Source organism: Thermoanaerobaculia bacterium (genome assembly GCA_018057705.1).
GTDB lineage: Bacteria > Acidobacteriota > Thermoanaerobaculia > Multivoradales > JAGPDF01 > JAGPDF01.
Map to the genome: position 1 here is coordinate 1 of JAGPDF010000030.1, position 49,826 is coordinate 49,826.

A 49,826-nucleotide genomic window follows, 5' to 3' on the forward strand; every position below is an offset into this window, starting at 1 on the left:
CTAGCGCGAGGTGCCGGGCCAGATGAGGTCGGGGGCGGGGCAGGCGGGGCGGCCGAGGAGGTAGCCTTGGGCGTAGTCGACGCCGGCTTCGACGGCGGCTTCGAACTCGCCCAGGGTCTCGATCCCTTCGGCGACGGTCTTGGCGTTCATCTCCCTGCACAGGTTGACGATCGAGCACAGGAGCTTGAAGGGGCGGTTGCCCGGGGCGCAGCCGAGGATGAGCTCGCGATCGAGCTTGACGATCTCCGGCCGCAGGTCGGCGATGTACTTCAGGTTCGAGAAGCCCGCCCCCAGATCGTCGATGGCGAGCGAGATCCCCTTCTGGCGGAGCTCGGCCAACACGCTGTGGCACTGGGTGAAGTACTTGATCGGCACCGACTCGGTGATCTCGACGGTCACCGGGTGCCGGTGGCGGAACATCGGATCGTCGGGCCGCACCAGCCAGCCGTAGTCGAATTCGTGCGGATCGATGTTGAGGAAGAGCGGATAGTGCGGACAGAGCCGCGCCGCCTGATCGCGGTGCAGGCGACCGAGCTCTGCGACCCGCCCGGCCTGGACCGCCGCGTCGAAGATCTCCGGCGTGCTCTTGAAGAGTGGATTCGTGTTCCGGGCGAGCGCTTCGTAGGCGAGGATGCGCCGGGTGTGAATGTCGGCGATCGGCTGGAAGACGATCCCGACCTCAGCGCCGTCCACGAGATCGTGGATGGCGCGGATCTTTTCGGCGTTCATCATCAACGGAGTCGGCCCATCCAGCGCGTCAGGATATCAGCGGCGAGGGGTCAGAGCCTGGGCTCGCGGCCGGTCAGGCGGCGAAAGGCCTCGACGTAACGGTCGCGCGTCCCGGCGACGACCTCCGGTGCGAGCTCGGGCGGCGTCGATTCGTGGTCCCAGCCCGAGGCGTCGAGCCAGTTGCGGACGAACTGCTTGTCGAACGAGGCCGGTTCGGCACCGGGCCGCCAGGCGCCCGCCTCCCAGTAGCGCGAGGAATCCGGGGTCAGGGCCTCGTCGATCAGAACGATCTCGCCGTCGATCGTGCCGAACTCGAACTTGGTGTCGGCGAGCAGGAGGCCGACCGACTCGGCATGCTCCGCCCCCGCCCGGTAGAGCGCCAGCGTCAGGTCGCGCAGCCGATCGGCCGTCGGGCTCCCGACGCCGGCCTCGAGGGTCGCGAAGTCGACGTTCTCGTCGTGGCCCGATTCGGCTTTGGTGGCCGGCGTGAAGATCGGTTCGGCGAGGCGGCTGGCGCGCTCGAGCCCGGGCGGCAGCGCAATGCCGCAGGCGGTGCCGGCAGCGCGGTACTCCTTGAAGGCGCTGCCGGCGAGGAATCCACGCGCCACGCATTCGAACGGCAGCACCGCGGCCTTGCGCACGAGCACGGCGCGCCCGTCGAGCGCGGCAGCGTGCGGTTGCAGGCTCGCGGGGAAGTCGGCTACCTCGGTCGCCAGCAGGTGGTTCGGGACGAGCCCAGAGAGGCGCTCCATCCAGAAATTGGTGAGCTGCGTGAGGATCTTCCCCTTGCCGGGAATCGCCGGACGCAGGATGTGGTCGTAGGCGGAGAGGCGGTCCGTCGCCACCAGGAGGATCTGGTCGCCGAGATCGTAGATGTCGCGAACCTTGCCGCGCCGGGGCGCGGGGAGGCCGGGCAGGTCGGTCTGCCAGATGGCGCTGCGGTCACCGATGGTCACGTTCGTCACTCTCCTTGCACGCGCTGGCGGTGCATCGTCAATGGCTCAGGGCCGAGTTGAACTCGCGTTCGATCATCTCCAGGAGGCCGCCTCGGAGCTCGACGAGGGTGTTGTCGCCCCAGAGTGAGGCGTCCACGATCTCGAAGACCGGCAGCCGGTCGAGGCCTTTGAGATGCGCGACGCCGAGCTTGCGGACGCCGACCAGGAGACTGCCGGTCGGCGTGTCCACCTTGACCGCGACGTACGTGCGTTCGCCGTCGAGCAGGCGGAAGAGCCGGGCCGCGACCGACTCCTTCTCCAGGCGCTGAATGAAGTCGAGCGTGGCGACGATGCCCTCGTTCACCAGCGAACCGTTGGGATTGATGTAGGAGTAGAAGCTGCGCGACTCCTCGACCTTGTTCACCACGTCGAGGTTCTGGCGCGTCATCGGGGCGAAGAACCGGTTCACGACCGGTTCGGGGTAGCCCAGGGTGATGAGCAGCGTCTTGATCTCGTCGATCTCGCGCGAGGCCTTCCCGGAAGTCAGGCGGGTGAGCTCGACCACGCCGTGGCCGAAGAACTCGTAGCGGTCGCCGCCCTCCTCCTTGCCGCCGATCTGGATCGGCAGCAGCCGGTACTGGCCGTGGTTGAGCGCGATGCGCAGGCCGTTCGAGAACGGGAAACCCTTGGCGAGCGCCTCCCGATAGGCGCGCTGAATGTGCATCGCCAGGACGAGCAGATGATGGGCGTCGCGGCTCGAGTAGAACGCGCCGTCGCCGAGATACTTCTCGAGCTTCGCCTTGTGCTGGAAGGCGAGCCGGTTCACCTTGCGCTGGAACCGGAACATCATCCGGAAAGAACGGTCCTGCTCGAGGGCGCCCGAGCGCCGCAGGAGCGAAACCGTCTCGGTGAAGTCGGAAATATCGTAGATCAGGCCGAAGCGGGCGACCAGCGGGTCCACGACCCAGGGCGCCATGAAGTCGAGCGGGCGCGTCGACGAGGAGAGGCGCAGCGGCGTCGTCGAGGCACCGATGCCGACCCGGGTGGAGAAGCGCTCGCGACCGAGCACATGATCGCCGTCGCGTTCCACTCCGACGATGCTCCGGCGCAGGGCGTTGAAGAGCTCGAACTCCTTGAGCTTGACCAGCAGGCTCTCCCAGACCTGGATGCGCGCCGGCGGCAGGAGGCGCACGGGATCGTAGGTCGGTCGGCCGGAGATGAACGTCATGTAGCCGGGGCGATTCAGGTGCAGCCGCGGATCCTTGCCCGGCTCCTCTCCGAGGAGGCGAGTGAGATGTTGGAGCTCCACGTCGTGGCGCAGCAGGTCCGAGTACCATTCGTGGACGCGGACGAGGCGCTCCCTGAAGTCGCGTCCGTCGAGCTTGAGACAGCCGGAGAAGTAGCCGGCGAGCTCGAGCAGGTTCGGGCTGATGTGGTCCTCGGTGAAGATGAGGATGTTGTCCTTCATCCGGGTGAGGAGAGTGGGGAAGATCTGCTGCTCCACCTCCTCGGTGTCGGAGGACAGCCGGTTGACGAGGTCGTACGTGAGATTCGAGAGCCGATCGAGCACCCGATTGTAGACGCGGTACCGGAATTCGTCGCCGTTCTGCTTCGCCCAGACCAGATCGCGGCGCAGGAGGCGCTTCGTGGTGTCCTTGAAGCCGCGCGCGATGGCGCCCGAATGGTAGAGCCAGAGGATCCCCGGGAAGCTCCGGCCGTAGCTCGCCGTGATCGAGTTCTCCGTGGCGCGGGTGAGCAGGAGGCGGTAGCGCTCCCAGGCGCCGGCGAAGGCCGACGAGTCGAACGAGACGCGCTGCAGCGTCGCGTACTCGACCTCCTCCTCCTGCGCGAGATAGCCCTCGAAGGCCCGGTCGAGAGCCGCGAGCTCGGGGGTCAGGAGAACCGGGTAGCCGAAGAGCGGCGTGGCGCTCTCGTCCTCCTGGTAGATCCGCAGCTGCGCCGGCAGGATCTGCTCGGCGTCCGGAATGAGGCGGCGCAGCTCTTCCGGGTTCCTGCCGAGGAAATTGAACGGGCCCGAGAGCTGTTGGGGAGCAGGGATCATCTTTTGATTGCTACAATATCGCGGCTGCCCCCGGGGCGGCTCGCCCATGACCCATTCGACCTCCTCCCCTGCCGGGCCCGTTGCCTCGGGCTCCCCGGCACCCCTTTCTGCCGGCCGGCTCGACTGCTCCGTGCTGGTGCCGGTCCTCGACGAAGCTGGGACGGTACTCGACCTCGCGCGGCGCGTGCGGGATGCGATCGTGCCCCTGGGCCTCTCGTACGAGATCATCTTCGTCGACGACGGCTCGCGCGACTCGACCTGCGCGCGGGTGCGCGAGGCGCGGGTGCTCGACCCGAACGTCAAGCTGGTGCGTCTGCGGCGCAACTTCGGCAAGGCTGCGGCGCTCACCGCCGGCTTCGATATCGCTTCGGGCCGGCTGATCGTCACCCTCGACGGCGACCTGCAGGACGACCCGGACGAGATTCCGCGCATGATCGAGACCCTGGAGAAGGGCGGTTTCGACCTGGTCTCGGGCTGGAAGCACGAACGCAAGGACCCGCTGACGAAGACGCTGCCGTCGCTGCTCTTCAACTGGGCGACGCGCAAGGTCGCGCAAGTCGACCTGCACGACTTCAACTGCGGCTTCAAGGTCTACCGGCGCGAGGTGCTCGAGGAGGTGCCGGTCTACGGCGAGCTGCACCGCTACATCCCGGTGCTCGCCAGCCGCCGCGGCTTCGCCGTCGGCGAGCTCGCCGTGAAGCACCACCCGCGCCGCCACGGCGTCAGCAAGTACGGCTGGGACCGCTTCTACAAGGGCTTGCTGGATCTGCTCACGGTGCTCTTCATCACCAAGTACACGCGGCGGCCGCTGCACCTTTTCGGGGCGATGGGGCTCGCCGGGCTCGGTTCCGGCCTGCTGATCAATCTCTACCTGGCAGTGCGCTGGTTCATGGGCGAGTCGCTGTCGAACCGGCCGCTGCTGCTCCTCGGGTCGCTCCTCATGCTGATCGGTTTGCAGGTCCTGATGACCGGCCTTCTGGCGGAGATGATGACCCACAAGACCTTCCGCCGGACCGACAGCTATTCGGTCAAGGAGCTGCTCGATTAGCCCGGACGGAGCACCCTCTGCCCCCGCGGACCCCGCCGCCCCTTCCGCCCCCTCCGCCCCCTCCGGTCGCCGCGCGCTCGGAATTCTCTTTCTCACCCAGACCTATCCGCGGCGGGCTCACGACAGCGCGGGTCCGTTCATCCGCGACCTGGCGCGCGCCCTGGTCCGCGGCGGCGACCGCGTGCGGGTGCTGGCGCCCCATGCCGAGGGGGTTGGGGCGGACTGGAGCGAAGAGGGCGTGGATGTGCAGACCTTCCGCTACGCCCCCGAACGCTTCGAGCTCCTCGGCTACGGCCGTTCGTTACTCGCCGACGAGCGCATGGCGGGCGCGGCGGCGGCGGTGACCCCGCTCTACCTGCTGGGCGCCTTGCGGGCCCTGCGCGCGAGTCTCGCAGAAGGCGCCTGGGACGTCGTGCAGGCGCACTGGGTGGTCCCGAACCTTTTCGCGGCGGCGTTCTGCGGCGCCGGCACGCCCTTGCTCGTCGGCCTCCATGGCAGCGACGTCTTCATGGCCGAGAAGGGCCCCGTGAAACCGTTCGTGCGCCGATTGTTGCGTCGGGTGGACGGTCTCACCAGCTGTTCCCCCGAGCTTGCCGAACGGGTGCAGCAGATCGGATTTCCGGCCGCCCGTTCGCACGTCATCCCCTACGGTGTCGACAGCGTGCTGTTTTCGCCCGATCCTGCCCGTCGTGGTGTGTGGCGGCAACGCCTGGGCATTCCGGCCGCTGCGCCGATGATCCTGGGTGTCGGCCGCATGGCGACGAAGAAGGGCTTCCACCTCCTGATCGAGGCTCTGCCCGGCCTGTTCGCGGCAGTTCCCGAGGCCCATGTCGTGCTCGCGGGAGGCGGCGATCGCCTGGAGGAGCTCCGACAGCGCGCGGCGCCGTTCGCGGAGCGCGTGCACTTCCCGGGCGCCGTCCTGCACGACACGCTGCCGGACCTCTATCGCGCCGCCGACCTCTTCGTGCTGCCGGCGGTGCACGATGCGAAGGGGAACGTGGACGGTCTGCCGAACGTCATCCTGGAGGCGATGGCGAGCGGTCTCGCCGTCGCCGGGGGGCGCGTTTCCGGCCTGCCGATGGCGATCGGCGAGGGACAGAACGGCTGGCTGGTGGAAGAGGGCAGCGTCGGCGACCTGGGACGGATCCTGGAGCTGGCGCTCGGCGACCGGTCACGTCTTGCGGCCTACGGTGCAGCTTCGCGCGCCCGTGCGCAGGGAGAGTTCTCGTGGGACGCCGTGGCGGCGCGCTATCGAACCGCTTACATCGATGCCCGCCGGTACCGCGCCGGCGAGCTCTCCGCCTGACGCCCGCGACCGACTGCCGGGCGGGAGCCGGCCGCTCAAGGCATGCGCAGGACGACCTCGACCGGCTTGCCCGCCCGCAGGACGGAGAGCTGGACCGAGGTACTGCGGGAGCTGTCGAGCAGCGACAGCAGGCCCGACGGCTGGGTCACCGGCCGTCCGAAGGCGCGCAGGACGAGATCGTCCACCAGCAGACCCGAGAGCTCCGCCAGGCCGCCCGGCGTCACCGCTTCGACCAGCAGGCCACGGATGCCGAGCGGCGGGTAGTCGACCGCAACGAGCCGGGCACCGAGCTCCGGTCGTTTCGCGGGAGCGGGAGCCGGACGCGCCGAGGAGGGTGCGCTCGTCGTTCTGGCAGGCTCGGAGCGCGCGTTGCGCTTCGCGCCGTCACGCGAGCTCGTGGACTGGGTGCGCTGCGCTTCGAGCCGGGTCAGCGCGGCTGCGGCTTCCGTCGCGCCGGGATCGAGGCTGACCGCCCGGCGGAAGCTCGCCTCGGCCTCCGGATAGCGCCGTTGGGCGAGGTAGACGGTGCCGAGATTGTGCGCGATGTCGGCACGATCGGGAGCGACGGCGGCCGCCTTCTCGAGGCTCTCTGCCGCCTCCGGGAGGCGCCCGGAAGCCTGCTGCGACAGGCCGAGCAGAGCCCAGGCGCTGCCGTCGCCCGGACGCATCTGCACCGCGACCCCGGCAGCCTCGAGCGCCTGTCCGAAGTTCCGGGCGGTGAGCGCTGCCTGCGCGAGCTCCATCGCGGCCTGGAATCCTGCCCCCTGCGTGTTCGCCGGGTCGAGCTCGATCGCCTTGCCGAGACTCGATGTCATCCCCTGGAGGTTGCCCAGGCCGCGCTGGGCCGAGGCGAACTCCAGCCAGAGAGACGCGGAGTCCGGGTGCAGCTGGGTGGCTTCGAGGAGGACGGCGACGGCGTCCATCCAGCGCTGGGCTGCGATGTAGGCGCGGCCGAGCTCGGAAGCGATCTCGGCGTCGCGCCGATCGAGCTCGTGAGCCGTGCGCAGCGCCTCGAGCCCCCCGCTGGCGAGGCCCTGCTTCTGCCGCGCCAGGCCGAGATTGAACCAGACCCGGGAATCGCGCGCATTGAGCGAGGCGGCCTCTTCGAGAGCGTGTGTCGAGTCCTCGTACTGCCCGCGCCCGAAGTAGATCACGCCGACGTTGTTGAGCGCCTGCGCCTTGAGCTCGCGCGGCAGCCTCTCCGGTGCGCCGCGCTCGAGGGCCAGGACACGCTCGAAGCCCGACAGCGCGGCGCCCGTCTTGCCTTCCTGGAGGTCGACCTGCGCCAGGGCGAAGATGGCGCGCAGCGCTCCGGGAGCGAGCGCCAGGCTCTCCTCGATGCGGCGGCGCGCGCTCACCGGGTCGCCGGCGTTGAGAGAGTCGATCCCCTGCTTGAGCAGGCGGGCTGCGCTGCGCTCACGCTCCTGCATGGCGTCGCGCTGCGCGTTCAGGAAGAGTGCCATGAACTCCGGACTGTAGATCTCGGCCCGGGGTTGGAAGGCGGGGTCCCGCGTCAGGGTCGCGGTGAGCTCGAGGCTCGCCGCGTCGGGGTTGCCGAGCTGAAAGAGGAGCCAGGCCGCGGTCACCCGCAGGCGGGAGCGCTCCGCCGCCTCGGGATGCTGCGCGGCGAGCTCGCGGTAGAGCTCGAGCGCGCGCGCGAGATCGCCGTCGGTGAAGGCCTGCTCCGCCTCGCGCTCGCGCACCGCCAGTGGATCGGCCGCCGGTGCGCCTGCGCCGGCTGCAGTCGCCGCAGGATCCTGAGCGTCCCTCGTGGTCTCCTCCGGTGTGTCGAGCAGATCCTCGCTCACCAGCTCGCCGGACGCCGGGGCGGGAGCGCTCCGGGAGTCTTCCGGAGACTGCGCGTCCGACGGCGGCGGGTGGACGAAGAAGAGGAACGCGAGGAGCGGGGGCAGCAGGAGAGTCGACGGCGTGCGCATCGGGGGGGGCACCTGCGGCGACTCTAGCAGAGGGGAATCCAGCCCGGCCCGCCGCGAATCAGTTCGGCAGGATCGGTTTCTCGGCGAGCCGTTGCTGGCTCCGGCCGTCGAGGTCGAAAGTCAGGATCGACTCGCTCTCGCTGCGGATCTCGATGCTCTCCCTTCGCAGGACCGGAGAGGCCGGGTCCGGGGTGGCGACGATCTCGACGATGTGGGGGCCCGGCGCGAGCCAGCGCCCACGCAGCGGCGTCGCGACGGCGAGGGCGCCGTCCACGCGGACGAATGCCTGGCGAGCGTTGATATGCGGTTGTACGGTGAGCTTGCCCGGACGCTCGATCGGCGAGGTGATCCGCCGGTTCTCCCCCTCCCCGAGGCGCACAGTCAGCTCTTCGACGTGGGAGTAGACGGGACTCTCGATCGCGAACTTGAGCTTGTAGCTTCCCGCAGCAAGCTCGAGCCGGCGTTCGCGGTCGAGCGCCCAGACTTTTCCGCCGAGGCGCAGGCTCATGGCCGAATCCCAGGCCGGTGCGACGGTGAGCACCGCCGGCTTCGGAGCGGGCGGCGGCGGAGGCGGTGCCGTCTCCTCGGCGAGCGGCGCTGCGGAGTCGGCAGCTGCGAGGGCCGCGGCGCCAGCCGGGTTTCCCGGGTCCGCCGAACCGGCGGGGTCACCCGCGGTGTCGCCGGTCCGGGATTCCGGGAGTGGCGCAACTCCGGGGCTGGCTGCGGTGGCTGCGGTGGCTGCGGTGGCTACGGTGGCTGCGCTGGCCGCGGGCGCGCCAGGCGCCGGGTCGTCAGCAACTGGGGCGGCGGCGGGCCGGGCGGCGGACACCGGTCGAGCCTCTTCCAGGTAACGCCATCCTCCCCAGCCGGCGGCTGCCGCCAGGCCGAGGAACAAGAGGGTCTTGAGGAGTGACCTGCCGCCGCCGGAGCGCCGCTGGAAGGCGTGCGTGGCGAGACCGTCGCCGGGCGCCTGCGCCACGGCGTGGCGGGAATCGAGCTCGATGTCGCCGAGGCTCACCGGGCGGACCGGAGGGGCGCTGGGCAGTGCGACCGTCGGGGTCGCGAGCGTGGTCGCCGGTGACCTCGCCGCCTTCAGGGAGGCGGGTGCCAGAGCCGGGCTCTTTTCGCCAGCCGGATGCGGAGAACGAGCCGTGCGCGCCGTGAGCTGCGCCGTCGATTGGGTGTCGGCTTCAGCTTCCGGCCGGCGGTGGGCAAGCTTCTCGATGTCGTGCAGCAGGTCGGTGCAGTTGGCGTAGCGCTTCTCCGGCTCCTTCTCGAGGCAGCGTTGCACGATCCGCTCGAGCTCAGCCGGGCAGTCCGGCGCCTTCTCGGCGAGCGCCGGCGCCGGTTCGTTGAGGATCTTGTAGAAGACCGCGGAGATCTCCGCGCCCTGGAAAGGGCGCTCGAAGGCGAACAGCTCGTAGGCCAGAATGCCGAAGGAAAACAGATCGGTGCGGGCATCGAAGGCGCCGCCTCGGATCTGCTCGGGAGCGAGATAGGCGGCGGTGCCGAGGGTGATGCCGGCCTGGGTCAGCGACTCCTGATGCTGGGCGAGCTTGGCGATGCCGAAGTCCATGATCTTCGCGGTGTCATCCTCGAGAATCCGGATGTTCGCCGGTTTGATGTCGCGATGTACGACACCGCGCGAGTGCGCATACTGGAGGCCGCGGGCGATCTGCACCAGAAAGAGGAGCTTCTCCGGCAGGCTCAGGTGCTCGCGGCGTTTGATCTTGCGATCGAGGTCCTCGCCGGTCAGGTACTCCTGGACCAGATAAGGAACGCCCTCCTGGAATCCGAAGTCGTAGACCGTGACGATGTTGCGGTGGTGGAGATTGCCGGCGATCTCGGCCTCGCGCATGAAGCGCTCGCGGGTCTCCGTCTCCTCCGAGGTACAGGTCTTGATGGCGACGTGACGCTTGATGAAGGGGTCGTATGCCTTGTAGACGACTCCGAAGCCGCCAACACCTATCTTTTCAAGGACTTGATACTTGTCCAGAGTCTGCATGAGCGAGCCGAAATGCTAGCACGCCGGATGGCTCGTCAGGGCGGCACGGCGAGATGGGTGCTCAGGAACCCCCACAGCGCCGCGATCGCGGCCGTGCTGTCGGCGTTGGCGGCCGGATCGTCGGAGCGAAAGAGCGGCGAGCGCGTCGGATCCGCAAGCAGGCGCATCCGGGCCCGGTCTCGTCGCACCACCTCTGTCGCCGGATCGCCGAGGCGGGTGAGCCACCAGCTGCGCGCCGGCTCGACGAGCGCCGGAAGCTCGTCGTGCATCCGCAGTGGATCGGAATCGCCGCCGAGAGCGGCGACGGCAACGAAACGTCCGGGTCGCTCGACGAGCGCCGCCGCCGCAAGCCCCCCGGACCAGGGACCCTCGCCCAGCACCGCGATGCGCGCGGGATCGGCGCCGCGGAGCGCGAGCTCGGCGCGGGCGGCGTCGAGGTCCTCGAGCCCGGCGTCGACGAGGCGTCCGTCGGCGGCGTGGCGAAATCGCTTTCCGAAGCCCAGGGAGCCGCGCAAGCGGAGCCGCACGACGGCGACACCACGATTGGCGAGGAACTGCAGGAAGGGATGGAACTCCATCCAGGTCGGCGGCAGGACGTCGTTCTCGAGCCAGATCAGCGCCGGCGGCGCGGCACCCGTGCGGCGTGGCCACCAGAGCTCGGCGGGGATCGGCGCTACGGACGACGCGCCGGCGACGCGCAGCTCGACCGGAATGGGGTCGACGAGATCGCCCGCCGCCAGTGCCGGCGCGAGACCGAAAGTGAGTGGCCGGGCCTCGGCGTCCGCGGCGAGGCGGTCGGCGAACAGCAGGTCGCGCGGCAATCGGGCGCTGGCGACCTCATAGAGGACGCCGCCCGATCGTCCGGCGGGCAGCGCGCGCGCCGGACGTGTGCCCTGCGGCAAGGGGAGAGGCCCGAGCTCCTCGCCGGTGGTGGAATCGAACAGGGCCGACTCGACGGCGCCGCGGCAACTCCACTGCAGGGCGTCGACGTTGCCGTCCGGACTGACGTCGAGGCGCAGTGCCTCGCATCCCGGGCGCGCCCGGCGCGAGCGCTCGCCGGTGTCGGGATCGAGGATCTCGAGCTGCAGCGTGTCGCCGCCCTCGTCCGTGAAGAGGTAGAGCCGTTTGCCGTCCGCCGAGAAGCGCTGGGGCAGGAAGCGACCATCGCGATCGAGCGGCAAGAGGAGCCGGGTTTCACCGCGGGCACGGTCGTGCAGGAGAACCTCGGTCGTGTCCGGATCGAGCTCGCGGAGCAGGGCGATACGATCGCCGCGCGGCGCGACTGCCGCGACTCGGAATCCGTCCGGCGGAACGAAGAGGGTTGTCGGAGGCGGGGGAGGGAGCTCGAAACGCGACGAGAGGTCACGTGCCGCGAGGAGATCCGCGACGGCAGGGGAGTCGACCGGGGTGGGCCGGCTGGCGAGGAACCCTGCGAGCTCGAAGGTGCGCGGCGGCATCGCCGACGCCGGGGGCGCATTGCGTGGGCTGCCGGCCTTGCTGCAGCCGGCGATGACGATCCCGATGGCTGCGCAGCAGACGACCAGGCCGCAGCCGGCGTGTCGATATACTGCCCTCATGAGTGACCGCAAGTACAAACAGAGCGGGTATCAGGACTCCGGTTCATCGCCGCGGGACTCCTCGCGCCGCGAAGGCGACCGGCCCTCCGGCACGCCTCGGGCACCGGGGGGAGGGCGGGATGCGCGCGACGCTCCGCGTGGCCGCGGTCTCGGCGCACCGACGGCGACCGCCTTTCGCTGCGCCAGCTGCGGCGAGCTCCAGAGCGTCGGCACCGCCGCGGGCCTCGCGGCGCGCTGCACAGGCTGTGGAGCCGACCTGCACACCTGCACCCACTGCACTCACTTCGACCCCGGGGCCGCGGCCCAGTGTCGCCAGCCGGGCGTGATCCTGGTCGCGAAAAAGTCGAAGGCGAACAGTTGCCCGGAGTTCGAGCCGCGGGAGCGCCAGGAGTTTGCCGCCGAGAAGCCGGCGCCCGCCGCGAAAGACCCGCGGGCCGCCTTCGACGCGCTCTTCAAGTAGGCCGGGCAGGACGCACACCGTTACGATCAGCCTCCGATGTACGACATTTCGACGCGGCGGGGCAGTCCCGGCGTCGCCTGCGAGCGCAGCTCCGAGTAGCGGTCGTCGCGTGACCGCCAGAGCGCAGCGATGGCGCCGGCGAGCGCTTCGTCGCTGGCTCCGGAGCGCAGCGGGGTCTTGATGTCGGTGCCCTGGGCGGCGAAGAGGCAGGTGAAGATCCTGCCATCGGCCGAAAGCCGCGCGCGCACGCAATCGCCGCAGAAGGGCTGCGAGACCGAGGAGATGAGCCCGATCTCTCCCGAGCCGTCGCGATAGCGGTAACGCCTGGCAACCTCGCCCCGCGTCCGGGGTGCGATGGGGTCGAGCTCGCTCCCGGCGCCGGCGACGATTCGCCGGAGGATCTCCGCGGCGGGCACGACGTCCTGGAGCCGCCAGCCGTTCGACTCGCCGACGTCCATGTACTCGATGAACCGCAGCACGTGGCCGCTGCCGCGGAACTTCCGCACCAGGTCGGGGATCCCGTCCTCGTTGACGCCGCGGCGCACGACTGCGTTCACCTTGATCGTCCCGAAACCGGCCGCCGCCGCTGCGGCGATCCCGTCGAGGACCTCTCCGGGGCCGTAGTCGGCGTCGTTCATGCGCCGGAAGACGAGCGGGTCGAGCGTATCCAGGCTGACAGTGAGCCTCGTCAGGCCGGCCTCCTTGAGGGCCGTGGCCTGGGCTCCGAGCAGCGAGCCGTTGGTGGTGAGCGCGATCGGTACGCCGAGACGTGCCAGACGCCGGATGAGCTCGGGGAGGTCGCGCCGCAGGAGCGGCTCGCCGCCGGTCAGCCGGAGCTTGCGCACCCCGAGTCCGACGAAGATCCGGGCCAGCCGCTCGATCTCCTCGAAGGTCAGCAGCTCGGCGCGCGCCAGGAACGGATGATCCGCACCGTAAACGGCGCGCGGCATGCAGTAGACGCAGCGGAAGTTGCAGCGGTCGGTGACCGAGATGCGCAGGTCGCCGAGCGGACGCCCCATCAGGTCGTTGGGCGGATCGTGCAACAGCGGCAGCAGGGGCGAACCGGACACGCGGCCGATTCTACGCTCTGCCGGCCGCATCGCTCACTCCTGCCGGGACCGGTCTGGATGGAAGCGCGAGCTCCGCGAGCTCGCCGGCGCAACTCCTACGCCGGACTCTGGAATGTCGCCGGCAGCCGCGCCGTGGCCGCCGCGAGCTCGCGCATCCGGCCCGGCAGCTCCTCGGGCACATCCTGGTGGCGGACGCGCCAGCACCAGTTGCCGCCCTCCTGCCCGGGCCTGTTCATGCGCGCGGCGCCGTCCAGGTTCAGCACGTCCTGCAGCGGCAGGATCGCGAGCTCGGCGACCGAGCCGTAGGCGGCGCGAATCATCGCCGTCGTGATGGACTCCGGCGTCGCCCCGAGATAGGTCAGCACGCGATGGCGCTCGTCTTCGCCGAGACCGGCAAACCAGCCGCGCGTGGTGTCGTTGTCGTGGGTTCCGGTGTAGACCGCCGCGCGTGGCTCATGACGATGGGGGCTGTGGTCGCTGTCCACCGTGCCGAAGCCGAACTGCAGGACGCGCATGCCGGGCAGATCGAGCCGGCTGCGCAGCGCATGCACGCGCGCATCGATCTCGCCGAGATCCTCGGCCAGCAGGGGGAGGCCTCCCAGGGCGGACCGGACCGCCCGAAAGAAAGACTCTCCCGGGCCCTTCACCCACTTGCCGTGGCGCGCCGTCTTGTGGCGCTGGGGGATCTTCCAGTAGGCCACGAAGCCCCTGAAATGGTCGAGCCGCAGGACATGGGCGAACTCGAGCTGCGCCCGCAAGCGCGAGATCCACCAGCGGAAGCCGTCGGCCTGCATCACGTCCCAGCGGTAGAGCGGATTCCCCCAACGCTGGCCGTCGGCGCTGAAGTAGTCGGGCGGAACGCCGGCGACGGCGCGCAGCCGCCCGTCTCCGGCCAGGTCGAAGAGGGCGCTGTTCGCCCAGGTGTCGGCGCTGTCGGGGGCGACGTAGATCGGTACGTCCCCGAGAATGCGGATGCCCCGGCTCTCGGCGGCGAGGCGCACGGCCGCCCATTGGCGGAAGAAGAGAAACTGGCAGAAGACCGCGAATCGCAGTTCGACGGCGACCTCGGCCGAGCGACGGGCGAGCGCTTCGGGCTCCCGGTGCCGCAGGCCGGGCTCCCAGTCGAGCCACGAGGCGCCGGCGTGATCGCGTTTCAAGGCGGCGTAGAGCGCCCAGTCGTCGAGCCAGACCGCGCGGCGCTCGGGCGTAGCGAACCTCTCGAGCTCCACAGCGAGCGCCGGGAGCTCGCCGGAGTCGAAGCGCTCGAACGCCTGACGGAGAAGGCTCTCCTTGCAGAGGACCGCAGCGCTGTAGTCCACCGCGGCGCCGCTTTCGGGGTCCACGCCGGTCGCCGCGCTCGGCCCGCTCGCCCCGGGAGCCTCCTCCCAGGGCTGAAGGGCCTCTGGCGGGAGCAGTCCGTCGGCCACCAGCGCCTCGGGAGAGATCAGCAGAGGGTTGCCGGCGAAAGCCGAGAGCGAATTGTAGGGCGAGTCTCCCATCCCGGTCGGGCCGAGCGGCAGGACCTGCCAGACCGTGAAGCCGGCGCCGACCATCCAGTCGAGCATCGCCAGGGCGGACGGGCCTAGGTCGCCGATCGGGAAACGGCCGGGAAGACTCGTCGGATGCAGAAGCAGGCCCGCGGCGCGCGCCCGTCGGGCGGCAACTCGGGCCTCTCCCTTGCGGCTCACTCGCGCTCGAGGTAGGTGTAGCCCGAGAGACCCTGTTCGTAGACGCGCAGGAGGTTGCGCGACTCCTCGAGGGTGATCCGCTTGCCGCGCAAGGCGATCTCCGAGAAGCGGCGGACGTTCGCCACGAGGTCCTCGCGGTCGTAGCTCACGTACTTGAGGACGTCCGCCACGGTGTCGCCGGCGAGGACGTGGTCGATGTGGTACGCGCCCTCTTCGCTGAGCGAGACGTGCAGTGTGTTGGTGTCGCCGAAGAGGTTGTGCAGGTCGCCCAGGATCTCCTGGTAGGCACCGACCAGGAAGACGCCGAGGCAGTAGAGGTCGTCGCCCACCGGGTGAAGCTCGAGCACGTCCTTGACGTCCCGGCGGTCGATGAAGTGATCGATCTTGCCGTCGGAGTCGCAGGTGATGTCGGCGAGCACGCCGCGCCGCACCGGTTCCTCGTTGAGGCGGTGGATCGGCACGATCGGAAAGAGCTGATCGATCGCCCAGGAGTCAGGGAGCGACTGGAAGATCGAGAAGTTGCAGAAATAGGTATCGGCGAGCGCCCGCTCGAGACCGGCGAGCTCCTCCGGAATCTCGGGCAGCTCGCGCACCAGGCGCAGGATCTTGAGCGCGATGGCCCAGAAGATGTCCTCGGCGAGTACCCGCTGCACCAGCGTGACGTGGTTCAGGCTGAAGAGACTGAGCACCTCGTCGCGATAGCCCGCGGCATCGTGGTAGGCCTCGAGCAGGTTCTTGCGCGACACCTCGCGATAGGTGTCGAGCAGGTAGCGGACCGGGCCGGGGGTGCCTTCCGGCAGCGCCTCGGGCAGCGTTCCGACCGTGAACTCGCCGACACCCAGAACGTCCACGATCAGGGCGGCATGGTGGGCCACGAGCGCGCGCCCCGATTCGGAGACCAGGATCGGGTGCGGCACGTTGTCGGCGTCACAGAGCTCCATGGTGCCGAAGACGATGTCGTTGGCGTACTCCTGCATCGTGTAGTTCATCGACGACGAGAAATTCGTCTGCGAGCCGTCGTAGTCGATGCCGAGACCGCCGCCGACGTCGAGGTAGCGCAGCGGCGCGCCGAGCTTCGAGAGCTCGACGTAGGTCCGCCCGGCCTCGCGCAGCGCCTCCTTGACGTTGCGGATGGAGGAGATCTGGCTGCCCAGGTGAAAGTGGAGAAGCTCGAGGCAGTCGAGGAGGTTCTTCTCGCGCAGGAACTTCATCGCCTGGAACAGGCCGCGCGCGCCGAGACCGAACTTCGAGCGGTCTCCCGCCGAGGCCTCCCAATGACCGGCGCCGCGCGCCGAGAGGCGCGCCCGGACGCCGATCGCCGGCTTGACGCCGGTGCGCTCGGCGACCTCGGCGATGAGCTCGAGCTCGGAGAACTTCTCGACCACCAGGATCACGTGCCGCCCGAGCTTCGACCCGAGGAGAGCGGTCTCGATGTACTCCTCGTCCTTGTAGCCGTTGCAGATGACCAGGGCTTCCTCGTCCTCGAGCATTCCGAGGACGGCCAGAAGCTCGGGCTTCGAGCCGGCCTCGAGCCCGAAGTGGTAGGGCCTTCCGGCCTCGAGCAGCCGCTCGACGACGTATTTCTCCTGGTTCACCTTGATCGGGAAGACCCCGCGATAGGTCGCCTGATAGCCGTACTCGGAGATGGCGCGCAGAAAGGCCTCGTTGAGCTCGACGACGCGGGCCTTGAGGATCTGTGAAAAGCGGATCAGCAGCGGCGCGCCGATGCCGCGCTGCCGGACCTCGTCGACGAGCTCCTTCATGTCGACGGCCGGGGCGCCTGGCCCGCCCGGTTGAACGACGAGGTTGCCCTTCTCGTTGGCGGAGAAGTAGCCGTTGCCCCACTGCCGGATGTTGTAGAGGTCGAGAGCGTCCTCGGTCGTCCATTTACGATGATTCAGAGTGGTCAATCCCCTTCTCCCTCGCGCTTCTGGAGCGGAAGTCCGGCCGGATGGCCGAGGAAACTTTAGCATCTTCTTTTCGTTGCTTCGCGGGAAAACTTTGACTGCGGCTGCGCCGCCCGCGGGTTAGGGAGTGGCGATCCGCACGGTGACGTCGCCGGTCGCCGGCGCGACCACCATCGCCGACGCGACGAAGCGGATCGGCGCCGCATCGAACAGGACGCGGAAGGGCGCCGGACGAAGTTGGAGATTGCGGAAGAGGTCGGAGAGCGGTCGCAGGCGCGACGCTTCGGCGCCGACCTCCATCACCGCCGAACCGACGTAGCTGCCGGCCGCGTCCTCGAGGTCGAAGCGCACCGAGCCGGCGACGCCGTCGGGACTCGTGACCTCGAGCGTCGCGGGCGTGGCGGAGCTGTGCTGGAGGGCGAGGATCTGCTTCGCTGCCGAGCTCCAGCTTGCTTCCCGGATTGCGGTGACGGTGGCGCCGTCGCTGCCGTCGGGATCGGTGACCGCCCGCACCAGCGACCGGGCGGAAAGAAAGGCCGTCGAACTCTGGGGAAAGGCATAAAAGGTGATCCGCAGCGCGCCCCGCCCGGCGCCGACTCCGAACGCCGAAGAGAGAACCTCCGGCAGGTTCGTCGAGCTCTGAGGCGGGAGATTGAAGCGGCGGACCGGCGGCGGTGTGTCGTAGACGACCTCGGGCAGGAAGAGGACCTCGGCGACGGCGAAGTCGGAGCTCGCGTTCACGAGCGTGAGGTCGGTAAGGATCTGCCCGTCGTTGGATTCGACGACCAGCGGGAGAATCGAGGACTCGGTCTCCCAGCCCGGCTCGGCGCCCGAGACGACGATCTGGACGGAGTCCTGGGCGACGCCGCCCGCGGCCGTCACGCCCCGCACGGTGACGGTGTAGGTCCCGGGGTGGAGGAAGATGTAGAAGACGGAGTGGTCGGCGGGCGGGGGAGTCTCGGCGAAGCCGCCGTCGCCGAAGTCCCATTCGATGTGCACGAAGCGCTCGATGGCGGCGCCGTCGACGCCGAACGCGGTGAGCTGGCCGGCCCCGACTGGGCCCGGCGGCGGGAGGATCTCGATGTCGGCGCTTTCGAGCAATGGCAGCAGGGTCTCGAGAAAGAGACCCGCGATCTCGATGTAGCCGTCGGTGTTCGGGTGCCCGACGATGTCCTCGACTTCCGGGTTGTAGTAGTAGTAATTCTCGAAGACGTCGGGCAGGCTTTCGAAGAGGGTGAACTGATCGGCGACTGCGCGGTGGAACTCCTCGCCCATCTCCCGGAGCCGCTGCGCGAGCGCCGCAGTGGCGGCGTTCGAGGCGTCGGCGGGAGCGGTCGGAATCCGCGGAATGACCGTGGCGTGGACGGCGATGATGTCGAGCGCCTCGGCGCGGGCAGCCATCTCGCCGAGGTTGAAGGCGACGGTCTCGACGCTCGCGCGCCGCGAGATGTCGTTCGTGCCCTCCATCAGCAGGAGGTAGTCGCCGCCTCCGGCGAGCACGGAGTCGATCCGCGACAGGCCGCTCGACGTCGTCTCGCCACCCACCCCGTGGTTCTCGACGAAAGCGTCATACCCCCGCTGGCGCAGCCAGCGCTCGAGGCGGGTGGGATAGCCGCCCCCCTGGCTCGAGGTGTCGCCGTAACCTTCGGTGATGCTGTCGCCGAACGCCAGGAGGACGAGCTCCTGGCCGGGCGCCGCCCCGGCCAGGGGCACCGCGACGGCAAGCGCGAGCAGCAAAGAGGGGAGGATTCGACGGGACATGGATGGGGGAGGCCCGGAATCCGGGCGGTCAAGTCTAGAAACTGCGCCGATCCCTGTCAACGAAGCGGGCGCAGCGCGCGCCAACCGAACGCCGGCCGGCCGGAGCGCGCTAGAATCATCTGCCTGTGGAGACACCGACCCCGAGCGACCTTCCTCCCGGCATCACCGGCGAAGAAGCCGCCGCGATCCGCGCCGCGGTGGCGGAGGCCGAAGGCCTCACCGGCGGCGAGATCGTGGCCCTCGTGCTGGCGAGCGCGGACGACTACCAGGTCGCCTTCTGGAAGGGAGCCGCGCTCTGCGGTTTCGCGGCTGCGGCGGTCGCCGCCGCGATCGACCAGGTCCGCCCGCTGTGGATCTCCCGGCCCTTCTGGATGTTGCTGATCGTGGGCTGCGGGCTGCTCGCCGGCGCGCTGGCTACCCGTGTCGTCCCCCCGTTCAGGCGCTGGCTATGCGGCGCGGCTCTCATGGACCGCCGGCTGCAGCAGCGCGCCCGGGAAGCCTTTCTCGTGCACTCGGTCTTCACCACCCGCGACCGGACCGGGATTCTCATTGCGGTCTCGGCGTTCGAACGCCGGGTCGTCGTCCTCGCCGACGAGGGGATTCACTCGGTGGTTCCAGCCGGCACCTGGGAGGCGCTGGCGCGCGAAACCGCTGCCACGGTGCGGGAGTCCGGACCGGGCGCCGGTCTGCTCTCCGCAGTACGCAAGGCTGGAGGCATCCTCCGGCATCACGGTCTGATTCGTCGCACCGACGACGACAACGAGCTCCCGGACAGTGTCCGTGGGGACTTTCAATAGCCCGAGTGCGCCGGCCCCCCGAGGTCCTCTCGGGCTCCCCGGCACGTGTTAATCTGCCTGCTCTCCGTTTTTCGAAGTCTCAAGTTTCCAGACTCAAGCCAAGGAGCCGAAATCATGAACCAGCCCCTCACTCCAGAAACGGCCCCGAAGAAGGGTATGTCGACGGTTGTCAAAGTCCTGCTCGGATGTGGTGTCGGCCTGCTGCTGCTCTTCGGTAGCTGTGTCGTCGTGACGGGCTATTTCGCCAAGAAGACGCTTGGAGGCATCACCGACTTCGCCAAAGAACTGGAATCGAATCCCGATGCCGCGGCAGTGAAGGCGGCGGCGATGGCCCTGCGCCTGAATCCGGAGCTCGAGGTCCTGTCGTCCGATCCCGCTGCCGGCACCATCACGGTGCGCGAGAAGAAGACCGGCAAAGAGATCACCTTCAACCTCGAGGACATCAAGGCAGGCAAGTTCTCGATCACCCAGGACGGCGAGACGACGAACATCGACGTCGACGCTTCGCAGGAAAACGGCGGTCAGATGAAGGTCGTCACCGACCAGGGCACAGCGGTCTTCGGCGCCGGGGCGCAGGAGTTGCCGTCCTGGATCCCGATCTACCCCGGTGGCCGCTCCGAGGGCATGGCGAACATCGAAGCCCAGGGTGAGAAGACCGGCACCTTCACGCTGCGTACGGCCGACGCGCCGGACGTCGTGATCGCTCTCTTCAAGGCGAAGCTCGAGGAGTCGGGCTTCACGGTGGAGACGGCGAGCCTGAGCTTCAACGGTGCGCCGAGCGGCACGCTCAACGCCACGGCCGACAAGCGCCAGCTCTCGATTACCGCCGCCGCCCAGGACGGCGAAACCCAGGCCCTCGTGTCGTACAACGAGAAGCCCTGAGCCGCGAGCCCTGAGCCTCTTCGCACGACAGACCAGCGGCTCGGTCGTCTGCGCCTCCTGCGGGCGACTGGTCGGGGTCAAGGACGAACGCTGCTTCCACTGCGGCAAGCGCAACCCTTCGCTCTGGGGGTTCGCGCCGCTGCTGCGGCGCCTCGGCGCCGACCTCGGATTCGTCCGCCTGCTCATCGGCGGCTGCTCGATCCTCTACATCGTGAGCGTGGTCCTCTCGCCGGGTGCCCTGAGCCCGAAGGGCGGGCTGATGCAGCTCTTCGCGCCCGACACCCGCACCCTCTTTCTGCTCGGGGCGAGCGGTGCCCTGCCGGTCTTCAGCCTCGGGCACGTCTGGACGGTCTTGAGTGCCTCGTGGCTGCATGGCGGCATCCTGCACATTCTCTTCAACATGATGTGGGTGCGGCAGCTCGCCGGCCCGGTGGCCGAGCTCTACGGCGCCGGCCGGATGATTCTCGTCTGGACGGCGGCGTCGATCGTCGGATTCGGCCTGAGCTCCGCCGCCGGCGCTTTCCTGCCGGCGATCCCCTTCCTGAGCTCGCACGCCCCGTTCACCGTCGGCGCCTCGGCGTCGATCTTCGGTCTGCTCGGCGCTCTCGTGTGCTACGGCCGGCGCACCGGCCAACGCGCCATGCATCAGCAGGTCTGGACCTGGGCCGTGGTGATGTTCCTCTTCGGCGTCATCATGCCCGGGGTCGACAACTGGGCGCACGCCGGGGGGTTCCTCGGTGGCTTCGGCGCCGCGCGCCTGCTCGACCCGTTGAAGCCGGAGCGTTCGCAGCACATGCTCTGGGCGCTGGTCTGTCTCGGCCTGACGGCGCTGTCGATCGTTCTCTCCATCGTGACGGGCGCCCAGATCCTCCGCGCCATCGAGGGTTCATGAGCGAGAAGGAGCCGGAGAAGAAGAAGCCCAAGCTGAAGCTCGAGTCGGTCTGGCGCGAGGCCCGGACGCTGGTGTGGGCGCAGCGCCGCCGGCTGGGCTGGGCCCTGGTGCTGATGCTGATCGGCCGGTTGGCCGGGCTCGTCCTGCCGGCGTCGTCGAAGTTCCTCATCGACGACGTCCTGGGCAAGGGGGACCGCGGACTTCTCGTGCCCCTGGCGCTCGCCGCGGGCGCGGCGACCCTGGTGCAGGCGGCGACCGGATGGGGGCTCGCGCAGCTCCTCGGCATCGCCGCCCAGAAGCAGATCGCCGAGATGCGCAAGAAGCTGCACGCCCACGTCCTGCGTCTGCCGACCAGCTACTTCGACGGTACGAAGAGCGGTGAGCTCATCTCGCGTGTCATGACCGACGCCGAAGGGATCCGCAATCTCGTCGGCACCGGGCTCGTGCAGCTGGTCGGCGGGCTGGTGACCGCTGTCCTCGCGCTCGGCGTCCTCTTCTGGCTGAACTGGCATCTCACCGCGGCGATCCTCGGCGTCCTGGTGCTCTTCGCGGGCATGCTCTCCTACGCCTTCAAGCGCCTGCGTCCGATCTTCCGCGAGCGCAACAAGATCCAGGCGGAGATCACCGGCCGGCTCGCCGAGTCGCTCGGCGGCGTCCGGGTCGTCAAGGCCTACACCGCGGAGACGTTCGAGGAGGAGGTCTTCGGCGGCGGCATCGACAAGCTGTTCGGCAACATCCGCAGCACGATGAGTGGCATCGCCGGCGTCACCAGTGGCTCGACGGCGCTCCTGGGCGTCGTCGGCGTGATCATGATGGTCGTGGGTGGGCGCTCGATTCTCGCCGGCTCGATGACGCTCGGCGATTTCGTCATGTACATCTTCTTCAGCGGCCTGCTGGTCGCGCCGGTGGCGGAGATCGCGGCGATCGGCACCCAGTTGACCGAGGCCTTCGCCGGCCTCGACCGCATCCGCGAGATCTTCGGCAAGACGACGGAGGACGACGAGGACGCGGCCCGCCTTCCGGTCGAGAAGCTGCGCGGCGAGGTCGAGTTCGAGGATGTCTGGTTCGAGTACCAGCCCGACACACCGGTCCTGCGCGGGGTTTCGTTCCGGTCGGCGGCGGGCTCGACGACGGCTCTCGTCGGCTCGTCGGGTTCGGGCAAGAGCACCCTGATCGGGCTGGTCATGGCGTTTCACCGTCCGACCCGCGGCCGCATCCGCGTCGACGGGACGGATCTCGCGGAGCTGCGCCTGCGTGACTATCGGCGGCACCTCGGGGCGGTCTTCCAGGACAACTTCCTCTTCGACGGCACGATCGCCGAGAACATCGCCTACTCGCGGCCGCACGCCACCCGCGACGATGTGCTCGCGGCGGCGAAGGTCGCGCACTGCGACGAGTTCGTGACCGGTTTCGAGAACGGCTACGAGACGATCGTCGGGGAGCGCGGGGTCAAGCTCTCGGGCGGCCAGCGCCAGCGCGTGGCGATCGCTCGCGCCGTGCTCGCCAACCCGACGATTCTGATCCTGGACGAGGCGACCTCGAGCCTCGACAGCGAGAGTGAGGCGATGATCCAGGACGGTCTGGCGACCCTGCGGGCCGGCCGGACGACCTTCGTCATCGCCCACCGGCTGTCGACGATCCGCAGCGCCGACCAGATCCTCGTCATCGAAGAGGGCGAGGTCGTCGAGCACGGTACCCACCACGAGCTCATCGCCCGCGAGGGACGTTACAAGCAGTTGCACGATCGACAGTACCGGCTCGAAAGTGACCGCTTCATCAATCCCGGCGAGGACTTCACGCCGCCCGCCGAGGGCGGCTCGGCCGAGCCGGTCAAGCTCACCCCGACCGGGCGGCTCTGAGCTGCCCGGTGCCGGATCTCCTGCGGTAGGATCGAGGAAAGCCATGCGACAGGTAGCCCTTCTCCTTGCGGCGCTCCTTCTGCCGGCGGTCGCCGGCGGCCAGGACTGGCGCGGTCCGGCAGCGCTCGAGGTGCAGGTGGAGGACGCCAAGGGCAGGAACCTCGCCGGGGCCGAGATTCTGCTGGTCTATCTCTCTCCGGAGGGCGGCGGCAGCCTGCCTTCGGTACTGACCGACGCCAACGGCAAGGCGAACATCGGCGGGCTGGCGGCGGGCCGGTGGACCGCGGAGATCCGCCACTCCGGGCAGATGAGCTTCCGGGCCGAGCTGACGCTCGCCGCCGACGCGAAGCCGGTGGTGCAGTCGGCCTCCCACCTGATGGCGCCCGGCGCGACCTCGACGATGAAGGTCAAGTTTGGGCGCGGCCGCGGCGGGGCCCCCGCGCCGGCACCGCCGGCGCCAAAGACTCTGGCCCAGGAACTGCCGCCGCCGGCACCGGTAGCCCCTGCGGCAGCGCCCGCTCCGGCCCAGGCGGCGGCAAAGGCTCCAGTTAAGGAACTGTCGCCAGCCGTGTCCGTGGCTCCTGCGCCCGCGCCCGTGGCGCCCGCGCCGGCAGCAAAGGCTCCGGTTCAGGAACTGCCTCCAGCTGTGCCGGTGGCTCCTGCTCCTGCGCCCGTGGCTCCCGCTCCGGCTCCTGCGCCTGTTCCGGCCGCTCCGGCGGCAAAGGCTCCAGTAAAGGAAGTGCCGCCAGCTGTGGCGGCGGCTCCTGTACCCGCTCCGGTGCCGGCCGCGCCGGCGGCAAAGGCTCCAGTGAAGGAAAAGCCTTTAGCTGGGCCAGTGGCTCCGGTACCTGCGCCTGCGGCCGCTCCAGCGCCTGAAGAGGCCCCGAAAGAGAACGTGCCCCCGATCGCTCCGGTCTCTCCGGTCGCTCCGGCTCCAGCGCAAGTGCCGCCTTCGGCTGCTCCGGTGATTCCCGCGCCGGCGCCCGTTGCGGTTCCTGCAGCTCCTGCGGCACCTGCGGCAGTCGTGCCTGCGCCGACGGCTCCGGCGGCGCCCATTCGGGCGCGGCTTTGTGTCGAGTGCCCGCCGGGGGAGAGCGCGGCGTGGGGGGAGGCGGCGATCGCGGGCGGCGCGACTGCGGGCTGTCCGGCCGACCTGCAGGCGCGGTTGCGGGCCGTGGATCTCGGCGCCGTGGGTGCCCTGTCGGGCGAGCTCGAGGCCGCGGGCCTGGGGTGCCGGGTGGTGGCGGTGGAGCTGCCGGCGGGAGCGCGCTTCACCGGCTTCCGCTTCGAGGCGCAGAGCGCCGGTGTGGCCGCCGATTGTCTGCCGGGTCGCGACTGCCCGGCGGGCGGCTGCCGCTTCCCCAACGAGCCGGTCCTGCGGGTGGAGGGCAATCGCACCACGCTGCTGGTCGCCTTCGAGAGCACCGCGCCGGACCTCCGCCGCGCCGTCGTCGCCGGTTACTCGACCTACAGCAAGCGTTAGCGCGACCTGTTTCGAGGCGCGGCCGGTCAGGCCGGCGAGACTTCGACCCGGGCGTCGTTGAAGCAGGCGCCGTCGCCCAGGTCGGTGTAGCTGTCGGGGGCGAGGGCGCAGGCGGTCGCCCCGTTGTCGGTGTTGTGCGCCCAGAGACCCTTCGGCAGCTCGACGACGCCCGGACGCTGGTCGTTCGAGATCCGCAGCCGGCAGAGCACCTCGCCGAGTGCGTTCGCCACCCGCACCCGCTGACCCTCGGCGAGTCCGCGCGCGGCGGCGTCGTCAGGGTGCATCTCGAGCGGTACCGGTCCCTTGCGCAGCTGTCCGAGAGTCGAGCTGATCGTCCGGTTGGTCGCCGGCGAGATGAGCGCCAGCGGCGTACGGTCGGTGGCCGGATCGTCCTGGTAGACGTAGAGACCTTCGCGGGACTCGGCGTCGAGCGCCACGGGCACGAGGTGGATCTTGCGATCGTCCGTCTTCGGGAAGACGTCGACGAACTGCACCGGATGGTCGCCGGAGGCCGGGCGCGCGAAGCCCTTCTCCGTGAGCTGCGTGCGCAGATCGACGCCACGCCCGCTCGAATCGAGAATCAGCCCGATCGCGGCCTGTTCGGTCGGAATCTCGTCGGCCGAGGCGACTCCGGTGCGGACCGCGAGGTCGGCGAAGACGCTGTAGTTCGAGCGCGCCTGGCCGACCGGTTCGATGACCGGGGCGATCTCCTGCAGGACGAAGGAGCCGTAGCCGCGCGCGAGGTCGTGGTGCTCGAGGAACGTGGTCGCCGGCAGCACGAGGTCGGCGTAGCGGGCGGTGTCGGTGAGCACCTGGTCGAAGACGATCGTGAACAGGTCTTCGCGCTCGAGGCCCCGGCGGACGAGCGTCTGGTTGGGCGTCGTCATCAGGGCGTTCGAGTTGTAGACGAAGAGCAGGTGGATCGGCCTCTCTGTGGTGGTGGTGAGCGCCGCGCCGAGCCGGTTCATGTTGATGATCCTCGTCTCGGCGTCCGGACCGGAGATCGCCCGCGCGTTCATCTTCCAGGCCGCGGAGTTGGACAGCGTGTAGCCGCCGCCGCGCACTCCGAACTTGCCGGCGACGGCGGGCAGGGCGAGGACCGCTGCGACGGCGGAACCGCCGTTGCGATTGCGCTCGAGGCCCCAGCCGCAGCGCACCACGGCCGGCGAGATCGAGGCGTAGAGGTCGATGAAGCGCGCCAGGTCGGCGGGCCGCAAACCGGCGACCTGGGCCGCCCGGTCGAGCGTCCAGGGCGCTGCCCGGCGTTCGAGCTCGTCGGCGCGGGTCGCATGGCGGTCGAGGAAGTCGCGGTCGGCGCGGCCGCTCGTGAAGAGCTCGCGGATCACCGCCAGGGCGACGACGAGGTCGGTGCCCGGGCGCACCGGCAGATGAAGATCCGCCTGCTTGGCGATCGGAGTGGCGCGCGGATCGAGGACGACGAGTTTGGCGCCGGCATCGCGGGCGGCCTGGATCGGCGGCACGAGATGGATACCCGACACGGCGGGATTGCAGCCCCAGACCACGACGAGCCGGGCGGCGGGGTAGTCGTTGAAGGCGACCCCTTCCATCTTGCCGTACAGCCCCAGGGCTGCGCTGCCGGTGGCCGCGGCGCAGACGGTGCGCGCCAGGCGGGAGGCGCCGAGGCGGTGGAAGAGCAGGGCGTCGGTCGAGTCCTGCGAGAGGTAGCCGTTCGAGCCGCCGTAGCAGAAGGGGAGAATGGCCTCGCCTCCGAAGCGATCGCGGGTCTCGACCAGCCGCTTCGCGGCGAGGGAGATCGCCTGCTGCCAGGAGAGCGGTTCGAAGACCCCTTCACCCTTCTCTCCGACGCGCATCATGGGTTCGAGGATGCGCTCCTTGCCGTAGAGCTGGTCCGGGAACTTCCTCACCTTGGCGCAGATGTAGCCTTCGGTGACCGGATTGCGGTCGCGGGTACCGTCGATCTTCGTGACCCGCCCGTGCTCAACCGTCACTTCGAGACTGCAAGCGTCAGGGCAGTCGAGCGGGCAGGCCGAGGGGACTTTCACAGGAAGAAGTCCGCGATCAGCGGTTGCGCCGGATCCACCGCGTACGCGTCGAGGTCGGTGACGCCGGCGCGCCGCAGGACCTCGTCGTCGATGAAGAAGTTGCCGGTGCACTGGCGCGCCGGCTGGGTGAGGATCCAGTGTGCGGCGTCGGCGAGGATCTCCGGCTTGCGGCTGTTCGCCGCCGCCACGAAGCCGCCGAGCATGGCGAGCGCTGCGGTGTCGATCGCCGTGCGCGGCCAGAGTGCGTTGACCGCCACGCCGTCGCCCCGAAGCTCTTCGGCCATGCCGAGGACGCACATGCTCATGCCGTACTTGGCCATGGTGTAGGCGACGTGCCCGGCGAACCACTTCGGATCCATGTTGAGCGGCGGGGACATGTTGAGGATGTGCGGGTTCTCCGCCCGCTTGAGGTCCGGTATGCAGGCCTGCGAGCAGAGGAAGGTCCCGCGCACGTTGACCGAGAACATCAGGTCGAAACGCTTCATCGGGGTGTCGAGAGTCGGCGTGAGGCTGATCGCCGAGGCGTTGTTGATCAGAATGTCGATGCCGCCGAAGCGCGCCCGGACCGCTTCCACGGCGGCCTTCACCTGCGTCTCCTCGCGGATGTCGCAGGCGATCGGCAGAGCCTTGCCGCCGGCGCTCTCGATCTCCTCGGCGGCGGTGTAGATCGTTCCTGGAAGGCGGGGGTGCGGCTCGGTGGTCTTGGCGAGAATCGCGACGTTGGCGCCGTCGCGCGCGGCGCGCAGCCCGATGGCGAGCCCGATGCCACGGGATGCGCCGGTGATCATGAGGGTCTTGCCTGCAAGGGTGGTCATGGCTACTTCCTTCCCGGGGAGATTCCCGGCGTCAATCCTAACCTCTCGGCGAGCCTGCCGGGGCCGTCGGAGAGATTCCCGGCGACGCCCGGACGACCCCCGCCCGGCATCAGGCTAAGCTTCGAAGCGTGAGTCTCGAGCGCTTCGACCCCCGGATCCGCACCTGGTTCGAGCAGCGCTTCGGCGCTCCGACCGAGGTCCAGCGGCTGGCCTGGGGTCCGATCGCCGACGGCCGGCACATCCTGCTTACCGCCCCGACCGGGAGCGGCAAGACCCTGACCGCCTTCCTCTGGGCGTTGCAGCAGCTCGCGACCGGGGTCTGGGAGGACGGGACGACGCGCGTGCTCTACATCTCTCCCCTCAAGGCGCTGAACGCCGACATCGAACGCAACCTCGCCGAGCCTCTGGCCGGGATCGCCGAGGCTTTTCGCGCCGCGGGCGGCGAACTGCCGCGCATCCGGGTGGCGATGCGCAGCGGCGACACGCCGCCTGCCGAACGCCAGAGGATCGTGCGCCAGCGCCCGGAGATCCTGATCACGACCCCGGAGAGCCTCAATCTGCTGGTCAACTCGAAAGCCGGGCCGGCGCTCTTCGCGGGCCTGCGGACGGTGATCCTCGACGAGATCCACGCCGTCGCGGCGAGCAAGCGGGGCACCCACCTCATCACCGCCGTGGACCGCCTGGTGCTCTTCGCCGGCGAGTTCCAGCGCATCGCGCTGTCGGCGACCGTGCGGCCCCTCGACCGCATCGCTTCGTGGGTCGGAGGCTTCCGGCTGGAACGCGGCGCCGACGACCTTCCGCGCTACGTGCGGCGTTCGGTCGCGGTCGCCGAGTCGCGCCAGCCGAAGCGTTACGACGTCGAGGTGCGGCTGCCCCCGGCGCTCGCCGCCGTCCCCGCAGAGGAGCGCGAGGGCGATACCCTCTGGACCGCCATCTCCGCCGATCTCCGCGACCGGATCCGCGAGGCGCGCTCGACGCTGGTCTTCACCAACAGCCGGCGGCTCTCCGAGAAGCTCACCCGCCTGATCAACGACGGCGCGCCGCGCGAGCTCGCCTGGTCACACCATGGCTCGCTCGCGCGCGAGCTGCGCAGCGCGATCGAGAAGCGGCTCAAGGCCGGGGATCTGCCGGCGCTGGTGGCGACGAGCTCGCTCGAGCTCGGCATCGACATCGGCGCGCTCGACCAGGTGCTGCTGGTGCAGGCGCCGCGCTCGCTCGCCTCGGCCGCGCAACGCGTCGGGCGCGCCGGGCACGCGGTCGGCGAGGTCAGCCGGGCGCGCTTCTACCCGACCCACGCGCGCGATTTCCTCGAATGTGCGGTCGCCGCGCGGGCGGTGCTGGACGGCGATATCGAGCCGATTCGACCGGTGAGCGCGCCGCTCGACCTGCTGGCGCAATGGATCGTCGGCATGGTGGCGCACGAGCGCTGGCGCGCCGACGATCTCTACGACTTCCTGCGGACGAGCGCGCCCTACCACGAGCTGCCCCGCCGTCAGTTCGACCTCGTGGTCGAGATGCTCGCCGGGCGCTACGCCGACGCGCGGATCGCCGAGCTCCGCCCGCGAGTCGCTTTCGACCGCCTCGACGGCACGATCGCGGCCCGTCCGGGCGCCGCGCGCCTCGTCGCCCAGTCGGGCGGCACGATCCCGGATCGCGGCTACTTCCAGCTGCGGATCGAGGACTCGAACGCCCGCCTCGGCGAGCTCGACGAGGAGTTCGTCTGGGAGCGCTCGCTGGGTGACACCTTCCTGCTGGGAACGCAGTCGTGGCGCATCCGGCGTATCACCGCGAACGAGGTCTTCGTCGCTCCGGCCCGCGGCGGTGCGGTGCTCGCGCCGTTCTGGCGGGCGGATGCGCGCGATCGCGGTGCGGTCTTCTCGGAGCGCATCGGCCGGCTGCTCGAACGCGCCGACAGCGAGCTCGAGCATCCCGGCTTCGAATCGGCGCTGGCCGAAGAGTACGCGCTCGACGCGGCCGCGGCGGCCGAGCTGGCGCGTCAGCTGCGCGCGGCGAGGGCCGCCCTGGGCGGCCGCCTGCCGCATCGGCGCCGGCTGGTGTTCGAAGAATCCCTCGAGCGCGCCAGCAGCGGCACGGCGCATCCGGGCGACGGCCGGCGCCAGGTCGTGCTCTACACCTTCTGGGGAGGGACCCTCAATCGACCGCTCGCGCTCGCGCTCGCGGCGGCCTGGGAGGAGGCAGAAGGGACCCCGATCGAGACCCTGGCCGACGACGACGCGGTGCTGCTCGTTCTGCCGGCCGGCGCCGATGCACGCCAGCTGCTCGCGCGGGTGACGCCGGAGCGTCTGGAACAACTGCTGCGCGCGCGGCTCGAATCCTCCGGATTTTTCGGCGCCCAGTTCCGCCAGAATGCCCAGCGGGCGCTGCTCCTGCCGCGCGCCGGCCCGAGTCGGCGCACGCCGCTCTGGGTGTCGCGGCAGAACGCCAAGAAGCTGCTCGAGGCCGTGGCGCGCTTCGACGACTTTCCGGTGACGCTCGAAACCTGGCGGAGCTCTTTGCACGACGAGTTCGACCTCGAGAGCCTCCGCGGGCGGCTCGAAGAACTGGGACGCGGCGAGATCGAGATCCACAACGTGCGGAGCGACCGACCTTCGCCGCTGGCGGCGGGCCTGGTCTGGCGGCGGACCAACGAGCTGATGTACGAGGACGACATGCCGGGAGCCCGGCGCGGCGCCACCGTGCGCGCCGACCTGCTGCGCGAGATCGCGCTGGGCGGCGACCGCCCGCGGATCGCCGTGCGCCTGGCGGAGGAGTTCCGGCGCAAGGTCCAGCGGCTGCTTCCGGGATATGCGCCGCAGACCCCGACCGAGCTTCTCGAATGGGTCAAGGAGCGTCTCTTCGTGCCGCTCGCCGAGTGGGACGAGCTCCTCGCCGTCCTCGAGCGCGATCGCCCCGGAAGCAGCCGGGAGATGCTCGCCGGGCTCGCCGTAGGCGACAAGCTCCTGACGGTCGCCGCGCCACTCGCCCCGGTCGTGACTCCCGCTGCGGTTGGGAGCGCGCCCGCCGCCGCGCCCGGCGCGGTGGCGGTGGTGGTCGCGCGCGAGAACCTGCCGCGGTTCGCGCGGCTCGCCGGATCCGCCACCGTCGCGGTGCGGAGCGCGCTCCTCGCCACGCTGCTCGAGGAGTGGCTGCGCTTCTATCCACCGGTCGAGGTCACCTGGGCGGCCGAGCAGTGGGGCGTCGCCCCGAGCGAGCTCGAGGCCGCGCTGGCGACACTGGAGGCCGGCGAGCGCGTCGTCGCCGGCGACCTGCTCGCTGCGGATTCCACCCCGAGGGCGTCTCGGCAGGTGGCCGTCGTGGCGACGATCGAGACTCTCCTGCGCTGGCGCCGGGCGGCGGCGCGGCCGGCGTTCGAGCCGCTGGCGCTCGGCGAGCTGCCGCTCTTTCTCGCCCGCTGGCAGGGGCTCACCGAGCGCGGAACCGGCAACGAAGGGCTACAGGCGGCCCTGGAGCGCCTGTTCGGCTTCCCGGCACCGGCCGCGCTCTGGGAGAGCGATCTTCTTCCTTCCCGGCTGGAGCCGTACTTCCCGACCTGGCTCGACGGCCTGTTCGAAGAGAGTGAGCTCGTCTGGTTCGGCACCGGGCGGGAGCGCATCGGCTTCGCCTTTCGCCCCGACCTCGACCTCTTCCAGCCGCTCGTGCGATCTCCCGAGGCGGCGGAGCCCGAACCCGGCGAGGTCGCGGCGGTCGCGGTGCGCGACCTGCTTGCGGGCGAGCCGCGCGGCCTCGAGATCGGCGAGGTCGTCGAGCGCTCGGGGCTCGGACTCGGCGCGGTCAACGCGGCGCTCTGGTCGCTGGTCTGGAGAGGCGAGGCGACCTGCGGCTCGCTGCGCGTGCTGCGGCAGGGGATCGTCTCCGGATTCGAGCTGGAGAGTCCCATGCCGGAGAGCGTCTCCAGGCCCACCGGAGGTCTCGCAGGTGGGGCGGGGCGCAGCCGGCGCGGGCTCTTCCGGCGCTGGCAGGGGAGCGCGCCGCTTGCGGGTCGCTGGCGGACGCTCGGCGGTCGGCCCGAGGAGGCGCTGCACGGCACAAGCGATCCCCTGGTCGAGGAGGAGCGCAGCCGGGAACGCGCCCGGCTGCTGCTCGATCGTTATGGCGTGCTCTTTCGCGAGCTCCTGGCGGTCGAGCTCCCGGCCCTCGCCTGGAGCCGGGTTCAACGCTCGTTGCGCGGCCTCGAGCTCGCCGGCGAGATCGTCGCCGGCCGCTTCTTCGATGGGCTTCCCGGTCTGCAGTTCGCCCTGCCTTCCGCGGTCCGCCAACTGCGCGAGGGGTTGCCGGCGGCGGCTGTCTGGTGGTGCTCGGCACTCGACCCGGCTTCGCCCTGCGGCCTCGATCTGCCCGGCATCGCGGGCCCGGTGCCGCGGGCGCTGCTGCGGCGGGTGGCCTCGACGCGGCTGGCTTACCGCGGCAGCCGACTCTGCGCGGTCTTCGCCCGCGGCGGTCGCGAGCTGCACTTCTTCGTGCCCGCGGACGACCCCGGACTGGCGGAGCTGCTCGAACCGTTGCGCTGCGCGTTGACGCGCACGGTCGGCGCCTCGCGCAGCCTCGACATCGAGACGATCAACGGTGAGGCGGCCGGTTCGAGCCCCTACCTCGGGGCCTTCGCCGCCTTCGAGCGCACCCGCGACGGAGGACTGCTGCGCCTGAGCCGGCGCTATGCCAGCCGGGAGGCCGGCGAGCGCTGATTGTGGGGCGCGGTGGTGAGACGTTCACTGCTCCGGGCCGCTGCTTCTTGGTAGTCTGCGGTCACCGCGGGACGCAGCCGTGACCGCTTTGGATTCAGTTGGCCCCAGAGCCGACGACGAAAGGACAGACGACCGATGAAGATCGCCCTGCGATGGACCTGCCTGCTGACCCTGCTCGCGGCGGGCCTCGCGGCCCCCGCTTCGGCAGGAGAACACCGGCTCGGCTTCGGGCTGCACTACTGGCAGAGCATCGACCAGCTCGACGACCAGTTTCCGGAGTTCGAGATCGCGGACGACGGCGTTTCCGAGGTGCTTTCGTACCAGTACCTGGCCGGTTTCATCCGCTTCGAGGTCGCCGCGGAGTACTTCGACGAGGGCTTTCAGGGTTCGCTCGACTGGGCGGTCTCGCCGCAGGTCTACATCCTGGCCGGGCGCGGTTTCTACGGTGGGCTCGGCGTGGGCGCCACCTACTCGGACTTCGCCAACGGCAGCTGGTCCGATCCCTACTACATCGCGAAGGCCGGAGTCGATCTGCTGCTGCTGCCGAAGATCCACCTCGACATCAACGCCGACTACCGGTTTCTCGAGTGGGAAGACCTGGACGACTACGACACCGATACGATCACCTTCGGCGCGACGGTTCGCGTCGCTTTCTAAAGAAAAGGGGACGACCATGGCTATTCGCAAGGCGAACGCCGTCTGGAACGGCGGACTGCAGGATGGGAAGGGCACAGTGAAGCTGGGCAGCGGGGCGTTCGAGGGGCAGTACTCCTTCTCGTCGCGCTTCGAAGAGGGTGTCGGGACGAATCCCGAGGAGCTCCTCGGCGCCGCCCACGCCGGCTGCTTCTCGATGGCGCTCGCCGCCGGCCTCGGCCGCGCCGGCTTCGCGCCCAAGCGCGTCGCGAGCGAAGCGCGGGTGCAGATGCTCAAGAACGACGCCGGACTCGCCATCACCCGGATCGAGCTCGACTGCGAAGCCGAAGTGCCCGGCATCGACGCCGCCACCTTCGCCGCGCAGGCCGAGGGCGCCAAGGCCAACTGCATCATCTCGAAGGCGCTGTCTTCCAATATCGAGATCGTTCTCCAGGCGAAGCTCGTTTGAGTTGACGCGACTGGGGGACATATTGCGGCCGCTCGAACTCTGCGGCGACCAGCGGTCTTCGCAGCCGCTATGTGTCCCCTGCAGCGAGCACCGTCTGTGATTGGGCACTCCGGCACTCGGGATCCGGACGGCGCTGGGGGACATATTGCGGCCACTCAAACCTGGCGACGACCAGCGGTCTCCTCAGCCGCTATGTGTCCCCCTGCCGCGTTCAGCGTACGTGTGATTGGGCGCTCCGGCACTCGGGATCCGAAGTGGGCTCCTATTTGAGGCGTGGTCGCCCACTTCGGATCCCGAGCGCCAGAGCGCCCTGGTGGAACGAAGATGAGGTCTCGCTAGATTGGGGCGCATGAGCCACAGCAGCCTCGTCCGCCTGGTCGCCCTGCTGGCCCTGGTCGGTGCTCTCGTGGCGCTCGGTCTCTGGTGGACCAGCGATCGGCGGCGGATCGTGGCGCAGTTCGAGGCGCTGCAAGAGGAGCTCGGCAAGAGCGGGGAAGAGGGGACGTTCGATCGCCTCGGCCACGCCCGGGGCGTCTCGGAGATCTTCGCCGACGGCTTCGTGATCCTCGCAGAGCCTTACGAAGGCACGATCGCCGACCGCCAGCAGCTCATGGCGATCGTCGATCGCTATCGCGCCAGCGCCGAGCGCATCACGGTCTCGGACTCGGAGGTCGAGGTTGAGCTGCGGCCGAACGCCACCGCCGAGATGACCGCCGTGGTCGAGGTGATCGGGCTGCGGCCCGGCGGTCCCGGACGCGAACGCCTGCGGATCCGCGTCGCTTGGCGGGAGGACGACGGTGTCTGGCGGATCCAGGAGCTCGAGGTGCTCGAAGTCCTCGACAGCTCCGGCCTGTTCTTCTGAAGGCGCTGAAGCCGCTGAATCCACCTCCGGTTCAGAGCCACCAGGCGAGCGCGAAGAGGCCGACCATCGCGAGCAGGATCGCGAGCTTGGCGACCGCCGCGAGGAACATCCCGAGCCAGGTCGCGAAACCCACCTTGCCCGCCTGCAGCAGGTCCCGCCGCGCGTACCACTCTCCGGCGAGGGCTCCCACGAAGGGTCCGACGAGCAGGCCCGGCAGCCCGAAGGCGAGGCCGACGAGCGAGCCGAGCAGCGCCCCGACGACCGCGAGCTTGCTGGCACCGGCGCGCTGAGCGCCGAGCGCGGTGGCGGCGATGTCGACACCGAAGGTCAGGCAGGTGAGGAGGAAGAGGACCGTCAGGGTGACCCAGCCCACACGGTCGAAGCCGTCCGCAGCGGCGCCGGCGACGAGGCCGAAGAAGACCAGCGGCGGCCCCGGGATTGCCGGCAGCACCGCGCCGGCAAAGCCGACGACCACGAGAACGAAGCAGAGCAGCCAGAGGAGCTCCATCAGCGGAGCTCTCCCAGGCAAGTGCCGCCGAACCCTGGCGGTCCCGCGTGTGTTGCCTGGGGTGACGGCGAGTCGGAGAGCGCTGCCGCGAGGAGGACGAGGCGTCCCGCGCCGGGCAGAAGGACCTCCGAGCCGCGCGGCGAGACGGCGAGCTCGACCGTGAAAAAGAGGACCGGAGAGCAGGCCTCGAGCCGGCCTCGCCGATCGTGCCGGTGCGGCACGGCGAGCGCCACCGGCGCCGGGCGCAGGTAGCCGGGGGTGACCCCGCCGGTCGGGCGGCCGAAGAGGCCGCGCTCGAGCTCGTCGAAGCGGCCCAGGGGCGAGAAGCCTCCAGCTACCCGCCGCGAAGCGGCCACGCCGTCGACCGCGAACTCCACCGCGCGGGCTTCGGGGAAGGCCGCCGCCAGCAGCAGGAGGCGAGTGAACCCGGCGGGGATCGAAATTCGCTGGCCGGCACAGAGCACTGCCGAAGCCTCGCCGGCACGATGTGCGTGCGCCAGGTCGAGCTCGACGCCCGCGCGGCGGAGCGACCGCGGCAGCAGCTCGCGCGGAATGGCGTGACCGCGGCCATCGAGGCCGCCCTCGTGCGCGCGCTCGCCGCGCGAGGTGACGCCGAAGCAGCCCCACGGCAGCGCGAGATCGAGCGTTTGCGGCGGACGCTGCAAAAGGACCGGTAAAGGAGAATCGAGATTCAAGGCTAAGGCGGCGAGCCCGAAGCCGCGGACCGCAACCACTGCGGATCTGTTCTTTTCATTTACCGAAGCTTCTCGCTCCTCGTCCTCGGCGCTCGCCGCAGCGGCGAGCGGCTGCGCGCCGCGATCGGCTGCTGCGAGCGGCCGCTCGCCGCGATCGGCTGCTGCGAGCGGCCGCTCGCCGCGATCGGCTGCTGCGAGCGGCCGCTCGCAGCCGTCGACCTCGCGCGCTGTGGCGATCGGCAGGTGGGTGCGGATCCCGACGCCCTGGCTCGTGCCGGCGGTCTCTCGCAGCCGCACGACGAGCTCGTCGCCGTCCTCGGCGAGCTTGAGCGCCTGCACGGCGACAGCGTCGCTGTCGAGAGCAAGAAAGGAGAAGCTCTTCGGTTTCGCGCCGACGACCGCAGGCTGCGCCGCGTCCGCCTGCGGTGCCACGAAGGCGCGCAGCGGCTGGTTGAGTCGCTCGGCGAAGCGCACCGTGCCGGCGAGCGACTCGCCGGCGCGAATCGGCGCGATCGCCACCCGCACGGTGTGGTGCCCGAAGTCCTGTTTCTGCTGGTACCGGAAACGCCTGCCGATGCGCGGCGTGTGGAGCAGCGTGAGACGCAGGGTGTCGGCAGTGGGGTGATCCCAGCCGTACTTGCAGTCGTTGGCGATCGCCGCTCCAGCTCCAGTACCGGCGCCGGGGCCGGTACCCTCTTCCGCGCGCAGTGCGGCCCACTGGTGGGCGGGAACTTCATAGAGCTGGGCGGTCGCGACCGGTCGGCGCGCGACGCCCACTCCCTGGTCGAAGAGCGCCTGCTCCGCCGGGGTGGAGAGGGGGAAGACCATCTTGAGGAGCGCGGCGTCGGTGCGCCAGTCGATGGCGGTGTCGATCACGACCTGGTCGCCGGCCGCCCCGGCAGCGAGCGCGATCGTCTGCACGAACCGCGAGCCCTCGGCGCTGCGCTCGATCACCAGGGCGACACGGGCCGGGCCCCTTTCGACGACGGTCGTCCGGGTCGGTCCGGCGAGCCGGGTCCGGGCCGGGCGCGAGGTGTCCTCCCAGCGGATCTCCCACGAGGGAAAGCGACCGGAGAAGTTGTCGAGAATCTCGAGACCGACGGGTGCGGCGAGAAGCTCGCGCCGGTCGAGCTTGTCGAAGATGCGCGCGATGTCACCGTTGCCGTCGATCTCGACCCGGAGGCGCTCGTTCTCGAGGAAGCTCTCGCCGACCGAGAGCCCTGTGGCTGCAGGCGCCTTGGCTCCGGCGGCAGTTCGAAGCTCGAAAAGCGAGTAGCTCAGTGGAGGAAGAGTGCTCACGAAGCAGCCGCGCCATCCTTCGCCCTCCCGGCGCCACTGCGAGGGAATTTCGCGGCCGTCGGGATCGAAGACTGCGATGGTACCGGGCAGTGCGGTTGGCGCACGAGGTGCGGCGAGCTCGACTTCGACGAGATCGCTGCGCTCGCTGCCCAGGGCATTGAAGATCAGGAGAGGCGTCCCGCCGGTCGTGGTGTCGAGCGTCGCCGCGACCGCGCCGACCGCCTCCGCGAGCTCCTGGTCGAGCTCGGCCAGGGAGAGCGCCAGGTCGGCGGCTGAGAAGCGGTAGGCCTCAACGAGGCTCGTGCCGGTGAGGTCATCGTGCATTTCGTGCGCGAGGATCCGCAACCAGGCCTCGCGGAGCCTTTCGCGGTCGGCGGTTCGCGCACCCAGGCACTGGGCGATCGCCGCGGCGCGCTCGGCGGCGTGCGCGAGCTGCTCGCCCTTGCGATGCCAGAGTTTCAGCTGCGCGCGCGAGCTGTAGCAGCCGGTGGCGTGGAGGCGGAGCAGGAGCTCGCCGTCGTAGACCGGCAGGCGTTCGCGCTCCTGCGGGTCGAGGTCGCGGAAGATCTGCTCGGAGTCGGCGAGGAGGACTTCGATCGGCCCGCTCCCGGCACGTGCCCGCTCGAGCCACTCGATGGCCGCTTGCGGAATCGCCCCGCCCTTGTCGCCCAGCCCCTGGTAGGTCATCAGAAGATCGGGTCGCCCGGCGGCGGCCAGGGCCCGGAAACGCGCGACCCACTCCGGATCCGTGCCGAGGTCGGACGAGGCCTGGGCCCCGTACTCGCCGGGGTCGAGCACCGCCGGCAGCGCCGAGCCGTCCGGGCCAACCCAGATCCCGAACGGAAATGGGACACCGAAGGCCGAGCGCATCTCCGCGCCGCGGCGCAGCTTCTGCGAGGAGAAACCGAGGATCCCGCAGTGCGTCGCCAGGGTCGGAAGCGCCTGCGAGAAGCCGAAGCAGTCGGGCAGGAAGATGTCCCGGCCGGCTTTGCCCACCGTGCGCTCGAAATAGCGCGTGCCATGGAGAATCTGGCGGACGATCGATTCGGACGCCGGCAGGTTGGTGTCGAACGCCTCCCAGGCTGCGCCGGACGGAAACCACCGGCCTTCGGCGACGCGCGCCCGAACGGTTTCGAACATCTCCGGGTGGCACTCTTCGAGCAGCCGGTAGCGGTAGGCGCCTTCGAAGTTCAGCCGGTAGTGCCGGAAGCGCCGGAGGCGGTCCTCGTTCTCCCGCACCGTCGCCGGGAGGAAGGACTCCGCGGTCTCCCGGACTGTCCACCGCCACTGGGTGTCGAGGTGCGCCAGAGCGACGACGTAGAGCCGGGGACGCCGTTCGGGCATCGGGGTCTTCGCCGGTCCCGCCGACGGTTGCGGCGCCGGAGGCCTGCGCGGTTCGGATTCCGTCGAGCTCACGAGAAGACCAGTCTATCGGCAGGAGTCCTCGGGCCGGCGCCCTGGGTCTATACTTCGGGTCCTCTAGAAAGGTGTCCATGACCGATCCGGCCGCACGCGGCTACGTCCACCCGGAAGTCCTCGTCTCGACGGCGTGGGTGGCAGAGCACCAGGACGATCCGTCGATCCGCCTCGTCGAATCGAACGAGGACCCGCTGGTCTATCCCTCCGGCCACCTTGCCGGGGCGGTCGAGATCGACTGGGCGCGCGACCTGAACGACGCGCTGCGCCGCGACTATCTCGACCGGGACGGGTTCGAGAGGTTGATGCGGCAGAGCGGCATCGCCAACGACACCACGGTCGTCTTCTACGGCGACAAGAGCAACTGGTGGTCGTGTTACGCCTTCTGGATCTTCCAGCTCTTCGGGCATCGCAACGCCCGGGTGATGGACGGCGGGAGCCTGAAGTGGACGCGGGAAGGGCGGCCGGTGGTGCGCGAAGTTCCCGCTTGGCCGGCTGCGGCCTATACCGCCCCGGAGCGCGACGACTCGCGCATCCGGGCCTTTCGCGACGAAGTGCTGGCGCATGTGGCCGCCGGCCGGCCGTTGGTCGACGTACGGAGCCCCGAGGAGTACTCCGGTGAACGGCTGCACATGCCGGCCTACCCGAACGAGGGCGCCCTGCGGGGCGGCCATATCCCGGGAGCGAAGAGTGTCCCCTGGGCCCGGGCCATCGAGCCGGAGAGCGGCGAGTTCCGCGATGCCGTCGAGCTCGCACGGATCTATTTCGACGAGCAGCGCCTGCCGCGCGACGAGGAGATCGTCGCCTACTGCCGGATCGGCGAACGCAGCAGCCACACCTGGTTCGTCCTCACCTACCTCCTCGGACATCCGATGGTCCGCAACTACGACGGCAGCTGGACCGAGTGGGGCAATCTGGTAGGTGTGCCGATTGAGCGCTGACGCCGGTCTCGGCCTTGGGCGCGACGGGCTCGATGAGCTCGGCGAGTTGGACGACCTCGTGTCGGAGCTCTCGGCTCTCGACCGGTCCGGGCGCATCGAAGCGCTGATCGCTCTGGCAGAGGGCTACCGCGAGGTCCCGAAGCGGATCGCCTTGCGACCGTTTCCCGAGCAGAACAAGGTGCCGGCCTGTGAGTCGCAGGCCTACGTCTTCGCCGAGCCCCGGCCCGATGGCAGCCTCGACTACCACTTCGCGGTGGAGAATCCACAGGGGATCTCCGCCAAGGCGATGGCGGCGATTCTCGGCCGCACACTTTCCGGAAAGGGCCTCGAAGCGGTGACCCGCGTACCGGTCGAAATCGTCGAACAGCTCTTCGGCCGGGAGCTCTCGATGGGCAAGTCACTCGGTCTCTCCGGCATGCTGCTCGGCGTGCAGCGCGAAGCCCGAGACCGGATGGCCGCAATGAAGGCGGCAACGGCGCACATATGACGAATGCAGCTGAAGGTCATCTCCCCAAGGAGGATGCGATGAAGCTCTCTCGGTGGCAGAGCGCGCGAACGAAGGCATCGACTGCAACGAACCCCGGGAGCGCAACGCTCACGGCGCTCGCCACGGTCACGGCGATGGTTTTGCTGAATGCCGCGGGCGCAGGGGCTGCGGAGCCGCAGCCCGCGGCGAGCGCGCAGGCGCAGGCGCGCGCTGCCCTCGACCGCGGCGATCTCGACGGGGCGCGCCCGGGTCTCTCGGCCGCCGCGGCGGAAGCCCTCTTCGAGCTCGCTCTCGCCGAGCGCGGCGAGCCACGGGCCGCCGACCTCGCCCGCGCCGGAGCGCTCGCGCCCGAAGGGCACTGGCTGCGCCCCGCGGCCGCCGGACTGATTCTGCTCGATACCGACAAGGCCGCCGAAGCGACAGCGAAGCTGCGCGAGGCCGTGGCGGCCAAGGGCACCGACAAGCGGCTGCACAAGCTCCTCGGCGACGCGCTGCGCGCCCAGGACGACACGGCCGGTGCCATGGCGGCCTACGCCGCTGCGGTGGCGCTCGATCCGGCCTACTCCGCGGCGCTGCTCGCGGGGGGCGATCTCAAACGCGCGGCGGGCGACTTCGCCGCCGCCTACAACGCCTACAATCACGCCCTCGACGACCAGGGTCGCCCGGTGACGGCGCGCCTGGGGCGCGCCGCCGCACGGCTCTTCATGGGCGACAAAGATGGCGCCCTGGTCGACCTCGCCCAGGCGGTCGAGGCCTCGGCGCCCGGCTCGGAGCGCTATCGGGCGCTGATGGCGATCGTCTACACCCACACCTATCTGCGCCAGCTGCCGCAAGGGCTCGACCGGGCCGAGCAGGCGCTCGCGATGTGGCAGGGCCTCGGGCGGGCCGACATGGCGGCAGCCGTCTGCAACGCGGTCGGCCGTGTCCTGCTCGAGACCGGGAGCCCCGGGCCGGCTCTCGAGTGGTACGACCGCGGCTGGCAGATCGTTCAGGGTTCGACGATGAAGCTTGAAGAGCGGGTCATCTGGCACGTCCGGCAGTTGCACGGCGCCTCCCGGGTGGCCGCCCAACGCCGGGAGGTCCGCAAGGCGCAGACGCTCGCCGACGAAGCGAAGATCCTGATGGACGGGGACGCCGCGAACCTCGAGCACTACAACTGGATCTACCCCTACCTGCTGGGCTACCTGCACTATCAGGACAAGCGCTACGAGGAGGCGATCGAGCAGTTGATGAAGTCGGAAACCGATCGCCCCTACATTCAGTACCTCATCGCTGACTCGCACGCCCGGTTGCGGGAGCGCCAGAACGCCAGGCTCTGGTATGAGAAGGCGCTCGCCAGTGCTTCGGGGCTCGACGCCGAGTCGGTGATCGTGCGCCCGCTGGCGGCCGCCTGGCTGGCCAAGAACCCCGCCGGCTCCTGAAGCCGCAGGAGGGTCGATTGGCGGAGCGAGCGGGAGAGGGCAGGGGGACCGGCGAAGGCGGCGTCCAGGGAGGCGGCCCGGCAGACCGCGGCGGTGGCACGCTCGCCGTCGCTTCAGGCATCTTCAGCAGCCGCCTCGCGGGCCTCCTGCGGACCAGCGCCCTGGGTGCCTTTTTCGGCGTCGGGCCGCACGCCGACGTTTTCAGCGCCGCCCTGCGGCTGCCGAATCTGCTGCAGAACCTGCTCGGCGAGCAGACCCTCTCGGCGGCGTTCATCCCGGTGTACTCCCGGCTCCTGGCCGCCGGCAGGCGCGAAGAGGCCGGCCGGCTCGCCGGCGCGGTCTTCTCCCTGCTGGTGACGGTGGCGGGTGCAGCGGCGGCCCTCGGGGTGCTCTTCGCCCGGCCGATCGTCGGGCTGCTGGCCGCCGGCTTTCTGCGCGACCGCGAGCTCATCGCGCTCGGCGAGGCCAGCGTCGATCGTTACGAGCTCGCGGTCGCCGCCGTGCGCTGGATCTTCCCGATGACGGCGCTGCTGGTGCTTTCGGCCTGGGCCCTCGGCGTGCGCAACAGTCACGGCAAGTTCTTTCTCTCCTATTTCTCGCCGGTGTTCTGGAACGCCTCGATCGTCGGAGCTGTGGCCTGGGTCGCCTACGGTCGAGGAGCGACAGCCTCGGATCGCCTCCTCGAAGCGGCCTGCATCGGGGCCTTCCTCGGTGGCGGAATCCAGTTTCTGATTCAACTGCCTGGATTGCGCGGCGATCTGGCGGGCTTTCGGCTCTCCCTCGACCTGCGGCCGAAAGCCGTGAAGGAGGTTCTCGCGGCCCTCGGGCCGACTCTGGCTGGACGAGGCGTCGTGCAGCTCTCGTCGTACCTCGATCAGCTCCTGGCCTCCCTCCTCGCGGCCGGGGCGGTCGCAGCGCTCTTCTACGCCCAGACGCTCTATCTGCTCCCGGTCAGCCTCTTCGGGATGTCGGTGGCTGCGGCGGCGCTCCCCAGGCTGGCGCGCAGCGGCGCTGGCTCCAGTGGCTCTGCTGGCGCCAGCGCCTCCGAGGCCGCGCTCTCGACCGGGACGGCGAGGGCTCTCGAGACCGCGGCTTTTTTGAACCTTCCGAGCTTTCTGGCGTATCTTTTGCTGGGACTTCCGATCGTGGAAGGGGTTTTCCAGCTTTTTGGAAAGGGATTCGGTGCCGCCGAAAGCCGGCTCGTCTATCTCGTGCTCGCCGCTTACTCGATCGGCCTGCCGGCGTCGACTTCGTCGCGCGTTCTGCAGGCCGGTTTCTATGCCCGCGGCGACGCCCGGACGCCGGCGAGGATCGCCGTCCTGCGGGTGGCGATGAGCCTCGCAGTCGGACTGCCGGCGATGTTCTGGCTCGACCGCCTGCGGCTCGGCGACGTGGCGATCCTCGGTGCTCCCGGCAGCACCCTGCGGCTCGGCGCGGTCGGTCTCGGCCTCGCGGCGACGGCGGCTGCCTGGCTCGAGCTCGGGGCGTTGCGCCGCGCCGCCCGGGTGCAGCTTCCGAGCCTGGTCTGGCCCGCTGCGGCATTTCGCCGCTTCACGTTCTACTCCCTGGGCGCGGCCGTGCCGCTGACCCTGGCCTATCTCGCCGCCGCCGACGGGCTCGTGCATCCGACGCTTCTGGCGGCGGCCCTGTGTTCCCTCTTCGGAGTCGGGTACCTGGGAATCGCCGCGGCGTTCGGGGAGGCGCCGGCCCGGGCCTGGCTCGGCCGGCTGCGCGGGAGGCCGCGATGAGGCCCCAGGCGAGGATGCGGCCGGCGATCGGCCGGGCCGCCCTGCAGATCGCGGTTCTCCTCGCCTGTGCTCTCGCCGCCGGCGGCTGCGCCTCGCGCGGCCTGGGAGCGCGGATGCAGGACGAGCTCCAGCAGCAGATCCGGGCGCGCGGCGTCGATCCGGCGCAGGTGGTGATTCCGTTTACCGCCACCGACGAGATGCGGCGCTGGCTGGCGGCCGAGGTTCCGACCTCCACCCGCCGCGAGACGCAGCTCAACTGGCTCCTGCAGGCGCTCCTGAACCGGACGACGGCACCACTCACTTACGTCGCCGGCCACACCGGCACGGCACCGCAGGTTTTCGAGGATGGCACCGCGAACTGTCTTGGGTTCTCGCAGCTCTTCGTGGCGCTCGCCCGGGAGCTCGGCCTCCCGGTCTATCTTCTGCGCGTCTCCGACCTGCAGAGTTTCGAGCGCGAGGGCGACCTCATCGTCGCCTCGGCCCACATCACCGCGGCCTTCGGAACGCCCGACCGCCGGCGGATCCTGGATTTTGCCCAACGCCCGGTCCGCGCCTACCGCTGGGTGGAGGAGATCGGGGACCTGACCGCGGTGGCGCTCTACTACTCGAACCGCGGCGCGGAGGAGTTGCGCGACGGCAACACCGCCGAGGGTCTCGAGCTGCTGCGCATGGCGGTACGGCTCGATCCGGAGCTCGCCGAAGCGTGGATCAACCTGGGCGTGGCGGAACGCCGCACGGGCGATCTGGTCGAGGCGGAGGCCGCCTATCGCAAGGCGCTGGAAGTGGACCCCTCGACGCTCACCGCCTACCAGAATCTCTCCGCGCTCCTGCGGCTGGTGGGGCGGGATGCCGAGGCCGAAGAGCTGCTCGCGCTCGTCGACCAGTCCCGGAACCGCAATCCGTTCAGTTACCTCGCCCTGGGTGACCTTTCGCTGCGCCTCGGGCGCCTCGACGAAGCCGGCCGGTTCTATCGCCGCGCCGTGCGCCTCGATCCGACGCAGGCCGAGAGCCAGGCGGCGCTGGGGCACTGGGCGCTCGCCGCGGGCAAGCCCCGCGAGGCGCAGCGCGCCCTGCGCAAGGCGCAGCAGATCGATCCGAAGAACGCCCGGGTCGACGATCTCGCCCGCCGGCTGCAGGGCTGATTCGCCTCGGCAGAACCCCACGCGACGGCGTTCAGCCGTCTTCCGCCCGCCGCTCGACGGGTTCCGGCAAGGGCTCCCAGAGCCCTCGTCGCCGCCACTGCCGGAGCACCTCGTAGAGCGCGATCCCGACGCAGGTCGAGAGGTTGAGCGACCGCATCCCGCGGTCGGCCATGGGCAGCCGAAGCAGTCGATTCGCGAAGCGCGCGCGGAGCTCGGACGGCAGCCCGCGACTCTCGCCACCGAAGACCAATGTAACCGGCGAAGGGTATTCGACGTCCCAATAATCGATGCCCGCTTCCGCAGAGAAGAAAAAGGGCTCGCCGAGCTGGGGAAGGGCGCTCTCGAAAGTCGGCCAGGAGTCCCATCGCCGGACCGCGACGCGCTCCCAGTAGTCGAGACCTGCGCGTCTCACCTCACGCTCGGCGAGCGAGAAGCCGAGGGGCTCGACGAGGTGGAGCTGGGCGCCGGCGGCGAGGCAGGTGCGGCCCGCGTTGCCGGTGTTCCAGTGAATCTCGGGCGCGACGAGCGCCACATGAAGGCGGGGCATGAAACCTCCGTTCCCGGCAGTCGTAGTGAGCAACAGAAGGATCTTACGGGGAGATGACAATGGGCAAGCCGATGAAAATCGTGGTCGGATCGCTGGCGGTCGGAGTGGCGGCGGTCGGGCTCTTTCTCTACAGCCGCAACGCATCGGCGAAGCAGGAGGGCCTGAAGACGGTCGAGATCACCCGCGGCACCATCATCGACAAGGCGCTTGCGGTCGGCCAGGTCGTTCCGGACCAGGAGATCCAGGTCAAGTCGCAGATCTCGGGGCTCGTCGACGAGTGTTTCGTCGAAGTCGGCGACCGCGTCGAGATCGGCCAGCCGCTGTTCTCGGTCAGCCCGGATCCGACGCCGCTCGAGCTCGCCGACGCTGAGCGCCGGGTTCAGCTCTCCCAGGTCGGCTACGACCGGGCGCAGCAGGACCTCGAGCGCACGCAGTCGCTGTGGAGCGGCGGCATCCTGGCGCGCGACGCCTTCGACGCTCGCCAGAAGGACTTCGACCAGGCCCGGATCTCGCTCGAGCAGGAGAAGGACAAGCTGGCGCTCCTCAAGGAGGGGCGGATCGTGCGCAAGGTGAACGGCGTCGACTCGGTGATCCGGGCCTCGGCCGCCGGCACGGTCCTCGAGCGCAAGGTGAATCCCGGCGATCCGGTCGTGCCGATCACCTCGTTCCAGGAGGGCACGGTGCTGATGACCCTCGCCGACATGCGGACGCTCGAGTTCAAGGGCACCGTCGACGAGATCGACGTCGGCAAGCTCCACGAAGGGATGGAGGTCCGCATCCAGATCGGCGCGCTGCCGGGGAGCTCGGTACCCGCGAAGCTGACCCGCATCGCGCCCAAGGCGCGCGAGAAGGAAGGCGCCACGATCTTCGACGTCGAGGCCGAGATCGACACCGCGAAGTCGACGGTGACCCTGCGCGCCGGCTACTCGGCGAACGCCGACGTGATCATCCAGGAGAAGGAGGGTGTGCTGCTCGTGCCCGAGCGCCTGGTGACGATGGCGAAGGACAAGGCTTCGGTCGAGGTGCCCGGAGCGACTCCGGAGGACGAGCCGGTCAAGAAGGAGATCCAGGTCGGTCTCTCCGACGGTCTCAACCTCGAGGTCGTCGCCGGCCTCGCCGAGGGCGACAAGGTCATCCAGCGTCCGGCCAAGGAAGTCGAGTAGCACCATGTACCTGCGCAACTATCTGCGGCAGTTCCTGCGGGACGTCCGCGCGCAGAAGCTGCGGCTCTTTCTGACCGTCTTCGGCCTCGTCTGGGGCACGGCGGCGGTGACTCTGATGCTGGCTTTCGGCGAAGGGCTGCACCGCCAGGTCCTGGTCTCGCAGAAGGGTCTGGGCGACGCCATCGTGATCGCCTGGCCCTCGCGCACCAGCAAGCCGTGGCAGGGTCTGCCCCGCGGGCGCGCGATCCAGCTCACCGACGAAGACGTTGTCCTGCTGCGCAACGAAGTCGAAGGGCTGCGGAGCATCAGCGAGGAGTACGCCCAGGACGGCGCCCGCATCACCTATGGCAAGAAGGCGCTGTCGGTCGATGTGTCGGGCTCGAACGTCGAGTTCGGCGCCATGCGGTCGATGAACCCGCAGGAGGGCGGCCGCTTCCTGAACCAGCTCGACCTCGATGAACGCCGGCGCGTGGTCTTCATCGGCGACCAGTTGAGCGTCGACCTGTTCGGCAAAGACGTCGACCCGGTGGGCGAACAGGTGCGCATCGACGGCTCGCCGTTCACCGTCGTCGGCGTCATGGTGGCGAAGTCGCAGGACTCCTCGTACGGCGGCCGGGACAAGGACAAGGCGATGATCCCGTCGACGACTTTCCGGGCGATGTACGGTTCGACGTACATCGAGAACCTGATCTTCCAGCCTCAGGACGTGCAGAAGGTGGAGGCGGTCAAGAAGGCGGTCATCGCGACGGCGGCGAACAAGCACCGCTTCGATCCCACCGACGAAGAGGCGATTCAGATGTGGGACACGACGGAGGGGACGAAGTTCCTCGACACCTTCTTCCTCGCCTTCCGCAGCTTCCTGGGTATCGTCGGCGCGCTGACGCTGGTCGTCGGAGGCATCGGCGTGAGCAACATCATGAACGTCGTGGTCGAGGAGCGCACCAAGGAGATCGGCATCAAGATGGCGCTCGGCGCCAAACGGCGCTACGTCATCGGCCAGTTCCTCTTCGAGACCCTGCTGATCACCATCGTCGGGGGGATCGCCGGATTCCTGATCTCGTGGGCCGTCTGCGCGGCCTTCCCGAGCCTCGGCTTCCAGGATTTCGTCGGCGATCCGCAGATCTCCTTCCAGGTCGCCGCGATCACGACCGCAATCCTGGGCGCGATCGGTCTCCTGGCGGGCTACTTTCCCGCGCGGACCGCCGCCAATCTGCGGCCGGTCGAAGCGTTGAGGATGTGACGATGTGGAACCTGCCGCTCATTCTCAAGCTCTTCCGGCGGACGGCCGGAATCAACCGCAAGCGCATGGTCATGACGGTGGCCGCCATCGCCTGGGGAACGCTTTCGATCGTGCTCCTGCTCTCGTTCGGCGAAGGCCTGAAGCACAACCTCACCAAAGGCAGTCGCGGTCTCGGCGAAGGCATCATCGTGATCTGGCCCGGGGCGACCTCGAAGGCCTTCGCCGGCTTCCCGCAGGGGCGGAATCTGCGCTTCCTGCCGGAGGACGCGGACCTCCTCGAAGCCAACATACCGGAGCTCGAGCTCACCTCCGCCGAGATGCGACGGTGGGGGAACACGGTCACCTACGAGCGCGTCACGCTCACCAAGCCGGTCGTCGGCGTGGAGCCGGCTTACGGCGAGCTGCGCAACCAGATCCCGCAGACCGGCGGCCGGTTCATCAACGACCGCGACGAAGAGCTCAAGCGGCGGGTGGTCTTCCTCGGCAACGACCTCAAGGACGAGCTCTTCGCCGACAAGGACGCGATCGGCGAGACGGTCTTCATCAACCAGGTGCCGTTCACCGTCGTCGGCATCATGCAGAAGAAGATCCAGATGGGCACCTATGGCGGGCCGGACGCCAACAACGCGGTCGTCCCCCTGTCGACCTTCCGGGCGCTCTTCGGGCGGCGCTACGTCTCCGACCTCGTGGTGCGGGCGGCCGACCCGGCGGCGAACGAGGCGGTGAAGAAGCGCCTCTACGAGATCCTCGGCGCCAAGTACCGCTTCGACCCGACCGACGAGCGCGCGCTCGCCATGTGGGACACCGTCGAGTCGCAGAAGATCACCGCCAACATCGGCATCGGCATCGAGATCTTCCTCGGCATCATCGGCGCGCTGACGCTGCTCATCGGCGGCATCGGCGTCGCCAACATCATGTACGCCGTGGTCAAGCACCGCACGAAGGAGATCGGCGTCCAGATGGCCCTCGGGGCGCGGCGCTCCTACGTCATCGGACCGCTGGTCGTCGAGTCGTTGTCGCTCACCGCGATGGGCGGGGCGATCGGCATCGTGGTCGGCGTCGGCCTGGTGCAGCTCCTGGCGTTCGTTCAGTCGAAGGCCAATAGCGACGCGCTCGAGTTCATGGGCGCCCCGACCTTCTCGCTCACGGTCGCTTTCACGACGGTTTCTCTCCTCGGCATCATCGGATTTCTTGCCGGGTTCTTCCCTTCCCGCCGCGCGGTCACCATCCAGCCTGCGGCCGCGCTGCGTTACGAGTGAGGTAACGGCTCATGAACTTGTTCGTCGGACGCAATAGTAAGAAGATCGCGGCCGTGGAGACCATTCCTGCGATCATCGAGATGCGCGATCTGCGCAAGGTCTACGACACCGGCGCGGTCAAGGTCGAGGCGTTGAAGGGGATCGACCTCAAGGTCGAGCCGGGCGAGTTCGTCGCCATCGTCGGCCCGTCGGGCTCGGGCAAGTCGACCCTGCTGAACATCGTCGGCTGCCTCGACGTGCCGAGCGCCGGTTCCTACCGCCTCGATGGCGAGGAGGTGGCCGACCTCGACGTCGACGAGCTCGCCGACATCCGCAACCGCAAGGTCGGCTTCGTCTTCCAGAGCTTCAACCTGCTGCCGCAGATCACCGCCTACGAGAACGTCGAGCTGCCGCTGCTCTTCCACGGCACGGGAGCGCGCGACCGGAAGGCGCGCGTCGAGCTCCTCTTCGAGCAGGTGGGCCTCGCCGACCGCATGCATCATCGCCCGACCGAGCTCTCGGGCGGCCAGATGCAGCGCGTCGCCATCGCCCGCGCCCTGGCCTGCGAGCCGGCGCTGGTGCTCGCCGACGAGCCGACCGGCAACCTCGACTCCTCCTCCGGCAAAGACATCATGTCGCTCTTCGAGGACCTCGCCGCCAAGGGCCACACCCTCGTCCTCATCACCCACGACAACGCCCTGGCGAAGCGCACCCGGCGCATCGTGCAGATCCAGGACGGCCGCATCGTCGAGGACCGCCCGACCGAAGCCGCCGCCTGAGCGTCGGATATTCTCTTCCGCGGGGCGCCTGCCCCTGAGAGGAGCGTGCCGATGTTCATTCCAATACCTGCGAGGCGCGGCAGGCTCGGCGGCTGTGCCCGCTGCCCCGTGCCGGAGCTCGCTGTGCTCGTTCTGGCCATCGCGATCTCGGGGTGTGCCAGCAATCCGGCGACCGGCAAGTCGCAGCTCAATTTCTATTCCGAGGCCCGGGAGATCGAGATGGGCCGCGAGGCCGATCGCGAGATCTCCGCCCAGATGGGGGTCGTGGACGACCCGGTGCTCCAGGCCTACGTCAGCGAGGTCGGTCTGCGCCTCGCTGCGAAGTCGGAGCGGCCGCACCTGCCCTGGGCCTTCAAGGTCATGGACGATCCAGCGGTGAACGCCTTCGCTCTCCCGGGAGGCTTCATCTACGTCACACGCGGCATTCTCGGCCACCTTTCCTCCGAGGCCGAGTTGGCCGGCGTGCTCGGCCACGAAATCGGACATGTCACGGCGCAGCACAGCGTGAATCAGATGAGCAAGCAGCAACTCGCGCAGGGTGGGCTTCTCCTCGGCATGATCGTCGCGCCGGAGGTGGCGCAGGCGGCCGATCTCGCGACCGTGGGGCTCGGCGCGCTCTTCCTCAAGTACGGCCGGGACGACGAGCGGCAGGCGGACGACCTCGGGCTGCGCTACATGTCGGGTACCGGCTTCGAAGTTCGCGAGCTGCCCAAGGTCTTCGCCCTGCTCGGCAAGGTCGGCGCAGCGGAGGGTGGCGGCCGGGTGCCCAACTGGCTCTCGTCCCACCCGGATCCCGGCGACCGCGAGGCACGGTCCATGGCGCTGATCGCCGAGCGCGCCTATCCGAGCGGCGAGGTTGCCGGACAGTCCTACCTGCAGCGCATGGACGGACTGCCGTTCGGACCCGACCCGCGCCTCGGTTTCTTCGAGCAGGGTGTCTTCTATCACCCGCAGCTCGCCTTCGAGGTCCGCCTCCCGGAGGGCTGGAAGAGCGCCAACGAGAGCTCGCGCATCGTGGCGCTGCATCCGGACAAGATCGCCATGGTCGAACTGCGGGTGGCCGAGGGGGCGACCGCCGCGGAGGCAGCCGGGAGCTTCGCCGCGAAGCAGGGGATCGCGGTCACCGCACGCGACAGTGCGCGCCCACACGGGCTGACCGCGGAGCGCATCGACTTCGCCGTCACCCGTTCGCAGGGCGGATCCCTGCCGGGCCGCGCGCACTTCGTCGAGCTCGGCGGCAAGGTCTTCGCGCTCTACGGCCTGGCGGTTGCCGAGCGCTGGCCGGAAGTCGCCGGCGC

General features: G+C 69.7%; 37 protein-coding genes. 22 read left to right on the plus strand and 15 right to left on the minus strand.

From position 1 onward, the window contains the following. Genes KBI44_11130 through KBI44_11140 form a run of 3 tightly spaced genes read right to left on the minus strand, consistent with a single transcriptional unit; the run spans window position 1 to window position 3,726 of the window. On the minus strand, window positions 1–732 hold the full coding sequence (locus tag KBI44_11130) for an EAL domain-containing protein (GenBank protein ID MBP9145028.1): 732 nt from the start codon (window positions 730–732) through the stop codon (window positions 1–3). A 47-nt stretch (window positions 733–779) separates the two neighbouring features. Next, window positions 780–1,679 carry a phosphoribosylaminoimidazolesuccinocarboxamide synthase gene (locus KBI44_11135; protein MBP9145029.1) on the minus strand — a complete coding sequence of 300 codons (900 nt, stop codon included), beginning with the start codon at window positions 1,677–1,679 and terminating at the stop codon, window positions 780–782. Between the two features lie 43 nt (window positions 1,680–1,722). Then, on the minus strand, window positions 1,723–3,726 hold the full coding sequence (locus KBI44_11140; protein ID MBP9145030.1) for a hypothetical protein: 2,004 nt from the start codon (window positions 3,724–3,726) through the stop codon (window positions 1,723–1,725). 46 nt (window positions 3,727–3,772) lie between these two features. Here KBI44_11140 and KBI44_11145 point away from each other — a divergent pair, with 46 nt between their 5' ends. After that, window positions 3,773–4,774 (plus strand): glycosyltransferase family 2 protein, encoded by a 1,002-nt coding sequence (locus KBI44_11145; protein ID MBP9145031.1) that lies wholly within the window; start codon window positions 3,773–3,775, stop codon window positions 4,772–4,774. A 187-nt stretch (window positions 4,775–4,961) separates the two neighbouring features. Next, complete coding sequence (locus KBI44_11150; GenBank protein MBP9145032.1) at window positions 4,962–6,080, plus strand: glycosyltransferase; 1,119 nt, start codon at window positions 4,962–4,964, stop codon at window positions 6,078–6,080. Window positions 6,081–6,115: 35 nt separating this feature from the next. On the opposite strand, the gene KBI44_11155 is transcribed toward KBI44_11150, so the two are convergent. From KBI44_11155 to KBI44_11165, 3 genes are read right to left on the minus strand one after another with little or no spacing between them, the layout of a single operon-like run. Then, entirely contained in the window at window positions 6,116–8,017 is a 1,902-nt protein-coding gene (locus tag KBI44_11155) for a tetratricopeptide repeat protein (protein MBP9145033.1), read from the minus strand. A gap of 58 nt (window positions 8,018–8,075) precedes the next feature. Continuing rightward, a complete protein-coding gene (locus KBI44_11160; GenBank protein ID MBP9145034.1) occupies window positions 8,076–10,022 on the minus strand; it encodes a serine/threonine protein kinase in 1,947 nt (648 codons plus the stop codon). A gap of 35 nt (window positions 10,023–10,057) precedes the next feature. After that, window positions 10,058–11,599, minus strand: coding sequence for a prolyl oligopeptidase family serine peptidase (locus KBI44_11165; protein MBP9145035.1), 1,542 nt, complete (start codon window positions 11,597–11,599; stop codon window positions 10,058–10,060). On the opposite strand from KBI44_11165, the gene KBI44_11170 reads away from it, so the two are divergent. Continuing rightward, window positions 11,598–12,059, plus strand: coding sequence for a hypothetical protein (locus KBI44_11170; protein ID MBP9145036.1), 462 nt, complete (start codon window positions 11,598–11,600; stop codon window positions 12,057–12,059). The genes KBI44_11165 and KBI44_11170 overlap by 2 nt on opposite strands. A gap of 26 nt (window positions 12,060–12,085) precedes the next feature. On the opposite strand, the gene moaA is transcribed toward KBI44_11170, so the two are convergent. The 4 genes from moaA to KBI44_11190 all read right to left on the minus strand — a co-directional run bounded on the left by moaA (window position 12,086) and on the right by KBI44_11190 (window position 18,485). Next, a complete protein-coding gene (gene moaA, locus KBI44_11175) occupies window positions 12,086–13,159 on the minus strand; it encodes a GTP 3',8-cyclase MoaA (GenBank protein ID MBP9145037.1) in 1,074 nt (357 codons plus the stop codon). 65 nt (window positions 13,160–13,224) lie between these two features. Further along, window positions 13,225–14,817: a 4-alpha-glucanotransferase gene (gene malQ, locus KBI44_11180; protein MBP9145038.1), complete on the minus strand. Its 1,593-nt coding sequence runs from the start codon at window positions 14,815–14,817 to the stop codon at window positions 13,225–13,227. Beyond that, window positions 14,814–16,790, minus strand: coding sequence for a biosynthetic arginine decarboxylase (speA, locus tag KBI44_11185; protein MBP9145039.1), 1,977 nt, complete (start codon window positions 16,788–16,790; stop codon window positions 14,814–14,816). Before speA ends, malQ begins: the two co-directional genes overlap by 4 nt. A 54-nt stretch (window positions 16,791–16,844) precedes the next feature. Further along, on the minus strand, window positions 16,845–18,485 hold the full coding sequence (locus tag KBI44_11190; GenBank protein ID MBP9145040.1) for a PKD domain-containing protein: 1,641 nt from the start codon (window positions 18,483–18,485) through the stop codon (window positions 16,845–16,847). A gap of 125 nt (window positions 18,486–18,610) precedes the next feature. Here KBI44_11190 and KBI44_11195 point away from each other — a divergent pair, with 125 nt between their 5' ends. The 5 genes from KBI44_11195 (at window position 18,611) to KBI44_11215 (ending at window position 24,398) form a co-directional block, all read left to right on the plus strand. Continuing rightward, a complete protein-coding gene (locus tag KBI44_11195; protein ID MBP9145041.1) occupies window positions 18,611–19,282 on the plus strand; it encodes a hypothetical protein in 672 nt (223 codons plus the stop codon). A 114-nt stretch (window positions 19,283–19,396) separates the two neighbouring features. Continuing rightward, on the plus strand, window positions 19,397–20,164 hold the full coding sequence (locus KBI44_11200; GenBank protein ID MBP9145042.1) for a hypothetical protein: 768 nt from the start codon (window positions 19,397–19,399) through the stop codon (window positions 20,162–20,164). Between the two features lie 211 nt (window positions 20,165–20,375). Beyond that, a complete protein-coding gene (locus KBI44_11205; protein MBP9145043.1) occupies window positions 20,376–21,056 on the plus strand; it encodes a rhomboid family intramembrane serine protease in 681 nt (226 codons plus the stop codon). Further along, window positions 21,053–22,915, plus strand: coding sequence for an ABC transporter ATP-binding protein (locus tag KBI44_11210; GenBank protein ID MBP9145044.1), 1,863 nt, complete (start codon window positions 21,053–21,055; stop codon window positions 22,913–22,915). Before KBI44_11205 ends, KBI44_11210 begins: the two co-directional genes overlap by 4 nt. Before the next feature lie 43 nt (window positions 22,916–22,958). Further along, window positions 22,959–24,398: a carboxypeptidase regulatory-like domain-containing protein gene (locus KBI44_11215; protein ID MBP9145045.1), complete on the plus strand. Its 1,440-nt coding sequence runs from the start codon at window positions 22,959–22,961 to the stop codon at window positions 24,396–24,398. A 26-nt stretch (window positions 24,399–24,424) separates the two neighbouring features. Here KBI44_11215 and KBI44_11220 read toward each other — a convergent pair whose 3' ends face one another. Together KBI44_11220 and KBI44_11225 are read right to left on the minus strand one after the other, a co-directional pair. Continuing rightward, window positions 24,425–26,422, minus strand: coding sequence for a molybdopterin-dependent oxidoreductase (locus KBI44_11220; GenBank protein ID MBP9145046.1), 1,998 nt, complete (start codon window positions 26,420–26,422; stop codon window positions 24,425–24,427). Next, entirely contained in the window at window positions 26,419–27,237 is an 819-nt protein-coding gene (locus tag KBI44_11225) for an NAD(P)-dependent oxidoreductase (GenBank protein MBP9145047.1), read from the minus strand. Before KBI44_11225 ends, KBI44_11220 begins: the two co-directional genes overlap by 4 nt. Before the next feature lie 128 nt (window positions 27,238–27,365). Here KBI44_11225 and KBI44_11230 point away from each other — a divergent pair, with 128 nt between their 5' ends. The 4 genes from KBI44_11230 (at window position 27,366) to KBI44_11245 (ending at window position 33,904) form a co-directional block, all read left to right on the plus strand. Beyond that, window positions 27,366–31,940: a DEAD/DEAH box helicase gene (locus KBI44_11230; GenBank protein ID MBP9145048.1), complete on the plus strand. Its 4,575-nt coding sequence runs from the start codon at window positions 27,366–27,368 to the stop codon at window positions 31,938–31,940. A 135-nt stretch (window positions 31,941–32,075) separates the two neighbouring features. Next, entirely contained in the window at window positions 32,076–32,597 is a 522-nt protein-coding gene (locus tag KBI44_11235; protein ID MBP9145049.1) for a hypothetical protein, read from the plus strand. A 16-nt stretch (window positions 32,598–32,613) separates the two neighbouring features. Further along, window positions 32,614–33,042: an OsmC family protein gene (locus tag KBI44_11240; protein ID MBP9145050.1), complete on the plus strand. Its 429-nt coding sequence runs from the start codon at window positions 32,614–32,616 to the stop codon at window positions 33,040–33,042. Window positions 33,043–33,391: 349 nt separating this feature from the next. Then, a complete protein-coding gene (locus KBI44_11245) occupies window positions 33,392–33,904 on the plus strand; it encodes a nuclear transport factor 2 family protein (GenBank protein MBP9145051.1) in 513 nt (170 codons plus the stop codon). 31 nt (window positions 33,905–33,935) lie between these two features. Here the strand turns inward: KBI44_11245 and KBI44_11250 are convergent, their stop codons facing one another. Next, window positions 33,936–34,412, minus strand: coding sequence for a DUF456 family protein (locus KBI44_11250; protein MBP9145052.1), 477 nt, complete (start codon window positions 34,410–34,412; stop codon window positions 33,936–33,938). Beyond that, a complete protein-coding gene (locus KBI44_11255; protein MBP9145053.1) occupies window positions 34,412–37,750 on the minus strand; it encodes a hypothetical protein in 3,339 nt (1,112 codons plus the stop codon). The genes KBI44_11250 and KBI44_11255 overlap by 1 nt, the downstream gene beginning before the upstream one ends. Window positions 37,751–37,899: 149 nt before the next feature. Here KBI44_11255 and KBI44_11260 point away from each other — a divergent pair, with 149 nt between their 5' ends. The 5 genes from KBI44_11260 to KBI44_11280 are packed head-to-tail and all read left to right on the plus strand — an operon-like array spanning window position 37,900 to window position 43,561. After that, the gene (locus tag KBI44_11260; GenBank protein MBP9145054.1) at window positions 37,900–38,763 is read left to right on the plus strand and encodes a sulfurtransferase; all 864 of its coding nucleotides are present in this window, start codon (window positions 37,900–37,902) and stop codon (window positions 38,761–38,763) included. Further along, window positions 38,753–39,250, plus strand: coding sequence for a SufE family protein (locus KBI44_11265; protein MBP9145055.1), 498 nt, complete (start codon window positions 38,753–38,755; stop codon window positions 39,248–39,250). The genes KBI44_11260 and KBI44_11265 overlap by 11 nt, the downstream gene beginning before the upstream one ends. A 38-nt stretch (window positions 39,251–39,288) precedes the next feature. Further along, entirely contained in the window at window positions 39,289–40,671 is a 1,383-nt protein-coding gene (locus KBI44_11270; protein ID MBP9145056.1) for a hypothetical protein, read from the plus strand. A gap of 17 nt (window positions 40,672–40,688) precedes the next feature. Then, on the plus strand, window positions 40,689–42,419 hold the full coding sequence (murJ, locus tag KBI44_11275) for a murein biosynthesis integral membrane protein MurJ (protein ID MBP9145057.1): 1,731 nt from the start codon (window positions 40,689–40,691) through the stop codon (window positions 42,417–42,419). Next, window positions 42,416–43,561 carry a tetratricopeptide repeat protein gene (locus KBI44_11280; GenBank protein MBP9145058.1) on the plus strand — a complete coding sequence of 382 codons (1,146 nt, stop codon included), beginning with the start codon at window positions 42,416–42,418 and terminating at the stop codon, window positions 43,559–43,561. The genes murJ and KBI44_11280 overlap by 4 nt, the downstream gene beginning before the upstream one ends. Window positions 43,562–43,592: 31 nt before the next feature. Here KBI44_11280 and KBI44_11285 read toward each other — a convergent pair whose 3' ends face one another. After that, entirely contained in the window at window positions 43,593–44,108 is a 516-nt protein-coding gene (locus tag KBI44_11285) for a tRNA (cytidine(34)-2'-O)-methyltransferase (GenBank protein MBP9145059.1), read from the minus strand. Window positions 44,109–44,161: 53 nt separating this feature from the next. On the opposite strand from KBI44_11285, the gene KBI44_11290 reads away from it, so the two are divergent. From KBI44_11290 to KBI44_11310, 5 genes are all read left to right on the plus strand, one after another. Next, window positions 44,162–45,271, plus strand: coding sequence for an efflux RND transporter periplasmic adaptor subunit (locus KBI44_11290; protein ID MBP9145060.1), 1,110 nt, complete (start codon window positions 44,162–44,164; stop codon window positions 45,269–45,271). A gap of 4 nt (window positions 45,272–45,275) precedes the next feature. After that, the gene (locus tag KBI44_11295; protein MBP9145061.1) at window positions 45,276–46,511 is read left to right on the plus strand and encodes an ABC transporter permease; all 1,236 of its coding nucleotides are present in this window, start codon (window positions 45,276–45,278) and stop codon (window positions 46,509–46,511) included. Window positions 46,512–46,513: 2 nt separating this feature from the next. Beyond that, window positions 46,514–47,770 (plus strand): ABC transporter permease, encoded by a 1,257-nt coding sequence (locus KBI44_11300; GenBank protein ID MBP9145062.1) that lies wholly within the window; start codon window positions 46,514–46,516, stop codon window positions 47,768–47,770. A gap of 71 nt (window positions 47,771–47,841) precedes the next feature. Then, the gene (locus KBI44_11305) at window positions 47,842–48,528 is read left to right on the plus strand and encodes an ABC transporter ATP-binding protein (protein MBP9145063.1); all 687 of its coding nucleotides are present in this window, start codon (window positions 47,842–47,844) and stop codon (window positions 48,526–48,528) included. Window positions 48,529–48,579: 51 nt separating this feature from the next. Further along, on the plus strand, window positions 48,580–49,826 hold a 1,247-nt coding region (locus KBI44_11310), incomplete at its 3' end, for a M48 family metalloprotease (protein MBP9145064.1).

Bases quoted from the DNA above. Each gene is read 5' to 3' on its own strand.
- KBI44_11225 (MBP9145047.1), bottom strand. From the start codon at position 27,237: ATGACCACCCTTGCAGGCAAGACCCTCATGATCACCGGCGCATCCCGT.
- KBI44_11155 (MBP9145033.1), bottom strand. From the start codon at position 8,017: ATGCGCACGCCGTCGACTCTCCTGCTGCCCCCGCTCCTCGCGTTCCTC.
- KBI44_11255 (MBP9145053.1), bottom strand. From the start codon at position 37,750: ATGCCCGAACGGCGTCCCCGGCTCTACGTCGTCGCTCTGGCGCACCTC.
- KBI44_11235 (MBP9145049.1), top strand. From the start codon at position 32,076: ATGAAGATCGCCCTGCGATGGACCTGCCTGCTGACCCTGCTCGCGGCG.
- speA (MBP9145039.1), bottom strand. From the start codon at position 16,790: ATGCTAAAGTTTCCTCGGCCATCCGGCCGGACTTCCGCTCCAGAAGCG.
- KBI44_11250 (MBP9145052.1), bottom strand. From the start codon at position 34,412: ATGGAGCTCCTCTGGCTGCTCTGCTTCGTTCTCGTGGTCGTCGGCTTT.
- moaA (MBP9145037.1), bottom strand. From the start codon at position 13,159: ATGCGGCCGGCAGAGCGTAGAATCGGCCGCGTGTCCGGTTCGCCCCTG.
- KBI44_11170 (MBP9145036.1), top strand. From the start codon at position 11,598: ATGAGTGACCGCAAGTACAAACAGAGCGGGTATCAGGACTCCGGTTCA.
- KBI44_11140 (MBP9145030.1), bottom strand. From the start codon at position 3,726: ATGATCCCTGCTCCCCAACAGCTCTCGGGCCCGTTCAATTTCCTCGGC.
- KBI44_11270 (MBP9145056.1), top strand. From the start codon at position 39,289: ATGAAGCTCTCTCGGTGGCAGAGCGCGCGAACGAAGGCATCGACTGCA.
- KBI44_11215 (MBP9145045.1), top strand. From the start codon at position 22,959: ATGCGACAGGTAGCCCTTCTCCTTGCGGCGCTCCTTCTGCCGGCGGTC.
- KBI44_11280 (MBP9145058.1), top strand. From the start codon at position 42,416: ATGAGGCCCCAGGCGAGGATGCGGCCGGCGATCGGCCGGGCCGCCCTG.
- KBI44_11145 (MBP9145031.1), top strand. From the start codon at position 3,773: ATGACCCATTCGACCTCCTCCCCTGCCGGGCCCGTTGCCTCGGGCTCC.
- KBI44_11290 (MBP9145060.1), top strand. From the start codon at position 44,162: ATGACAATGGGCAAGCCGATGAAAATCGTGGTCGGATCGCTGGCGGTC.
- KBI44_11190 (MBP9145040.1), bottom strand. From the start codon at position 18,485: ATGTCCCGTCGAATCCTCCCCTCTTTGCTGCTCGCGCTTGCCGTCGCG.
- KBI44_11260 (MBP9145054.1), top strand. From the start codon at position 37,900: ATGACCGATCCGGCCGCACGCGGCTACGTCCACCCGGAAGTCCTCGTC.
- KBI44_11245 (MBP9145051.1), top strand. From the start codon at position 33,392: ATGAGCCACAGCAGCCTCGTCCGCCTGGTCGCCCTGCTGGCCCTGGTC.
- KBI44_11130 (MBP9145028.1), bottom strand. From the start codon at position 732: ATGATGAACGCCGAAAAGATCCGCGCCATCCACGATCTCGTGGACGGC.
- KBI44_11160 (MBP9145034.1), bottom strand. From the start codon at position 10,022: ATGCAGACTCTGGACAAGTATCAAGTCCTTGAAAAGATAGGTGTTGGC.
- KBI44_11200 (MBP9145042.1), top strand. From the start codon at position 19,397: ATGAACCAGCCCCTCACTCCAGAAACGGCCCCGAAGAAGGGTATGTCG.
- KBI44_11240 (MBP9145050.1), top strand. From the start codon at position 32,614: ATGGCTATTCGCAAGGCGAACGCCGTCTGGAACGGCGGACTGCAGGAT.
- KBI44_11285 (MBP9145059.1), bottom strand. From the start codon at position 44,108: ATGCCCCGCCTTCATGTGGCGCTCGTCGCGCCCGAGATTCACTGGAAC.
- KBI44_11295 (MBP9145061.1), top strand. From the start codon at position 45,276: ATGTACCTGCGCAACTATCTGCGGCAGTTCCTGCGGGACGTCCGCGCG.
- KBI44_11165 (MBP9145035.1), bottom strand. From the start codon at position 11,599: ATGAGGGCAGTATATCGACACGCCGGCTGCGGCCTGGTCGTCTGCTGC.
- KBI44_11210 (MBP9145044.1), top strand. From the start codon at position 21,053: ATGAGCGAGAAGGAGCCGGAGAAGAAGAAGCCCAAGCTGAAGCTCGAG.
- KBI44_11300 (MBP9145062.1), top strand. From the start codon at position 46,514: ATGTGGAACCTGCCGCTCATTCTCAAGCTCTTCCGGCGGACGGCCGGA.